This window comes from Pseudomonas sp. BJP69, assembly GCF_007633355.1.
Classification (GTDB): Bacteria; Pseudomonadota; Gammaproteobacteria; order Pseudomonadales; family Pseudomonadaceae; genus Aquipseudomonas; species Aquipseudomonas juntendi.
Genome location: NZ_CP041933.1, coordinates 3,251,838 through 3,308,989, shown reverse-complemented (window position 1 = coordinate 3,308,989; position 57,152 = coordinate 3,251,838). Strand labels below are relative to the sequence as shown.

Annotated in this window: 49 protein-coding genes and 2 pseudogenes (2 of these 51 cut by a window edge); 27 read left to right on the top strand and 24 right to left on the bottom strand. The window is 61.1% G+C overall.

Annotated features, from left to right (window positions below):
• The 5 genes in view from zorA1 to FPB55_RS15325 are tightly spaced (at most 13 nt apart) and all read left to right on the top strand, a layout consistent with a single transcriptional unit that may run on beyond the window.
• Nucleotides 1-2,091 carry the 3' portion of a type I Zorya anti-phage system protein ZorA1 gene (gene zorA1, locus FPB55_RS15345; protein WP_144188602.1) on the top strand. The gene continues 105 nt to the left of window position 1, outside the view, so only the last 2,091 of its 2,196 coding nucleotides appear in the window; its start codon lies off the left edge, out of view; its stop codon occupies nt 2,089-2,091.
• 13 nt (nt 2,092-2,104) lie between these two features.
• Entirely contained in the window at nt 2,105-2,842 is a 738-nt protein-coding gene (gene zorB1 / locus FPB55_RS15340) for a type I Zorya anti-phage system protein ZorB1 (protein ID WP_144188600.1), read from the top strand.
• The gene (gene zorC / locus FPB55_RS15335; RefSeq protein ID WP_144188598.1) at nt 2,843-4,519 is read left to right on the top strand and encodes a type I Zorya anti-phage system protein ZorC; all 1,677 of its coding nucleotides are present in this window, start codon (nt 2,843-2,845) and stop codon (nt 4,517-4,519) included.
• Nucleotides 4,519-7,770, top strand: coding sequence for a type I Zorya anti-phage system protein ZorD (gene zorD / locus FPB55_RS15330; RefSeq protein WP_144188596.1), 3,252 nt, complete (start codon nt 4,519-4,521; stop codon nt 7,768-7,770). Before zorC ends, zorD begins: the two co-directional genes overlap by 1 nt.
• 9 nt (nt 7,771-7,779) lie before the next feature.
• Nucleotides 7,780-10,881, top strand: a complete 3,102-nt coding sequence (locus tag FPB55_RS15325) for a type I restriction endonuclease subunit R (protein ID WP_144188594.1) — start codon at nt 7,780-7,782, stop codon at nt 10,879-10,881.
• A 152-nt stretch (nt 10,882-11,033) separates the two neighbouring features.
• Here FPB55_RS15325 and FPB55_RS26355 read toward each other — a convergent pair whose 3' ends face one another.
• The 8 genes from FPB55_RS26355 to FPB55_RS26920 form a co-directional block, all read right to left on the bottom strand.
• Nucleotides 11,034-11,207 carry a hypothetical protein gene (locus FPB55_RS26355; RefSeq protein ID WP_165362587.1) on the bottom strand — a complete coding sequence of 58 codons (174 nt, stop codon included), beginning with the start codon at nt 11,205-11,207 and terminating at the stop codon, nt 11,034-11,036.
• 10 nt (nt 11,208-11,217) lie between these two features.
• The gene (gene radC / locus FPB55_RS15320) at nt 11,218-11,715 is read right to left on the bottom strand and encodes a DNA repair protein RadC (RefSeq protein ID WP_144188592.1); all 498 of its coding nucleotides are present in this window, start codon (nt 11,713-11,715) and stop codon (nt 11,218-11,220) included.
• The gene (locus FPB55_RS15315; RefSeq protein WP_144189643.1) at nt 11,687-12,637 is read right to left on the bottom strand and encodes a hydrolase or metal-binding protein; all 951 of its coding nucleotides are present in this window, start codon (nt 12,635-12,637) and stop codon (nt 11,687-11,689) included. The genes radC and FPB55_RS15315 overlap by 29 nt, the downstream gene beginning before the upstream one ends.
• A gap of 91 nt (nt 12,638-12,728) precedes the next feature.
• Entirely contained in the window at nt 12,729-13,733 is a 1,005-nt protein-coding gene (locus FPB55_RS15310; RefSeq protein WP_144188590.1) for a YqaJ viral recombinase family protein, read from the bottom strand.
• 74 nt (nt 13,734-13,807) lie between these two features.
• Nucleotides 13,808-14,776 carry a DUF932 domain-containing protein gene (locus tag FPB55_RS15305; protein WP_144188588.1) on the bottom strand — a complete coding sequence of 323 codons (969 nt, stop codon included), beginning with the start codon at nt 14,774-14,776 and terminating at the stop codon, nt 13,808-13,810.
• Nucleotides 14,777-14,873: 97 nt separating this feature from the next.
• Nucleotides 14,874-15,203: a hypothetical protein gene (locus tag FPB55_RS15300; RefSeq protein WP_023101967.1), complete on the bottom strand. Its 330-nt coding sequence runs from the start codon at nt 15,201-15,203 to the stop codon at nt 14,874-14,876.
• Nucleotides 15,204-15,314: 111 nt separating this feature from the next.
• The gene (locus FPB55_RS15295; RefSeq protein WP_144188586.1) at nt 15,315-16,730 is read right to left on the bottom strand and encodes a YfjI family protein; all 1,416 of its coding nucleotides are present in this window, start codon (nt 16,728-16,730) and stop codon (nt 15,315-15,317) included.
• Nucleotides 16,731-16,776: 46 nt separating this feature from the next.
• The gene (locus FPB55_RS26920) at nt 16,777-17,133 is read right to left on the bottom strand and encodes an AlpA family phage regulatory protein (protein ID WP_083393744.1); all 357 of its coding nucleotides are present in this window, start codon (nt 17,131-17,133) and stop codon (nt 16,777-16,779) included.
• A 358-nt stretch (nt 17,134-17,491) separates the two neighbouring features.
• On the opposite strand from FPB55_RS26920, the gene FPB55_RS15285 reads away from it, so the two are divergent.
• Nucleotides 17,492-18,583, top strand: coding sequence for a hypothetical protein (locus tag FPB55_RS15285; protein WP_144188584.1), 1,092 nt, complete (start codon nt 17,492-17,494; stop codon nt 18,581-18,583).
• A gap of 28 nt (nt 18,584-18,611) precedes the next feature.
• Here the strand turns inward: FPB55_RS15285 and FPB55_RS15280 are convergent, their stop codons facing one another.
• Together FPB55_RS15280 and FPB55_RS15275 are read right to left on the bottom strand one after the other, a co-directional pair.
• Nucleotides 18,612-19,949: a site-specific integrase gene (locus FPB55_RS15280; protein ID WP_074859155.1), complete on the bottom strand. Its 1,338-nt coding sequence runs from the start codon at nt 19,947-19,949 to the stop codon at nt 18,612-18,614.
• Nucleotides 19,950-20,237: 288 nt separating this feature from the next.
• Nucleotides 20,238-20,486, bottom strand: a pseudogene (locus FPB55_RS15275) (site-specific integrase); the annotation flags it as partial.
• 327 nt (nt 20,487-20,813) lie between these two features.
• Here FPB55_RS15275 and FPB55_RS15270 point away from each other — a divergent pair.
• On the top strand, nt 20,814-21,302 hold the full coding sequence (locus tag FPB55_RS15270) for a glycoside hydrolase family 104 protein (RefSeq protein ID WP_125854534.1): 489 nt from the start codon (nt 20,814-20,816) through the stop codon (nt 21,300-21,302).
• Nucleotides 21,299-22,015, top strand: coding sequence for a hypothetical protein (locus tag FPB55_RS15260; protein WP_225786098.1), 717 nt, complete (start codon nt 21,299-21,301; stop codon nt 22,013-22,015). The genes FPB55_RS15270 and FPB55_RS15260 overlap by 4 nt, the downstream gene beginning before the upstream one ends.
• 278 nt (nt 22,016-22,293) lie before the next feature.
• Here the strand turns inward: FPB55_RS15260 and FPB55_RS15255 are convergent, their stop codons facing one another.
• From FPB55_RS15255 to FPB55_RS15245, 3 genes and pseudogenes are all read right to left on the bottom strand, one after another.
• Nucleotides 22,294-22,812 (bottom strand): carboxymuconolactone decarboxylase family protein, encoded by a 519-nt coding sequence (locus tag FPB55_RS15255; RefSeq protein ID WP_144188582.1) that lies wholly within the window; start codon nt 22,810-22,812, stop codon nt 22,294-22,296.
• Nucleotides 22,813-22,850: 38 nt separating this feature from the next.
• On the bottom strand, nt 22,851-23,615 hold the full coding sequence (locus FPB55_RS15250; protein ID WP_029884930.1) for an SDR family NAD(P)-dependent oxidoreductase: 765 nt from the start codon (nt 23,613-23,615) through the stop codon (nt 22,851-22,853).
• A gap of 25 nt (nt 23,616-23,640) precedes the next feature.
• Nucleotides 23,641-24,434 (bottom strand): annotated as a pseudogene (locus FPB55_RS15245) (SDR family oxidoreductase).
• Between the two features lie 105 nt (nt 24,435-24,539).
• On the opposite strand from FPB55_RS15245, the gene FPB55_RS15240 reads away from it, so the two are divergent.
• The 3 genes from FPB55_RS15240 (at nt 24,540) to FPB55_RS15230 (ending at nt 26,843) form a co-directional block, all read left to right on the top strand.
• Entirely contained in the window at nt 24,540-25,484 is a 945-nt protein-coding gene (locus FPB55_RS15240; RefSeq protein WP_144188580.1) for a GlxA family transcriptional regulator, read from the top strand.
• A 245-nt stretch (nt 25,485-25,729) separates the two neighbouring features.
• A complete protein-coding gene (locus FPB55_RS15235) occupies nt 25,730-26,422 on the top strand; it encodes a lipopolysaccharide kinase InaA family protein (protein WP_238706591.1) in 693 nt (230 codons plus the stop codon).
• A gap of 157 nt (nt 26,423-26,579) precedes the next feature.
• Nucleotides 26,580-26,843 carry a hypothetical protein gene (locus FPB55_RS15230; protein WP_009685869.1) on the top strand — a complete coding sequence of 88 codons (264 nt, stop codon included), beginning with the start codon at nt 26,580-26,582 and terminating at the stop codon, nt 26,841-26,843.
• Nucleotides 26,844-26,902: 59 nt separating this feature from the next.
• Here the strand turns inward: FPB55_RS15230 and FPB55_RS15225 are convergent, their stop codons facing one another.
• Complete coding sequence (locus tag FPB55_RS15225; protein WP_009685868.1) at nt 26,903-27,265, bottom strand: YceK/YidQ family lipoprotein; 363 nt, start codon at nt 27,263-27,265, stop codon at nt 26,903-26,905.
• A 377-nt stretch (nt 27,266-27,642) separates the two neighbouring features.
• On the opposite strand from FPB55_RS15225, the gene FPB55_RS15220 reads away from it, so the two are divergent.
• Complete coding sequence (locus tag FPB55_RS15220) at nt 27,643-28,041, top strand: NUDIX hydrolase (protein WP_009685866.1); 399 nt, start codon at nt 27,643-27,645, stop codon at nt 28,039-28,041.
• 258 nt (nt 28,042-28,299) lie between these two features.
• Entirely contained in the window at nt 28,300-28,599 is a 300-nt protein-coding gene (locus FPB55_RS15215; protein WP_029884935.1) for a hypothetical protein, read from the top strand.
• Between the two features lie 20 nt (nt 28,600-28,619).
• On the opposite strand, the gene FPB55_RS15210 is transcribed toward FPB55_RS15215, so the two are convergent.
• Complete coding sequence (locus tag FPB55_RS15210; protein ID WP_009685864.1) at nt 28,620-29,342, bottom strand: FadR/GntR family transcriptional regulator; 723 nt, start codon at nt 29,340-29,342, stop codon at nt 28,620-28,622.
• A 177-nt stretch (nt 29,343-29,519) separates the two neighbouring features.
• Nucleotides 29,520-31,253, bottom strand: a complete 1,734-nt coding sequence (locus tag FPB55_RS15205; protein ID WP_009685863.1) for an IlvD/Edd family dehydratase — start codon at nt 31,251-31,253, stop codon at nt 29,520-29,522.
• Between the two features lie 185 nt (nt 31,254-31,438).
• Here FPB55_RS15205 and FPB55_RS15200 point away from each other — a divergent pair, with 185 nt between their 5' ends.
• The 6 genes from FPB55_RS15200 to FPB55_RS15175 all read left to right on the top strand — a co-directional run bounded on the left by FPB55_RS15200 (nt 31,439) and on the right by FPB55_RS15175 (nt 38,130).
• The gene (locus FPB55_RS15200) at nt 31,439-32,746 is read left to right on the top strand and encodes an MFS transporter (protein WP_029884937.1); all 1,308 of its coding nucleotides are present in this window, start codon (nt 31,439-31,441) and stop codon (nt 32,744-32,746) included.
• 31 nt (nt 32,747-32,777) lie between these two features.
• Complete coding sequence (gene araD1 / locus FPB55_RS15195; protein ID WP_009685861.1) at nt 32,778-33,767, top strand: AraD1 family protein; 990 nt, start codon at nt 32,778-32,780, stop codon at nt 33,765-33,767.
• A 35-nt stretch (nt 33,768-33,802) separates the two neighbouring features.
• The gene (locus tag FPB55_RS15190) at nt 33,803-35,377 is read left to right on the top strand and encodes an aldehyde dehydrogenase (NADP(+)) (RefSeq protein ID WP_144188578.1); all 1,575 of its coding nucleotides are present in this window, start codon (nt 33,803-33,805) and stop codon (nt 35,375-35,377) included.
• Between the two features lie 150 nt (nt 35,378-35,527).
• A complete protein-coding gene (glsB, locus tag FPB55_RS15185; RefSeq protein ID WP_009685859.1) occupies nt 35,528-36,436 on the top strand; it encodes a glutaminase B in 909 nt (302 codons plus the stop codon).
• Nucleotides 36,437-36,552: 116 nt separating this feature from the next.
• Nucleotides 36,553-37,626, top strand: coding sequence for an aldo/keto reductase (locus FPB55_RS15180; protein ID WP_144188576.1), 1,074 nt, complete (start codon nt 36,553-36,555; stop codon nt 37,624-37,626).
• A 279-nt stretch (nt 37,627-37,905) separates the two neighbouring features.
• Nucleotides 37,906-38,130, top strand: a complete 225-nt coding sequence (locus FPB55_RS15175; RefSeq protein WP_033691003.1) for a hypothetical protein — start codon at nt 37,906-37,908, stop codon at nt 38,128-38,130.
• Between the two features lie 49 nt (nt 38,131-38,179).
• Here FPB55_RS15175 and FPB55_RS15170 read toward each other — a convergent pair whose 3' ends face one another.
• The 3 genes from FPB55_RS15170 to FPB55_RS15160 form a co-directional block, all read right to left on the bottom strand.
• The gene (locus FPB55_RS15170) at nt 38,180-38,944 is read right to left on the bottom strand and encodes a hypothetical protein (protein ID WP_029886989.1); all 765 of its coding nucleotides are present in this window, start codon (nt 38,942-38,944) and stop codon (nt 38,180-38,182) included.
• A 175-nt stretch (nt 38,945-39,119) separates the two neighbouring features.
• Nucleotides 39,120-39,890: an SDR family NAD(P)-dependent oxidoreductase gene (locus FPB55_RS15165; protein ID WP_047149983.1), complete on the bottom strand. Its 771-nt coding sequence runs from the start codon at nt 39,888-39,890 to the stop codon at nt 39,120-39,122.
• 102 nt (nt 39,891-39,992) lie between these two features.
• On the bottom strand, nt 39,993-40,463 hold the full coding sequence (locus FPB55_RS15160) for a MarR family transcriptional regulator (RefSeq protein WP_009685853.1): 471 nt from the start codon (nt 40,461-40,463) through the stop codon (nt 39,993-39,995).
• Between the two features lie 198 nt (nt 40,464-40,661).
• Between FPB55_RS15160 and FPB55_RS15155 the strand changes: the two genes are divergently transcribed.
• The 5 genes from FPB55_RS15155 (at nt 40,662) to FPB55_RS15135 (ending at nt 47,951) form a co-directional block, all read left to right on the top strand.
• Entirely contained in the window at nt 40,662-41,492 is an 831-nt protein-coding gene (locus FPB55_RS15155) for a p-hydroxycinnamoyl CoA hydratase/lyase (RefSeq protein WP_009685852.1), read from the top strand.
• Nucleotides 41,493-41,564: 72 nt separating this feature from the next.
• Nucleotides 41,565-43,013 carry an aldehyde dehydrogenase gene (locus tag FPB55_RS15150; protein WP_047149973.1) on the top strand — a complete coding sequence of 483 codons (1,449 nt, stop codon included), beginning with the start codon at nt 41,565-41,567 and terminating at the stop codon, nt 43,011-43,013.
• Between the two features lie 74 nt (nt 43,014-43,087).
• Nucleotides 43,088-44,971, top strand: a complete 1,884-nt coding sequence (locus FPB55_RS15145) for a feruloyl-CoA synthase (protein WP_125854526.1) — start codon at nt 43,088-43,090, stop codon at nt 44,969-44,971.
• The gene (locus tag FPB55_RS15140; protein ID WP_115294186.1) at nt 44,968-46,206 is read left to right on the top strand and encodes a thiolase family protein; all 1,239 of its coding nucleotides are present in this window, start codon (nt 44,968-44,970) and stop codon (nt 46,204-46,206) included. The genes FPB55_RS15145 and FPB55_RS15140 overlap by 4 nt, the downstream gene beginning before the upstream one ends.
• 14 nt (nt 46,207-46,220) lie before the next feature.
• Nucleotides 46,221-47,951, top strand: a complete 1,731-nt coding sequence (locus tag FPB55_RS15135) for an acyl-CoA dehydrogenase family protein (protein WP_125854525.1) — start codon at nt 46,221-46,223, stop codon at nt 47,949-47,951.
• On the opposite strand, the gene FPB55_RS15130 is transcribed toward FPB55_RS15135, so the two are convergent.
• Entirely contained in the window at nt 47,935-48,957 is a 1,023-nt protein-coding gene (locus tag FPB55_RS15130) for a formylglycine-generating enzyme family protein (RefSeq protein WP_144188574.1), read from the bottom strand. The genes FPB55_RS15135 and FPB55_RS15130 overlap by 17 nt on opposite strands.
• A complete protein-coding gene (locus FPB55_RS15125; protein ID WP_047149970.1) occupies nt 48,954-50,636 on the bottom strand; it encodes an arylsulfatase in 1,683 nt (560 codons plus the stop codon). The genes FPB55_RS15130 and FPB55_RS15125 overlap by 4 nt, the downstream gene beginning before the upstream one ends.
• A 249-nt stretch (nt 50,637-50,885) precedes the next feature.
• On the opposite strand from FPB55_RS15125, the gene FPB55_RS15120 reads away from it, so the two are divergent.
• On the top strand, nt 50,886-52,277 hold the full coding sequence (locus FPB55_RS15120; RefSeq protein ID WP_125854523.1) for an alginate export family protein: 1,392 nt from the start codon (nt 50,886-50,888) through the stop codon (nt 52,275-52,277).
• A gap of 33 nt (nt 52,278-52,310) precedes the next feature.
• Nucleotides 52,311-53,543, top strand: coding sequence for a 3-(3-hydroxy-phenyl)propionate transporter MhpT (mhpT, locus tag FPB55_RS15115; protein WP_009685839.1), 1,233 nt, complete (start codon nt 52,311-52,313; stop codon nt 53,541-53,543).
• Between the two features lie 364 nt (nt 53,544-53,907).
• Here the strand turns inward: mhpT and FPB55_RS15110 are convergent, their stop codons facing one another.
• Together FPB55_RS15110 and FPB55_RS15105 are read right to left on the bottom strand one after the other, a co-directional pair.
• Nucleotides 53,908-54,885, bottom strand: a complete 978-nt coding sequence (locus FPB55_RS15110; protein ID WP_144188572.1) for a D-2-hydroxyacid dehydrogenase family protein — start codon at nt 54,883-54,885, stop codon at nt 53,908-53,910.
• Between the two features lie 66 nt (nt 54,886-54,951).
• Entirely contained in the window at nt 54,952-55,851 is a 900-nt protein-coding gene (locus FPB55_RS15105) for a LysR family transcriptional regulator (protein WP_115294191.1), read from the bottom strand.
• Between the two features lie 96 nt (nt 55,852-55,947).
• Between FPB55_RS15105 and FPB55_RS15100 the strand changes: the two genes are divergently transcribed.
• Entirely contained in the window at nt 55,948-57,126 is a 1,179-nt protein-coding gene (locus FPB55_RS15100; protein WP_115294192.1) for an MFS transporter, read from the top strand.
• A 14-nt stretch (nt 57,127-57,140) separates the two neighbouring features.
• On the opposite strand, the gene FPB55_RS15095 is transcribed toward FPB55_RS15100, so the two are convergent.
• Nucleotides 57,141-57,152: the 3' end of a glutathione S-transferase gene (locus FPB55_RS15095; protein WP_029886082.1), read on the bottom strand. Its footprint extends 612 nt past the window's final position; only the last 12 of its 624 coding nucleotides appear in the window; the start codon falls outside the window, past its right edge; it ends in the stop codon at nt 57,141-57,143.

The following is a 57,152-nucleotide window of genomic DNA, read 5'->3' as shown; positions in this document are numbered from 1 at the left end:
TTGCTGCGTTACTTCCTGCGGTCGTTTGCATTGAGCCGCCGCTTGAAGAAGCTCACGCGGCAGGTGCGGGCAATCAAGGAGCTGCAGCCAGCCAAGCGCCGTAGCGAGCTGGAGCAGCTGTTCCAGGAGCATACGCTGGGGCATGCCTGGCAGGAGTATGCCGAGACGCTGCATGACCAGTTCGAGGTGCGCGAGGGTGAGCAGCGCTTGTTGTGCTCCCGTGCCACGGCGGGTGCGGGACATTTCTTCACCGCGCAAACGGTGGTGGAGACGCCGCTGGGTACAGAGTTTTACAAGCACTTGCCGGGCATCCTGACGGGGATCGGGATTGTCGGCACTTTCTTCGGCTTGATGCTGGGCCTGCAGCACTTCGACCCCAGCACGCCCGAGCAGGTCAGCTCCAGCGTCGATCAGTTGCTCAAAGACGTGCTATTTGCCTTCCTCGGCTCCTTCTTCTCGATCTTCGCTTCTATTGGCGTGACTCTGACCGAAAAGTGGCGCCTAGGCCGCTGCTACAAGCATCTGGAAACCCTGACTGAGAGTATCGATGGGCTGTTCGACAGTGGTGTGGGCGAGGAGTACTTGGCGGAGCTGGTGAGGTCGAGCAACGAAAGTTCGATTCAGACCCGTCAGCTCAAGGACAGCCTGGTCACCGACCTGCGTGAGATGCTGCAGAACCTTGTGGATACCCAGGTGCGTGAGAATCTCAAGTTGGCTGATACCCTTTCGGCAAGTTACCGCGACTCTGGTCAGGTGCTGGCCGAGCAGATTGGCGGTGCCCTTGAAAACAGCCTCAAGTCTCCCCTGGAGGCCATCGCTGGAGCGGTGAATACCGCCAGCGGCGACCAGAGCAGCCAGGTGCAGAGCCTGCTCACCGATGTGCTAGCAGCCTTTATGAGCAAGCTGGAAAGTACCTTTGGTCAGCAGTTCAATGGCTTGCACGAGATGCTGGGGCAGTCGGTAGCGGCCATGCAGTCCATGCAGCAGGGCTTCAATGAACTGGTCGGCGACATGCGCTCGGCCAGCGAGGCTTCATCTCAGAACAGCGCCAAGATAATCGCGCAGCTGCTGGCCGATATGCAGGCCGGGCAAAACAGCATGCAAGCCGGGATGAACGAGATGCTGGCCAACCTGCAGACCTCCATCGCGCGTATCGGCAGCGAAGGCGAGGGTGCTGGCGAGCGGATGGCCAAGCAGCTGGAGAAGCTGTTCGCCGACAGCGAAGCGCGTCAGCAGGCCATGGCGGCGAATCTGCAGGCCTTTGTCGAATCCATGCAGCAGAGCATGGGCCAGGGCCAGCAGGAGACCATGGCCAAGATCGCCGGCTCGGTGGAAGTGTTGGGCGAGCGGTTGGGTGGCTTGTTCAAGCAGCTAGAGCACAACCGCACGCAGATGGATCAGGCCAGTAAGGTCGCCCAGGTCGAACTGCACCGTGGTACGCGCGAGATGGTTGGCGGGCTGGAAGAACAGGTGAAAACCCTGCTGGATGCCGTCGCCGATCAGCAAGGCGCGATGCAGGAAAGCCTCAAACTGCTGGGAGCGCAAACCGAGCAGCACCTGCAGAGCATGCAACAAGGTGCCGAGAAGATGCGCCTGGCAGCCGAGCGCTTCGACAGCGCCGGGCAGAGCGTGAGTAAAGCCGGCGAGGCGACTGCGGGCGTGCTGGGTGCCCTGCAGGGCACTAGCGGCGATCTGGTTGGCGCTTCCCGCGAGCTGACCAGTGTTGTGGCTGACTATCGCAATAACCGTGAAGCACTGAGTCAGACGCTTGCGGTCATTCAAGGTGTGGTCGCCACTACTCAGAGTGAGTCCGCTGGGCGCAGTCAGTACCTGCAGGATCTGAAGCAGCAAGGCGAGCGGCTGCAGGCGCTTAACCGTGAAGTGAACGACTACCTGGAGCAGATCAGCGCCGTGCTGGGCAAGGGCTTCAACGAGTTTAGCGAGGGGGTAGATCGTAGCCTGCGGCAGACGCTGGGTAGCCTGGATGCCGAGCTGCACAAGGCGATGACCAGCCTGGCCGGTGGTGTCGAAGGGGTCAAGGAAAGCCTGGAAGACTTCAGTGACATCATGGAGAGCGTTCAGCGCCGCTGAGGGGGGGTAGAGCATGTTCGGCAAATCAGCCGCTCCCGCGCGGGCGCGTGACGAAGGCGAGAAGCCTTTCTGGATATCATTCGCCGACCTGATGACGGCGATGATGATCTTGTTCCTGGTGGTGATGGTGGCCTCGCTGAGCTCGGTGACGCAGCGCATTCAGCAGGCTGAACAAGGTGAGAAACAGCGTGGCAAGGACATCGCTAAGCTCTGCCAGGACCTAAAACTGAGGGCCGGAGATCTTAACTCCACCATCGTGGTGGACTGCCGGGATAACCGCATTAGCTTCGGTGAGGCTGGGCGCTTTGGCCACAATCAATACTTCCTCAACAGCCAGGGGCAACAGGCCCTGCAGGATGTTGTGCCGTTGATCTTGGATGCTGCTGACAGCGAAGAGGGGCGCAAGTGGCTCAAGCAGGTGGTGATCGAGGGCTTCACCGATACGGACGGCTCTTACCTGTACAACCTGCACCTCTCCCTGCAGCGCTCGGAGTGGGTGATGTGCAGTCTGCTCGATAGCCGCAGCCCGGTGCAGAAAGGGCTTTCAGCTGAGCGTCAACAGCAGATTCGCTCCATGTTCCTGGCTGGCGGTGTGTCGTTCAACAATGCCAAGGAAAGCAAGGAGGAGAGTCGGCGGGTGGAGCTTCGCATGCAGTTCTTCGGGCTCAAGGACCAGGAGCATGAAGGCCAGGAGCCGGCGCTTGAGTTTGCCTACGCGGCAAACGAAAAATGCCAGTTGGAGATGCGCTAGATGAGCCGGGCTCTGTCGTCTCTGTCGGCGGCCATCGCTTCCGGCTTGCAGCGCCAGAATGAGCGCAGCGGCGATGTTGGGCTCAGTGGCTTGGTGGCGCTGAAGCGCGCCAGCACAGAGCTTTCTCGGCGCTTTGATCAGGTCGAAAAAGCCCTGGCACCGCCCCGTGAGAAACGCTTGCTGGCACTTGGCAAGTTCAAGCGCGAGCAGGCGCTAACTTCATCGGAGTGGCGCCTGGTTTTTGCCGGGTTGGCCGATGACGATGAGGTCAGTGTTCCGGTGTTGGAGGACGATCAGCTGTTTGACCGTGTTCATCGGGAAGTGGCTGGCCGTATCGAGCAGCGGTCACTTAGCCGCCGCGACTGGCTGGCGCTGTGTTTCAGCTACTTTGCCTACGATGAGCACAAACCCGATGACAACGCGAACTGGCGGGTGCTGCGTGACGATATTGATCGCGGCTTTGATGCTGTCAGGCAGCGTATTGGTCGCGAGAAAGAGTGGATGCGCATTGTAGCTGAGCATCGCGAACTGTTCGGCGCTCAGGCTGGAACTCGTCTGGCGGGGGAGATATTCGAGGGCAGGGCGCGTGACCTTTCCTCTCTGCAGGCCATTGCCCAGGTGCCGGATAGCAGTTGGTTGTGGCAGCGGATTTTTGCGGTTCTGCTTTCGCGCATTTTCCTGCTGGATGACGAAACCTTCCTAAAGCGCCTGCCGGAGTTGGTAGCTCTGGGGCAGCTGAATACGCGCTATCTCAATCAGGTGCTGAGTGCCTGCCTGACTCGTTATCACCGTTCGCGATATCGCGAGCAGTCGTCCTCGCTACTCAAGCAAGCTGCGTTGGAGCACTGGGGTAGCCCGCAGATGCGTTCCAAGCAGAATGCCTGGTTGCAATATGTGGAGCAGCCTGTCTGCGCCATGGTGGTGGCCTGGTTCGCCAAGGAAGATCTGGAGCACTTCTTCACCTTGCTCAAGGGCGAGGCGGAGGTCGATCAGTCGCGTTTGTTCTACTGGCTGCGCTTTGCCAATCAGATGAGTTATACGCGGATTGTGATGGGTGGTGATGCGTGGCATGACCGGGGTAGTGATTTCGTGGCCTTCCGCGAGAAAAACAAAGGGCGCTTGAGTCAGCTTACCGGCGGGCCGAGCCACAACAACGCGGTGGTGATGCAGATCGGCAACTACTTTTTTGTCGAGTTCTCCGGTACCGGCAATGCGTGCTACGTCTATCGTGCCGATGCCGCTCCATTCAATCCGGACAAACAGGTGCTGGGGCTGGCAACTGAGCTGAAGCAGCAAGGACGGGCGCTGAAGCGTATGTCCCACTCTCCAGCCCCGCGGCGACCCAATGTGGTCGAAGGGTGGCTGGATAAGTTTGATGACGAGCTCCGAGCGTTGGGAATTGTCGCGCAGTGTCCCGCTTCATATACGCACCCCCGCGTTTCCGAAGACAAGCCCGCCGCCCCAAGTGCTGCGTCTGCATCTGTTGCGGGTGATTCGCTGGACGTGCAGGTTAAGTCGATGTTGGGCAGTGTGCCCTATAAGACGTTCGACCACCGCTCGACTAGCGGGGTCTACCAGGTTTTGCTTGCCAGGGATGATGCGGCTGCCAAAACAGCGCTGCTGCGCCTCGGCTTCAAGGCTGTGAAAAACAATGCACTCATGTTCTGGAGGCTTTGATGCTCGGCCGATTTTTTCCCGGGAAGGATCGTTCTCAGCCCGCCAAGGGGGCAGCGCCTGGTGCTTACCAGATCGAAGAGCAAGGTCTTTGTTATGCCTTGAGTCTGGCCGGCGACGATGCAAGCTGGCCCGTCGCTGCCTACCTGGACCAGCTCTTTGAAGAGGACTATGCCAGCCAGCTGAGTGATCGCTGGTTGTTGCCTTGGGAGTCGATCTACCAGCTTTTGGATGATTCGGAGCACGCTAGTAGCCTTCCCTTACTTGGCTTGCCCGCGATTTCCGACCTACAGCCACAGTTGGCCAGTACCGGTGGCTTATCGGATCCGGATTTCAAGGTGTTTATCCAGTCCTGGCGTAACCCGCGGACGGGTAACCCGATTACTTTCGAGCGTTCTGGCGCCGTGGTGCGCTACGCCAGCACCACTGAGCTGCTTCCGCGAGCGGTCTGGGAGCTGTTAAAGGCCATTCGAGATTTGCATGCCACTCAGCAGCAGGCTCCGGGAGAAGTCGCCAACCAGATCGGCTGGGCCAATATCCGTAAGTTGGCCAAGCGCGCTGGTGCGGGATTGGACGGGTTCCTCGACAAAACTGTGGTGGTCAAGCCTGAGCACTTGAAGCTGAAGCCGCGTAAGGCAGTTGTCGCCGGTACGCCGATTATCGAGTTGGATGTCGCGTTTGATGGGCAGCCTGACAATTGGTTGGCCAGTTTCGATGGTTACAAGCAGGTGCAGGATAAGTACAGGGTGCCGGGTGCCGATGGAACGGTGACGCACGTGCTGATTGAGCCGGATGTAAAGGCGGTGCTTGAATCTGTTCGCGCGTTACCGGGGCGGCGGGTAGCCGGTGATGAAGCGCTGTCACTGGTGCGCAACCCCTACAGCGTGATCGGGGATGCGGCCGAGAAGGTTGTTGATGCGGACGAGTATGAGGAGCAGCTGGCTGACGCGGGCATCTACTTCCATCGTTTTCGCCTGGAACCTTGTCTAGGCGAAGACGGCAAACATATTCAGTCGATTAGTCTGTTCCTTGAGCCTATCTCGTCCAAGCCGCTACCCGAAATTGAGCTGCGCTTCGATTTTGCCCATGAGTTCGCACCATTCGTGAATGAGCTGCAGGTGAAGTTGGCAGCTGGTATGCCCGCGGGATTCTGGCAGGGCTATGAGCTGGAGCTGAGTGACTTCGATCTCGCGCAATTGGCAGGGGTCAATGAGCTTTTGCGCCACTGGCAGCGCCAGGAGGCCGGACAGACATTCGAGGCGGTGCTGGATTTGGCCTCGTATGGTGATCGCGTCGTCGGCATTGGTGAGGCGGAGCGCATTACATCCCCATTTTTGGTGAAAGAGGCAACGGAAAACTGGTTGCCGACGGATGTGAAAGAGCTTGGGGTGGATAGCGAACTGCTCAGCCAGTGGGATCCTGCCAGCCGCGAAGATTTTGAAGAGTTTGAGCACCGCATCGACCAGGCGCGTATGGCGGGTGATGAACAGGTATGTCTACCGGGTACTGAAACCCCCCTACCTTTCCAGGTCGCGGAGCAGCTTTATGAAGCCTGGTCGAAGAAGCTTAATCCGGTCGAGCCAAAACCACCTGTTGTGACTGAGCCCGTAGCTGGTCGTGCGGTGCTGCATATCGAGCACAACATTGAGGAAGCGACCTATGCCCAGCGCCGTGAGGCGGCTCTGCTGGCGGGGCGGCATGCCAACGCGGATATTCCAGAACTGCTTCGCCCCGAAGTTCAACTGCGCGATCATCAAATGAAAGGTGTGGCGTGGATGCAGCACCTGTTTGGCTTATCACCCGATCATGTCGCGGGTTGCTTGCTTGCCGATGACATGGGCTTGGGTAAGACCATTCAACTGCTGACCTTCGTTGTTTGGTATTTGGAGCAGAATCCTCAGGGTAAACCGGTCCTGATTGTTGCCCCCGTTTCCCTGTTGGATAACTGGGAGCGTGAGCTGCAGCGCTTCTTCTATGCGGATGCATTGCCGGTACTGAAGCTTTATGGCGGCGCGCTCAGCGCTGTGAAGTTCAAGAAGGACGAGATTCCCGGGGATCTGCAGGCCAAGGGGATAAAAAATCTTCTTCGGCCGGGTTGGATGGGCGATGCTCGTATCGTGCTTACCACCTATGAAACCTTGCGTGATCAGGAACTCTCCTTGGCACGGCAGCAGTGGGCTATCGTGATCTGCGACGAGGCGCAGAAGATCAAGAACCCGGCGGCGCTGATCACGCAAGCGGCGAAAGCTATCCCCTCGCGATTCCGTATCGCCTGCACGGGAACGCCGGTGGAGAACACGCTGATTGATTTGTGGTGTCTGTTCGACTTTATCCAACCGGGCTTCCTGGGGGGGCTGAATCAGTTCGGACGGGAGTATCAACGCCCCATCGAGGCCGGCATGGAGCGGGACACGGCGGCGCTTGAGCGCCTGCGTAGACTTATCGAACCTCAGACTTTACGGCGTACCAAGCAGGATGTGGCGAAGGATCTCCCGGCCAAAATCGAGGACCAGGGGTGCCGCAAGCTGCTGATGCACACATTGCAGCGCAATCTCTATTTGTCCGAGGTGGCCCAGTACACACAGAAGCAGCAGATGCAGGAGCAATTGGAGCAGCGGGAGAGCGGCATGCTTGGCCTATTGCACAGGCTCAAGTTGGTGTGCGCGCACCCGTTCAGCGTGCAGCCTGATCCACGCTTGAGGGAGCACTCGCCGAAACTTCAATGGCTCTTAAGCACGCTGGATAACATTGCGCGTTCGGGCAGCGGCGATAAGGTCATCCTTTTCACCGAGTTGCGGGACATCCAACGTGAATTGCAGCATGCAATTCAGCAACGCTTCGGCTTCAAACCCACTGTAATCAATGGTGATACCAGCACCAGCAGCCAGAGTGCGCATAGCCGGCAGCGACTGATCGACCGTTTTCAAGAGCAGCCTGGTTTCTCGGTGATAATCCTCTCCACTGTTGCAGTTGGATTTGGTGTGAACGTGCAGGCAGCCAACCACGTTATCCATTTCACTCGCTGCTGGAATCCGGCCAAAGAGGATCAGGCAACTGATCGCGCTTACCGGATTGGTCAGGAGAAGGACGTGTACGTCTATTACCCGACTGTGCGTGATGACGGGATGCCTACATTTGAGGCGACGCTGGATGAGCTGCTACAGAAGCGACGCGCGTTGGCGCGGGATATGCTGCATGGGGCATCTGAGCTTCAGGTATCTGAGTTTGGGGAACTGTTAAGGGCGCAAGGATGAGATTGAACAATGACTGAAGATCAGCTGGAGCAGGAAACCCTCGGCTGGCTCAGTGATGTGGGGTACACGCATCTGTATGGCCCGGATATCGCCCACGACGGCGATAACCCCGAGCGCGAGAGCTATCGCGACGTGCTCTTGACCATGCGCCTGCGCACGGCCATCGCGCGGCTCAACCCACAGGTGCCGTTGGCTGCGCGCGAAGATGCGCTGCGCCAGGTGCTGGAGCTGGGTGTGCCGGTGCAGCTTTCGGCCAATCGTCTGTTCCATCGCCTACTGGTCAGCGGTGTGCCGGTGCAGTACCAGAAGGACGGCGAAACACGCGGTGACTTCGTACGCCTGATCGACTGGGCGGATGTGCGCGGTAACGAGTGGTTGGCGATCAATCAGTTCAGCATTCAGGGGCCGAAGCACACGCGCCGGCCGGACATCATTCTGTTCGTAAACGGCCTGCCGCTGGTGCTGCTGGAGTTGAAGAACCCGGCGGATGTGAATGCGGATCTGGTGAAAGCGTTTGATCAGATCCAAACCTATAAGGAACAGATCCCGGACGTTTTCCACTACAACGAGATTCTGGTGATCAGCGATGGCAGCGAGGCGCGTATGGGCTCGCTGTCGGCGGATATCGAGCGCTTTGCCCGCTGGCGCACCATCGATGGTGTAACGGTCGATCCGCTGGGTGAGTTCAACGAGTTGGAGACGCTGGTGCGTGGTGTGCTGCAGCCGGCGATGCTGTTGGATTACCTGCGCTATTTCGTGTTGTTTGAGGATGACGGCCGGCTGGTGAAGAAGATTGCCGGCTATCACCAGTTCCATGCCGTGCGAGCGGCCATCCAGCAGGTGGTCAGCGCCTCGCGCCCAGGCGGCACGCACAAGGGCGGGGTGGTCTGGCATACCCAGGGATCGGGTAAGAGCATCACCATGACCTGCTTCGCTGCGCGGGTGATGCAGGAAGCGGCGATGGAAAACCCTACCATTGTGGTGATCACCGACCGCAATGACCTGGACGGCCAGCTGTTCGGCGTTTTCTCGCTGTCTCAGGATTTGCTGCGTGAGCAGCCGGTGCAGGTGACCACGCGTGGTGATTTGCGCGAGAAACTGGCCAATCGCCCCAGTGGCGGCATTGTTTTCGCCACCATCCAGAAGTTCATGCCGGGCGAGGATGAAGACACTTTCCCGGTGCTTTCGGAGCGCTCGAACATCGTGGTGGTGGCCGACGAGGCGCACCGCACCCAATATGGCTTCAGTGCTTCGCTGAAAGTGCCGGACCTTAAGGTGGCCGAGGCCAGTGCCCGCTATCAGGTGGGCTATGCCCAGCACCTGCGCGATGCCTTGCCCAATGCCACCTTCGTGGCTTTTACCGGCACGCCCGTGTCCAGCGAGGACCGCGATACCCGTGCGGTGTTCGGCGACTACATCCACGTCTACGACATGCAGCAGGCCAAGGAAGATGGCGCCACCGTGGCCATCTACTACGAGTCACGCTTGGCCAAGTTGTCGCTCAAGGATACGGAGCTGGCGCATATCGACGAGGAAGTCGATGAGCTGGCCGAGGATGAGGAAGAGGATCAGCAGTCGCGCCTGAAATCGCGCTGGGCCGCGCTGGAGAAAGTGGTGGGCGCTGAACCACGGATTCAGAGCGTGGCGGCTGATCTGGTTGCGCACTTCGAGGAACGTAACCAGGCGCAAAGTGGCAAGGCCATGGTGGTGGCGATGAGCCGCGAGATTTGCGTGCACCTGTACGACGCGATCATCGCGCTGCGCCCGGAGTGGCATGACGAGGACCCGGAGAAGGGCGCGGTGAAGATCGTCATGACCGGCAGTGCTTCGGACAAGGCGCTGCTGCGTCCACACATTTATCCGAGCCAGGTGAAGAAGCGCCTGGAAAAGCGCTTCAAAGACCCGAAAGACCCGCTGCAGCTGGTCATCGTACGGGACATGTGGCTGACCGGCTTCGATGCGCCCTGCGTGCATACCCTCTATGTCGACAAACCCATGAAGGGCCACAACCTGATGCAGGCCATCGCCCGGGTGAACCGCGTGTTCAAGGACAAGCAGGGCGGCCTGGTGGTGGATTACATCGGCATCGCCAACGAGCTGAAGGCAGCGCTCAAGGAGTACACCGCCAGCAAGGGCCGGGGGCGACCTACGGTCGATGCCTATGAGGCCTATGCCGTGCTGGAGGAAAAACTCGATGTGCTGCGCAGCCTGCTGCATGGCTTCGATTACAGCGACTTCTTGACTGGCGGGCACAAGCTGCTGGCCGGTGCGGCCAACCATGTGCTGGGGCTGGAGGATGGCAAGAAGCGCTTTGCTGACAACGCACTGGCCATGAGCAAGGCCTTCACCCTGTGCTGCACGCTGGACGAGGCCAAGGCGGTGCGTGAGGAAGTTGCCTTCCTGCAGGCGATCAAGGTGTTGCTGACCAAGCGCGACATCAGCGCAAAAAAGAAAACGGATGAAGAACGAGAGCTTGCGATCCGCCAGATCATCGGCAATGCAGTGGTTTCCGGTGAGGTGGTGGATGTGTTCGAGGCGGTTGGCCTGGACAAGCCCAACATCGGCCTGCTCGATGACGAATTCCTCGCTGAGGTGCGCAACCTGCCGGAGAAGAACCTTGCCGTGGAGCTGCTGGAACGGCTGCTGGAAGGCGAGATCAAGAGCAAGTTCGCCAGCAACCTGGCCCAGGAGAAGAAGTTCTCCGAACTGCTCGATAGCGTGATCAAGCGCTATCAGAACCGCTCTATCGAAACGGCTCAAGTCATCGAAGAGCTGATCGAGATGGCCAAGAAATTTGCTGCAGCGAGCAAGCGCGGTGATCAGCTGGGGCTCAATGACGACGAACTGGCCTTCTACGATGCCTTGGCCAACAACGAATCATCAGTACGCGAGCTGGGTGATGAGACCCTGGCGAAGATCGCTCATGAGCTTACCCAAAGTCTGCGCCAGAACGTGACCGTGGACTGGAGCAACCGCGACAGCGTTCGTGCCAAGTTACGTCTTTTGGTTAAGCGCATCCTGCGTAAGTACAAGTACCCACCGGATCAGCAGGAGGAAGCAGCCCAGCTGGTGCTGATGCAGGCCGAGACGCTTTGTGAGGCGTGGATGTAACGATGGAGAACCAGCAAGGATCGCTGTTTGACCAAGCGCCTCAAGCCTGTGTTGACCCACCTGCTGCTTCATGTGAGCGTTAGCTGCCAAGGCAAAAGAAAAAGTGAGAGCCATTGCAGGCAGTCTTTCGACTACCCACGCTGGCTCACTGTTCAAGGGTTCATTCTTACTTTCTGTTTCCGGTAGATCCAGCACGCCAACACCACGGCAATCAGCAATGGTGGAAAGCGCACCATCAGAATCACCAGCAGCAATATCGCCAGACAACCGGCCAAGATCCCGGCAAACATGAATGCCGAGGCAACAGTCCGTAGCAGCAGTTTCATTGGCACCTCCTTACAGGTAGCCGCGCTCAGCCAACGACACACAATCCTCCTGGCCTACCACAACGTGATCGAGCGTTCTGACTCCGACCAGATTCAGTGCGTCCTGCAGTTTCGTGGTGAGGTTGCGATCCGCCATGCTGGGCTCAGGGTCACCCGAAGGGTGGTTATGCACCAGGATCAGGGCGGCTGCGTTGTGCTCCAGGGCGAGCTTCACGACCTCCCTGGGATACACGCTGGCTCCATCGAGAGTCCCCCTGAACAGCTCCTCAAATGCGATCACCCGGTGCCGGCTGTCGAGCATGAGCAGTGCGAACACCTCGTGCTCATAATCAGCCAGCAGCGCCTGCAGGTGACTGAACACCTCCTTAGGCGACGTCAGGGCACGTCCCTTGCGTAGACGCAGACTGGCCAGTTGTTTGGCCATCAGCAAGATGTCGCTTTCCGTAACCGGCGACTCGACCAGGTAGGTGCCGGTCGTGTCACTGGCTTTCAGCTTGTGCAGGCGCATGACGGCCTCCTTGGTCTTGATCAGTTGGTGAGTTTTGACGCGCAGTTTGTGCCTCAAGCTTTTCAGCCAGGCTGGGTTTGGTGGGGTTGAGTTGCGAAATTGTTGCTGCAGCAGGGGCTTCACCCTCGGGGTAGAACTCTTCAACGATCGCGCTGGCATCTTCCTCGCTGTCTTCGAACGCACCGTTGCCGAAGCCGCGTCGTGCAGCCTCATCCAACGCTGCCTGATTGAAGCCGGCAGCTTGCCGCCGCGAATCGAGTTCGCTGGCTGTCACCAGTGCTTCAGCCATGTCCATGCCGCCTCTTACCGTCAGATCGGCGTAGAAGATCGGCGTGCCATGGCTTTGTCGCGTCGACTTCCCGCGTAGACGCAGCTCCAACGGCAGGCAGGCCAGGCGGTTGCCCGAGATGGCCTGGAAGTAATGCAGGCGAGCGGCGAGGGTGCGGATGCTGTTGAAGCCGGTGGTGCGGAAAACGAAGCTGCCGAGCGGATCCTCGTCGCCAATGACCACGTTCAGTCGTCCAAAGGGTTTGCACGCGCCGCCCTTGGCCAGTGGGCAAGCGTCTGGCGAGGGGCAGGGCAGTGACTGCATGCCATCCTGGGTGACCCGCTTGCAGGTCTCGCCATTACCGACGCAAACCGGGCGCCCCGATTGCCGGTCGAACAGCGTGTAGTCGGCTCGGAAATTCAGCTCCGGCTCGTTGAACAGCAGGCGTACCGGAATGCTGCGCAGCTTGTCGTCCTTGCCCTGACGCAGTTCGTCATTGAGCGGGTGCAGCAGCCAGCCATCCTTGCCTTGCACCTGGGACGTGATAGTGAACTGGTCATCTTTCTCCGGTAGGCGCTTGCCGTTCTTCTCGATGACTTTACCGATGGAAATCCGTCCGAGTACGGGCGGGGTGATTGCCAGACCTTTGAGCATGATGGTTCTCCTGCAAACGAAAAAAGGCCAGCCACGCAGCGCGAACTGCATGGACTGGCCAAGGGGAGGAAATGGATTGAGTAGTTGGGTTTCAGCCGACCAGGAAGCGCCGTGCACCCGTTTTCAGCAGTGGGTACTTGGCCTGCAGGTGCGGCTTTTCTTTGAGCAGTTGCGCGACGTCGAAGCCGACACTGTCTTTGGCCTTGCGCCAGGTGATGTAACCGTTGGCGAACTCCGCCCGGCTAGCATCGCCCATGGCCTGCTGCAGCATCTGCTTTAGCTCAGCCTCGCGTTTTTCCTTGTCGGCAATCGACTGACGAACAGCCTTCAGTTCAATGAAGGCTGCGGCCAGCCCTGCCTGGCTACTGAAGTCGACGACCTGGCCGTTGTCCTCCGGATAGAGGCAGCGCAGCGCCAACTCAGCGGAAGCAGTGCCATCAGCCGGTGGCGGTGTATCGGTCTCCACGTACTGCCAGAACTTTCGCTCCAGCTCGATCAGCCGAGCGATCATCTGCTCATCCCGCTCGATGCGATGGATCTCCAAAGTCTGGCCACCCAGCAGCACAGCCACGTCTGCCGCCTGCTTGCCGGTGACTGCGAGCTGGTGCATCACCTGCAGCTGCACATACTCAGGCACGCCTTCTTTCCAGAGGCGTGCCCCGTTTATGCCGGCTGTCTTGCATTCGAGGATCTGCACATCGTCGGCCCCGATCACCTCGCGGTCGATGTTGGCCAGCATCCAGGGCAACTCCGGATCAGGATGCTGCAGCACGGCGTTGATGCGCCGTACCTTGTTCTTAGTGCGCTTGCTGTAGTGCCAGGCCACGATGGGCTCCAGCACGTTGCCCCAGTACATCGGGCTTTCCTCATCCTGAGGATCAGCCTTGGGCATGCCAGCATCGCGCCCGGTCTTTTCCAGCCACAGCTCCAGCTGTGACTTATAGGGGTTCAGCCCCACGGCCGCAGCCGCATCCGAACTGCCGATGCCTTGCTTGCGGATCTGCAGCCAGTCTTCGCGTGGCAGTTCCTTGGTGCTGACCAGGCGCAGAGCCGGGCGGGAGTTGCTGTTGCTGCGATTCAATGAAGTGGCTTTCATAGCGTTCACCTTGCAGAAATAGAAACGCCCGACCTGCAACGAAGCGGGTTGGGCGTTATGGGGTGGGTAAAAGGTCAGGCGACTAATTGCAGGACTGTATCCAAGGCGCGTTGCTTGATCTGGGCACCCTGGCCGAACCAGGCGGAGTCGAGGCGGTACTCGGTGCTACGTGCCCGGCGCTCGTGATCGACGAACTCGGTCACGGCATTGAGCAGGCCCCAAGCCGTGCCGCGTGCCGATTCCAACTGGCTGCCACGGCCACGGCCTTCGTACAGCTCCTGCACTTTGCGCAGAGCGCGCTCGTTCGGCAGCTGTTCAGGAAGCGGACCGGTCGGGCTGGTCTCACACATCACGTTCATAAAGAAGCCCAGTGCCTCATGCCACTGCACCTTGCGTTCCGCCAAGTGGCGCATGCGGTACATAAAGTCATCCCATTGCGAGACGGCGATACCGAGCTGCTTCTTCACCAGGTCGCCATCGAAGCGGGTGCTGTGCGGTACCTTGATCGCACGGCTGGTGCCGTCAAGGGCGATGGTCAGCGTGTTGTTGCAGACCACTCTGATGGTGGTGGGCGTTGCCGTGGTGGCCAGAGTGCCGTCGCAGGAAGTGGCCAACAGCAGGTAGCCATTCACCTGGTCGTTACCCTTGAGTGCAGCGCCCTGGCCGGTGCGTGCCAGCGCCCAGAATTTGCGACCGCCCTTGAGCACTCCAGCGGTTTCCAGCTCGTAGCCGGAGACCTCGGTCAGGTCACGATAAAATTCGAGCACTTCCCGAGGCTGCACGGTGTGATAGCGCTGCGAGACCACTGACAGCGGTGCCTTGGTGTCCGAGCGGTAGAGCACCTTTTGTTCGGGGAATGAGTGGATGGTGCCCAGGTGGCCGATGGCGTCCGACTTAAAGTGCACGGGGCTTTCCAGTATCTGCCAGTCCATGCCGGCTTCGCGTTGCCAGACTTCGATGGGCTGTTTCTGCGGCAGGTTGTTGCCCAGGCCGTGCCACGGAGTAGCACCAACGTAGGCCATTTGTTCGATTTGATGAGCCATGACGAATTTCCTTTGGGTACAGGCCGGCATAAAGCGCTGCGCATGGCGCAGCACCGGCAGTCAGTGATGGATTAAGAAGAGGAGAGCGGTGGCCGGATTAGGCCGGCAGGTTGAAGCGGTGACCGCAGAGCAGACAGAGGTTGTGAGCCAGGACATGGCGGTCCAGCGACTCGCCGAGCTGCGCGCCAATCGCACAGCCACCGACGCTTCCGGCCAGGCCACCGAGAATGGCGCCGGATACCGAGCCGAGAGTGATACCGACAGGACCGGCGATTACGCCGAGCGCTGCGCCGGCCTTGCCGCCTGCCAAGGCAGCGCTGACGCCACGTGCGAGGCCACCGACAGCTCCGATGGCCGCGCCGGCTTTCATGGCGTGATGGAAGGAAGCGACTTTGGGGGAGTGACAGCGAGGGCACTGCAATGACATGTGGGGAGTTCCTTTTTGGTGGTTATGTCAATGCGGTTATGTGTTGTTGTGATAAATTCGAATCAAGAAAAATAAATAAACCGGCGCAAGGCCGGTTTTGAAGTTGGTTCACTAGCTGTTGAGTTTTAGTATAATTCGTACAGGTTTTTTAGTGTAGTCAACAGTAATTTTTCCTTGGGCCTCAAGGCAGTCGAGGAGTGGGTTTAACTTCGAAATTGTTCGGAATTTCCCTGGGCCTTTGTACAGGACTGTATTTTTTTCGACCCAGTTAAATAGTGGTGAATGTTTGCAGTTTGATTGTAGCCAGGCGTGTAGGGTTTCTGCATCGCTGATGATGTTAGGCATGAAGGTGAACTCGTTTCGGAATGTTTTTGAGCACTCAAGTACGATTTTCTCTGCTGACTTGAGCTCTGCTAATGAAATAATGCCATTGCCAAGTTCAAAGTAGTGCAAGAGAGCAGCAACTCTGGCGATGTTCTCGCTAAGCTTGGATGCGTGATCTTTTGATCGTTCATACTTGCCACCTTTTTGTAGTTCGTATTCGATATTGTTATATGATTCTGTCCAGTATTCGGCGGCGCTTGAAGAGAACTTGATGATTTCCTTCTCTTCTGTGATGTTACGAAGTCGTTGAATACTTTTTTCAAGAAGTTGGTTTGCTCGTGACTGGTAGCGCGCAATGACTTCTTTGTTTATTGGTCGTTTGTTAATGAATCGCTTTCCTTGAGTCGACTCTGGGTTAAAGACTAAGGCGCGAGATAGTAAGCCTACAGATCGAGCGCGATCTCCCTTCCCCTCAAGATATTCCTTTAGTATTTGTGGTTGAATCATAATTCCTATGGTTAGACGGGCATCATTTAGTGAGCATCCTTCTACGGTTGCCCTTGCTACATCAATGGTGCTACCTGTCCATAGCGCATTAATTTTCCCGAAATCATTAAATACTCCCTTTAAGGCAGAAATTCCTTCACTTGACATCAATGCTGCCCAAGGGCAGTCAAGACGCATTCCCTTGAGAAGAGCTGCGGTAGTGGCGTCTTCATAGATTGGATTGAATGCGCGCGGCCGTTCGGGTTTCAGTTCGTGATGGAGAATTAATTCATTTTCAAAATGTTTGTACGCTGGGTCGGTCTCAGGATGATCGCTCATCTCTTTAATGATTTTGCGCTTTCTTGCTTCCCAGGCTTCTGATTTGATTCGCCATACAAGTAACTCTTTTTCATGTGCTTTAATCGCATTTATTATAAATACCCGGACGGCACCCATAAACATGCTTTCAACTGTTGACTTTCTTTCTCCGGATTGTGCAATGCTGATGACCATTAGAGAGACCGGCCCGATCATTTTTCCTGGTCGCTCTACATCAATCAGTGGTTGGCATAAGAGCGAAATAGTTGAAAGCGCTGAGGCTAACACCAACTCCAATGGTGCTTGTGTTGCTTCGGCTACCTCAATAAGCATATCTTTAAGCAAGGGGAACTCATTGAGTGCAGTAAGGATTGTTTCATTGGTGATGTTTTGATTCATTTTATTTTCTCTCTTTGGCTTGTATTCAAAGTTTCTATGGTGATGTTTAGATATCTGGTTGCTCGCGATTGTTTAGCCATGCGATAACTGATTCCAATCGCCAACCTACTGCGCCGCCACTTTTGCGCCCTGAGAGCCGAACTTGTTTCGGAAAGGATGGGTCGTGCCTGGGTGACTTTGGATTCAGCCAGTCATAAACGCAGGATCGAGAAATCGATAGCATCTGCGTTAGCTGACTAAGCCGAATGATTTGGGGGGAGGATGTTTTTTCTGTATGTGCGTTCGTCTCCTTTTTCCGTAGTTTGGATAGTGATTTGTGTGCATTGGCGAAGTGCTCGACTCGAAATAGAACGGTTGGATCCCCTTCGAAATTCTTCGCCTCTGATTCGCGGGTGTTGGTCATTTGATTGCCTCCGAGTTGGTGAGGCGATGCTATTCCTGTGCCCATGGGCTTACACCGCTTGTACTTAGCGGTAATTTTTTACCTGCAAGCACTGGCCTTGAAATGACTAAGGGTTTGTGGTAGTCCGTTTGTGTTTTCGGTCGGGGGAGGTATCAAAAGCCAGCGATAGCTGCGACTGCTATCGCAGCTATCGCTGGCTTTTAGCGCTTCCTCTTTCGGGGATGCAGAAAGCGAGCAGGCGTGATGGCATAGACTTGGGTGGCACGGATGATGAAGCTGTGTGCCTCTCAGGCGTTTGTCTTGTACGGCCTGGGGAAGGGGAGTGCTAGGCTTATTGTGAAATTGTGGAGATAGGCTTATGAGGCTTGCTGTGCCGAAAGCTGCTCATTACGGTGTATTGATTACTAATGACTCTTTTGAAGTTTTACTGCCTAAAGAAATTAACTATTCTGAGGGGTTATTCTTGAGATGGGAGCTGAGTCCTGGTTGCGCGCCGACAAAGTTGGTGCGCTCTAGGTTGGTTGATGATTTCTGTATTAATGCTGAATTTATTCTTATACCGCTCCACTTGATATTTGTTAAGAGTGGAACCCTTGTTAATTTTTTGATGAAATATGTAGGTGGCGACATAGATGCTGCAGGTTTCAAGTGGGTTTCTATACGAGAGGCTTGGGATGAAGTGGCTAAATTGGATGATGATGATCTTCACATGGGTGAATGTAGTTCCTTAAGTATTTTAAATAACTGGGTTCATGAGCAAAGGCGTAGATTGGCTGAAGATGAAATTAATGAATCTCATATAGAGTCTTATGGGCGATTTGATGCGCTCTGCCATCGGGCGCGTGCCGTGCTGGATAGGTATCCTAGGTACTTTGATGGCGTTGGTATGTATTCGGAATTTATGCAGTCAATGCTTGGTGTGGCAGAAAGCGAAATAGATGAAATTGATAATTTTGATTTATATCTGAATGAGTTGTGTGCGAGAGCGGAAAGACCTGGTAGAAGCTCTCGTCGTGAGAAAGATCTTATTCATGTTGTTCGCTTTAGCATGGCTAGTGCATATCGCTGTTTGCGTGAAGGAATGAATGATGATTATTCTGCTGAGTGTCTGCGTGCTGAGAAGTTTATAGATTATCTTGAGCAAATCTATTCTGGGGTCTCGCCTGAAATAAGGTCTCGCGCCATTAAAGGTGGGGGTGCACCTAGGCGTGGTCGTCTAAAACAAAGTGATATTAAAATTGTTGAGTCTGTTATTTTGAGTGTGCTTGAGGTTAGAAAATTCAAAAGCAGACAGAGTCAAAATTATGAAATTTCACGAATTATAGCGGATGATGTTTTGGTTGGGATTTCAAAGTCGGGGCTTGGTGATGCCTTTGATCTAGATGGTTTGCGTCAATTCATTCTCGATTTTATTATCGAAAATAAGGCTGCGCGGACTTTGATAAAATAACGTAGCATCTAAGATGTTTGGTGTTTATTTACTGTTCCGTTATTTTTTGCAGGTGCGCGCCAAGTAAGTTCCAGGCTTCTGACATCTCTTTTGAGTAGCTATGTCTTTGGTAAGTTCTTTTTACTTTGTTTTCCTCCGTGTGATTAAGGCATCTCTCGGCTACCTCCGGCAAAACGCCTAAAGCTGTCATGATCGTAGCTCCTGTCCGTCTCAGGTCATGAGGTGTCCACTTGCCTCCTTTTAGTAGAAGAGCGTGAGAGTTGGCGCTTCGGTTGCTCATTGTGGCTTGATCTGGTTTCCGTTGCCTATCACCAAGTTGCTTGGTGACTGTTTTGGAGCAGACAGGTCCTGTCTTTTTGGTGTTTGGATAGCACCATTGGCATTTACCTGAAATTGCTTTTATTCTTTCGAATTGATATCTTGAAAAATTGGATAGCGTTACTGTGTGAGCCTTCCCATTCTTGCTATCTTCAGCAGGAATAAGCCATATCCCTGCTTTTAGATCGACATTTTCCCAGCGAGCATTCATGAGTTCGCCTATTCGGCAGCATGTGGATAAGGCAATCCATATAGCGGCCTCAGTTGAAACGAGAAGGCCTGCGTCTGGCAAAAGCTTCGCAAGCGAAGATATTTCTTCATCGCTGAGTACTCTGTCCCGCTCGACATCTTTCCCGCCGATCTTGGCTTTCCGGATGCTTGCGGTGGGATCATGCTCAAGCAGATCTCGATCTACGGCAAATCGAAACATTTGGCGCATCAGGCTGAAAATCAACTTAGCCATGCGGTTCACGCCTCGGGCCAACAATGCGTCAGTTACTTCGGTGATGTGGCCTTTGCGGACTTCTTCAAGTGGCAATGTCCCAAGCAGGGGGAGGACGTCCTTTTTGAACATCCGACGTACCTCATCTCCGCCATCTTTTCGGTTTATCAGATCAACCTTGGCCCAGTGGTCAAAGAGGTCTTGAACTGTTTTTCTTGCCGCTTGCTTGGCTTCAGCCGCCTCAAATGCAGCCTTCTCGGCAGCAAGGCGCTTTTGCTCCGCTTCTCTTGCGGCTGTCCTCGCTTCTTCTTCTGCCTGGAAGTGTTCGCGCAGATCACGAACGCCTCCTTGATAGAGGCGTGAAAGTTCACCTGCTTTAGCTCTGGCTTCTTTTAGGGTCAGGCCGTCTATTCCGGCAGGGTCATAGACGCCCAGCGGAAGAAAGACGCGCTCGCTGCTTGAGTTCGTATAGCGGAAGTAGAAGTGTCGCTCACCGTTTGGCCTGAGCCTTGCCATGAAGCGACCGCATCCACGAGGAGCATCTTCAATCAACCAGGTTGGTTTTGCAGGCTTAGCAGCCATTTGCTTGTCAGTTATCGTTGCCATCGTATTCCTAGCTTGGTCACCGTATGGTCACCGTTTCTCGTAGGCTTTGATTGGATGGTATAGCAATCGATTGGACAGTGGAACCTGTTGGAGGCCCCATTTTAAAGGGGTTATAAGGCAATTTTTGGATTTCTTTGGATTACGTTGGTAGATAATTTACCTTTATGGGGTGCAAGGGGTCGAGTGTTCGAATCACTCCGTCCCGACCATATATTTCAATGACTTAGGCCATTTCCGAAAGGAGTGGCCTTTTTCATGTGCGTGACTTTTGCGTGACTTCTCAGGTTTTTACGCCTGCCTCCTCTTCAAAATGGTCAGTACCGGCCCACGCGAGTCCGTCGCTGAAACTTTGTTTGCCGCCTCTATCAACTGCCCCAGCTCCGCGCCAGAATAGTGACTGGTCACGCTTCCGTTCTTGTGACCAAGTAGCGACTTCCGATCTTCCTCTGTTACACCAGCTGCTTTCAGGCGTCTGCCGAAAGGGTGCTTCAAGTCGTGGACCCTGATCGAAGCGAACCCAGGGTGTGCCGGCCGCAAGATCAACTATACAGCAGGCATCAACGTCCTTCGCTAAAGGAATCAACCAGCTTGTTGAGAATGCCTTCTTGGTACTGGCGGTTGTAACAACCAGGTTGATTCGGCGGGGTGTCATCGCACGCGATATTGTGTGCGTGGGTAGGGCTCCCATAAGTGCTATTGGAGAAATGAGAGCAACCGCCTAGCAAACAGATCCCAAACCCAAGTACCAACAATCCTTTTTTCATATCCTGCCTCGCACATAAGTCAATGCACATTTGACGATTTAGCAGCCTAAAAGACACATTCATGCCCGCCAAGTGCGGGTTTCTTTTTGCTTGGAGAACCATGGCCAGACTCACCGAATCCCAGGCCGGAGGCGCGAATGTGCTCCGGTTTCTGGATCTGATCGCCTTTTCAGAAAGCACCTCTACCGTCAAAGGCAGTGATGATGGCTACAACGTGGTGTACGGCGGTGGGCTGTTTCAAGGCTATGCCGATCACCCGCGCCGCAAGCTGACTTTTCCCATAAACGGCAAGCCGGTCACCAGCACGGCCGCCGGACGGTATCAGTTGCTCGAGCGCTACTGGGACGCTTACCGCGTGAGCCTGAGGCTGTCCGGCGGATTCGCTCCGGAAAACCAGGACCGGGTAGCGCTGCAGCAGATCAGGGAGCGCCGCGCCCTCGACGATGTCAAAGCCGACCGCATCCAGGAGGCGATCGCCAAGTGCTCGAACATTTGGGCCAGCTTTCCGGGCAACAGCTATGGGCAAAACCCGCACCGCCTGGACAAGTTGCTCGAGCGCTGGGTAGAGCTCGGCGGAGCGCTGGCATGAACTGGCTGGCCGCTGTGCCTGCCTGGTGCTGGTGGTTGATCGCGCTGGTGCTGGTCGCTGGCGGACAGCAGTACCGCGTGGTGGTCGCCCAGGGCGAGACGGCCGAGGCCCGAACCGAACTGTCAGATTACCGCCTGCAGGTAGCTGAGCGCGACCGGCGCGCCGCGGCCCAGGCCAGAACCGAAGAACAATGGGGTGAAAAGCGTTACGAGCAAGGCCTGCACGTGCAGTACCCAGGCGAGGAATACCCGCGCCCAGAATTCTTCGTGCAGATGATCGCCTACAACAAGGACCGCCAGCGCCCGTCCACCGACTCAAAACGTGGTGAATCGCCGATTCCGGTGCTGTACGACAGCCGCCAGGCCTACATCATTTTCGAAGACGGCTCGCGTCTGAATGCGCGGCCCGAGGTGTACGTGGGCCTCAACGATATCCACGACTATCCCTCAGTGAATGAGCGGGCTGCCAGGCCGTCCCCGTACGACATCAACAGCGATGAAGTGCACCGGATGATTCCCAAGCTCACCAACAACAACCGCTACGGCTCGGCGTATGTGATCTTCCAGACGGACAAGCTGAAGGCTGATTCCAAGTGGACCATTCACCTGGGCAGTTTGCAGGTGCAGGGGCGCACAGTGGCGATTCCGCCACTGCAGTTGTGTTATCACCCGGTGAAGAAATGGATCGGCATTGAGCCGCTGATAAAGCCGTGAACCTTCGGCAAGATTGGCTTGGTGAAGTATTGCTGGCAGGCGAACGGGGAAATTTTGTCAGGAGTGCTTATTTTTTTCTTGAGTTTGGCATTGCTGAACGGGGCTGGTGAGCCGGGGACCGCTTTGCGGTCCGGTCGCGACGCAAGGCCGCTCCTACAGTAGAGCGTGCGTGCTTCATGGCGGTGTCTGAGGGGGAGGGCGCGTAAGGCAACCAGCCTTGGTGCAGTGGCTGATCGCCTCAGGCGGGGGCGCAGAGGTCGCTTGAGTAAGGGGGCAGATCAGGTCGCTTTCGGTGGAAAGTCGATGTCTGTTTGCGCCAAGTTGTTCAGGTAGTTCGTCAACGTCAGCAGCGAGACCTGCGCGATCACGTCGACGATTTTTGCATCGTCCAACCCTGCTTCCCGTGCGTTCGAGAGCTGCTCGTCACTCACTTGGCCGCGGCTGAGCGTTGTAGCCCGAGCCAGTGCAGCGACTGCATTCAGCGTGCCGGCCCGCGCTGCCAGCAGGTCATCAGCGCTCAGTCCGGTCTTCCCACCGAAGAAGCTGTGAGCCGCGACGCAATAGTCGCATCCATTAACTTCAGAAGCCGCCAGTGCCGCCACTTCACGTTCGGCCGGTGTGAGGCTGTTCCTGCTCAGCGCTTGTGACAGCGCGAGATAGCCTGCCAAGGCTGCTGGCGAGTGAGCCAGGGTAGCGAAAGCGTTGGGGAGGAAACCCAAGCCTTTTTCAATGCCCTGAAGGGCAGTGCGCGCAGCGGCTGGCGTTTGGTCAAGGGGCAAAGCAGCAATTCGGGTCATGATTTTGCTTCCTTCCAGGTTGTCCAATGCGTGCCTGTTCAGGCCACAGGGATAGGGTTGTCGGCCAGCGCCTGGTTGAACTGGTTGATCAGTTCGTGCTCGTTTGGCCCTTGGTTGGCGCGCAGTGGCACGACGCGGTCAACCAGTACTTCGGTTGTTGCTGTCTCCAGTTTTTCCAGGGTTTCCTGGATAAAGTCGTCCAGCGGCATGGCGCGTTCATCACCACTTTTGTGGATCAGATCGGTGTCGACCCACGGCGGTGCTATTTCCAGCACCTTGACGCTGGTAGCGCGCAGGGCAAAACGTTGCGACAGCGAGTAGGAGTGAATCGCGGCTTTGGTTGCCGAGTAGAGGGCTGTCGCCGCCAGTGGCAGATAGGCCAGCACCGAGCTGTTGTTGATGATGAAGGCATCAGGCTGGCGCTTGAGGTGTTCGACAAACGCGGCGCTAACACGCACCGGGCCCAACAGGTTGGTCTGCAGCAGCCGTACAGCCTGCTCATCGTCAAGATCGCCGGAGCCTGGGTAGTCGAAAGGCATGATGCCGGCATTGTTGATGATGACGTTCAGCGAGGGATGGCGACGGATAACCTCCTGTGCCACATCCTTGATTTGCTGGGGGTCATTGATATCCAGCTGAACGGTGTCGATGCCGGGATGGGAGCTGGCGATTTCATCCAGCAACGATTGGCGTCGGCCCGCGATGATGACCTTGTTTCCACGCTGGTGGAACGCTTCGGCCAGCGCGCGGCCGATGCCCGAGGTACCGCCAGTAATGAAGAGGGTGTTGGCGCTGGTTTTCATGATTTGTTTCCTTTCAATGGATTGATCAAACGCCGTAACGCGGGGCGAGTTTATTGTTGGAGAGGTGTCCGAACAGCGCCGTGCGGCTGCTTTCGTACCGCTCGAAATGCTGTATGTCCTGCATGGCCGGGATGGAGATCAGCACACCGTTGTCGAAGTCTTGAAGGGCGCCACTTACCAGGTCGCTTGCCGACATCACGATGTTGGGATCAAGGTTCTCGACGGGCAGCCCCCGATCTCCCAGAAGTCGGTAGCCGTAGCGCCTGGCAACACCGCCTGAACCTTGATGCCCTGGTCTGCCAGCTCTTTGTGCAGTGACTGTGTGAAGGCCGTGACGTACGCTTTGCTTGCGCCATACACGCCATTGAGCATTTCCGGTGCCAGGCTGACGATCGATGAAATATTGATGATCGCGCCCTGTTGGCGAGCGATGAAGCCTGGAACTGTGGCGTAAGTCAGCCGAGTGAGTGCAGTAACGTTGAGGCTGATCATCTCGGCCATGCGCTCGACGTCGCTGTCCAGCAAACGGGTGTGTGTGCCGATGCCGGCGTTGTTGACCAACAGGTTGATGCTGGCGTCTTCGCGCAATTTGCGTTCAACTCGCGTCAGGTCCGCTGGGTTGGCCAGGTCAGCGGGGAAGACTTCAACGCTCTGCTGAGTCTGGTTGGTGATGCGGCTGGCAAGCGCGTTCAGGCGGTCACGATTGCGGGCGACCAGTACCAGGTCATAGCCACGTTGGGCCAGGCGGTCTGCAAAAATGGCGCCGATGCCGGTGGATGCGCCTGTGATCAGGGCGGTGCCTTTGTATTCCTGGGTCATGGTCCAGCTCCGTGGGTTGGGTGTGGAGCCATGATGCAAAAAAACAGATTTGTCTTAAATGACGCTTATAGTCATGTTTTAGGACATTGCTAATGGAGCAGGGTCATGCATCGAATCGGCTACTTGGTCACAGACGGATTTCAGGTCATGTCACTGGCCACCCAGGCGGTTTTTGAGTTCGCGAACCTGGTCGCGGGCGAGCCTGTGTACCGGATCCAGAACTATTCGGTATCGGGCGGGATCATTCGGTCCTCCCTGGGCATGCACATCGACACGCTGGCATTGGATGCCCCAGGGCTTGCAGATAGCTGGATGATCACTGGGACACTCACGCCGCTTACGCCACCCTCTGCCCAGGTGCTGTCGAGCGTGCAGGGGTTTGCCCAGAGCGCCAGGCGCATCGCGGGCATCTGCACCGGCGCTTTCGTCCTGGCTCAAGCAGGTGTGCTCGATAACCGGCGCGCGACTACCCACTGGGCCTATGCCAAAGCGCTTCAAAGCATGCACCCGAGCATTGAGGTGGAAGAGGATCGGATCTTCATTGTGGACGGCCCTGTCTGGACCTCTGCGGGAATGACCGCAGGTCTGGACATGGCAATCGGGATGGTGGAGAAGGATTTGGGGGCGGAGGTTGCCAAGTCGGTAGCTCATAGGCTCGTCATGCACCAGCGCCGGTCGGGGGGGCAATCCCAGCACTCTGAGTTGCTTGCCCTGGCGCCCAAGTCTGATCGCATTCAAAGCGCTCTGGACTATGCAAGCAAGCATTTGAACAAGGCGTTGAGTGTTGAAGAGCTCGCAGAGGTTGCGCACCTGAGCCCAAGGCAATTCACCCGGGTGTTCACCGCCGAAACCGGGCAGTCCCCTGCAAAAGCGGTGGAAAGCCTACGGCTGGAGGCCGCTCGGCTAATGATCGAACAGAGTCGCCACAGCCTGGACACGGTCGCAAGGGAAACCGGGTTCAGGGATCGTCGACACATGCGTGAGGTATTTATCCGAGGTTTTGGTGTGCCCCCGCAAGCCGTGCGCCGCGATGCGAGGCGGATCGGATAGGCACGCCACCTGAACGATGTGATTTGGCCGCGATCGAACCTGCAGGGCCTGGTCTGGCTTCATCGCTCGCAAGCAAGCGCATGCTGCACAGGCCACGAGCTCTCCAGCCGCAGCTCGTAAGTGTTGGCCGAATGGATAGGTGTTGTGTCAGTTCTGCCACCCTGATTTCCCTTCGATTTCCATATACTTTCACTGTTGTTTTCAAGATATTTCAGCCAAATTGGCGCCAAGCGTGAAGGTGTTCCGTGACTGCAAATCCGACCGATGTGAAGCTTGGCGAGTTACTGCTGGCAGATGTTCTCAACGCTCCGGGCGTGTGGGTAGAGCCGCCTAATGTCCGCAGGGGAGGTGAGAGCGGTGTGTTGCGGGTGGAACTGGGCGGGCTGACGTTCTATAAAAAGCAGCAGGTCGGGCATGTCTATCGAAGCCTGCGTTACCCTTTCGGCCATCCGACCGTTGCACGCGAGGCAAAGGCTGTGCGTGCTGCCACAGCGCTGGGGGTTGGTACGCCCGAGCTTGTGTACAGCCATATTCATAAACACCAGGGAGAGTGGCATGCCGTGATGGTCACGGCGGCGCTGGAGGGCTATGTGTCGCTCGAAGACTTCCGTGCCCGGCAGCTGGAAAAAACGCTAGGGCATCATCGCTATCTCGAAATTCTTGAAGCCTATGGCCGAGCACTTGGCAAGCTGAATCTTGGAAAGTGGCAGCACGGTTGCTTGTATCTGAAACATGTCTTCGTCGATTTCAGGGCGCCAGGCGTGGCTGTCGCCTTGCTAGACCTGGAAAAGGCCAGAAAGCGCTTCAGCGCCAAACAGGCCGCCCGCCATGACTTGCGGCAGGTCAAGCGTCGGTCAGGCTGGGATGGCGAAGAGTGGGGGGCGTTCTGCCGGGGCTACAGGCATTCGTTCGGCACAAAAGCCGATGTATTGCTTTGACAGCCCGTTGTGCTCCATGACCTGCCCACCCATCCAGCATGGATGGAAAGCCAGTAGCGACTTCCCTGGTTGCATAGTACGGTCCGCCTTCAACAACCCCCCCCGGTGCGTTGTCGCCAATCCCACGGACCGGGACTCTCATGACCTGGGAGGTCGAATGGAAGTCGCTCGAAAGATCAGCCAACAAGCATTGGATAACGCTCTGGTAGCCTTCGCCCGCTACAAAATCGGAGAAATCAAAATCTTCGACCTGGAACAGGCGATGAGCTTCGAAGCGGGCGAAGCCCTATCCGAAAGCGGTCTGGTCCAGTTCACAATCGCCAAGATGGCGTCTGGCCGGTATCGCATCAGCGATGAAGGGGAGAACGCCATCACACAGGCTGGTCGGGATCGCCTCGAGGCCATCCGCGGCAGATCCTGATCTATCCAGCGTCGAGATTGCCGCAGTGTTGTACTACGGCCGTTCGCCTAGTGCACCGCTCACTCCTGCGCAAGGCTGGTTTGAGCCGGTGCCTGGGGCATTTGTGGGTTTATGCTAGGCACAACCATGTTGCCGAGTTTGTATTGCTGGTAACTGGTGTAGGGCAGCATAACGGTGTCCGCAATGCCCGACATCGCCATATCGACCAGAATCTGGTACGGATCTGAATGGGCTCCAGTTCTCTCAGGGCCAGTCAAATTGCAAAATTGGTAGGCTACACCGCTATACATCCGTGGAATGGCTGGGCAATAGGAGTTCCACTCAGCCAGATCGCCCACTGCCTTTGACTCATTCGATACCGTACGCACGGTTCCACATCCGCTTATCACCGCTGCGATGATGATCCCGATCCATGGCCTCATGATGCTGTCTCCTCTGCAATGGCCAGCCATTGTGCATCAGCTCTATTCGTCGCTTGCACGTACAAGGTTAGTGATCATACCTCGTTCGTTTCTGACGCTTCTGGATCACCTCAGGGCACGCCATGCCAGCAAGGCCCGCGACTTCTATTTCTTGGAGGCAAAAGAAAGCCCGCTGCTAGTCGGGCTAGAGGTGTTTCACATGGGGATGGCTAGATTGTCCCTCTGCAGGCGTGAAAATGAGGTGAAAATAACGTGCTCAGCCTGTGATTTGTGCCGTTCAGGGTGAACGAGTCGTCACCGAAGTGAGTCTTCAGCAAGCAAGTCTCTATTGGCTGCAACGATACGGACATGGACCTACTGACGAGCTGAGTGTGTGTATGCGGGACAAGAAGGCGCGCGGAGCCAAGATCAAAGACAGGGCAACGGTCCTCTGCCTGCGCAGCGGCAGGATCTTGCTGGTACGAAAAAAAAGCGGGAAGTGGAACTTCCCCGGCGGCGCTATCGAACCGGGCGAGTCGCCTGTTGCAGCGGCTGCGCGGGAGCTGCAAGAGGAAACGTCCATTGAAGGCCACGGTCTCTTTCACCTGTGCACCCTTCAGCTGGGGTCAACCATTCACCATGTGTTCACTACGCATGTCGATGATCAGGAAAAACCCGTGGCTCGCAATGAGATCGTGGCCTGCAAATGGGTGCTCAGAGACAAGCTGAGCCCAGCCATTCTCAATGCTAGGGCCGCTGAGCTGCTATCAAGCCAACTGCCTGCGTTGACCGCTTAGTTACTTCAGCGCAGCGGCATCGCGCCTGGTCTCATCTTTCTCACATCTTGCTCATCATTGGCATCCAGCAGGTTGCCAGGGCTGAGCGTGCACGCAGCGCACCCAGGCCGGTTGACGGTAGATCATAGCAAATGCGGCTGATAAATAATTGCAGCACACACGCACGCCCGGCGGTCGATCCAGTTATATCGGCTTAATCCCAAAGTAGGGTAAGCCGCACGGCTTGGGGTACAGCCAATTTCGATCGCTGGAGGCGCTATGCGGATGAGGGGTAACGTGTATTGGGCGTGGGTCGACCCTGCGCTGAACCATCGCAGCCATGAAGAAACCCTGGCAGACGGCAGCCGGATCGATGTACAGGTCAGGCTTTCGCGCAGCGGGACCACGCAGATGTTCCTGGGGGTGTATGCCCGTTCCGGGATGGCATTGCACGAAGAGGCCTACGACTGCTGGCCGAAGCGTTCATTGGTTCGTGCCTTGGCCTGGGGCAGCATGCGTGCGCGGCAGATAGCCGAAACAGGGGTGTCTGCCGTGCCCCCCAAGGCCGCCCTGCAATAAGCACCCGACGGCCTTCTGCCTTAGCTGGTCGGGTCCTGCCCCAATACTTTGCTCAGCGCCACGCGGGCATCCTCAAGCTGTACCAGCGAGGCATGGCGTGCACCGAGTGCGTCGCCATTCTGGATGGCGGTCAAAATGGCCTTGTGCCGGGGCAGGGCGAGCTGGTCGAAGTTTGGCCGCTGGTTGGAATAGCGCACTGATTCGCGCAGGGCCATGGACAACATGTTGCACAGGTAGGCCAGCAGGTCATTGTGGGTGGCGTCGGCGATGCGTGCGTGGAAGTCCAGGTCCGGTTGCAGCCGCTCTTCATGGGTCCGCGCGGCTTCCATGCGTTGATACGCTTCGCTGATCGACTGCACATCTTCGGCCGTAGCGTTGGTGGCGGCCAGCGCGGCGGCAGCGGGCTCGATGACCCAGCGTACGCTGGACAAGGTATTGAAAAAGTCCTTCTGCGGCGTGGCCTGCATCAGCCAGTGCAGCACGTCTGGGTCAAGCATGTGCCAGTCATGGCGCGGCCGCACCAGGGTACCGACCCGGGGGCGGGCTTCGACCAGGCCTTTGGCAGTCAGCGCACGCATCGCTTCGCGGAACACGGGCCGGCTGATCGCGTAGCTTTCGCACAGGCTGGCCTCATTGGGCAGCTTCTGCCCAGGCGCGAGTTGGCCAGAGACGATCTGCAGGCCGAGGTCCTGTACCAGAGTGGTGTGCATGCTCTTGCGCGTGGAGGGCTGGCGGTAGTTCATGGGGGGCGCGGGTGGTCCTACAAGCGGGGGAGCATCATAACATCAGTGAATGGGCGGCGGCCTTTTGGCGAGGTCGCAGCAGTTTGGCTTGGTTCGGCGGGAAACAGCGTGGTGGGTGGAACGGGCTTCGCCGGTGTTCGCGGCTGAGCCCGCTCCTTCATTGCGGGGTGCGGCTGGTCAGTGGGAGTGCTTGGGCACCGCTGCCCCTCGGCAGCCCACCAGGAAGTCGAAATCGCAGCCTTCATCGGCCTGCATCACATGGTCCAGGTACAGCTTGGCATACCCGCCAGTGATCAACTGCGGCGGGGCTTGCAGGTCGGCAAGCCGGCCGGCAAGTTCCTCGGCGCTGATATCCAGGTGCAGCCGGCCCTCCTTGCAGTCCAGTTCGATCCAGTCACCTTCCCGCACTGCGGCCAATGGCCCGCCTGCTGCGGCCTCGGGCGCCACATGGAGTACCACGGTGCCGTAGGCAGTGCCGCTCATGCGTGCGTCCGAAATACGCACCATGTCGGTTACGCCCTGGGCCAGCAACTTCGCCGGCAGGCCCATGTTGCCGACTTCGGCCATGCCCGGGTAGCCCTTGGGCCCGCAGTACTTCATCACCAGTACCGAATTGGCGTCTACATCCAGTTCAGGGTCGTTGATGCGGGCCTTGTAGTCTTCGAAGTTTTCAAACACCACGGCGCGGCCACGGTGCTGCATCAGCGCCGGGGTGGCGGCTGACGGTTTGAGCACCGCGCCCTTGGGCGCCAGGTTGCCACGCAAGATGCAGATACCGCCATCGGCCACCAGTGGGTTGGCCAGCGGGCGTATCACTGCTTCGTCATATAACGGCGCGGCCTGGCAGTTGGCCCACAGGCTGTTGCCGTTGGCCGTCAGCGCGCTGGGGTTGGGCAGCAGGCCATGTTCGCCCAGGCGGCGGATGACCGCGGGCAAGCCACCGGCGTAATAGAACTCTTCCATCAGGAAGCGGCCCGATGGCTGCAGGTCGACCAAGGTCGGTGTCCCGCGGCCAACGCGGGTCCAGTCTTCCAGTTGCAGGTCTACCCCAATGCGCCCGGCAATCGCCTTCAGGTGGATAACGGCGTTGGTCGAGCCGCCGATGGCGGCGTTGACGCGAATCGCGTTCTCGAAGGCTTCGCGGGTGAGGATTTTCGACAGGCGCAGGTCTTCGCGAACCATATCGACAATGCGCATGCCGGAAAGGTGGGCAAGGACATAGCGGCGGGCATCCACTGCCGGGATGGCGGCATTGTGGGGCAGGGAGGTGCCCAGCGCTTCGGCCATGCAGGCCATGGTCGAGGCGGTGCCCATGGTGTTGCAGGTGCCCGCCGAGCGCGACATGCCAGCTTCGGCGGAAAGGAACTCGTTGAGGTCGATCTGGCCGGCCTTGTAGGCCTCGTGCATCTGCCAGACGATGGTGCCGGCGCCAATGTCCTTGCCCTTGTGCTTGCCGTTGAGCATCGGCCCGCCGGTCACCACGATCGCCGGCACGTCGCAGCTGGCAGCGCCCATCAGCAGCGCCGGGGTGGTCTTGTCGCAGCCTGTCAGCAGCACCACGGCGTCCACCGGGTTGCCGCGGATCGCTTCCTCCACATCCATGCTCGCCAGGTTGCGGGTGAGCATGGCGGTGGGGCGCAGGTTGGACTCGCCGCTGGAAAACACCGGGAACTCCACCGGGAAGCCGCCAGCCTCCAGCACGCCTTTTTTCACATGCTCGGCAATTTTGCGGAAATGCGCGTTACACGGCGTCAACTCCGACCAGGTGTTGCAGATGCCGATGATCGGCTTGCCCTGGAATTCATGGTCCGGAATGCCCTGGTTCTTCATCCAGCTGCGGTACATGAAGCCGTTCTTGTCGGCGGTTCCGAACCATTGGGCAGAGCGCAGGGGGCGTTTGGCGTCAGACATATCGGGAGACCTTATTAGTATTACTATTTGTCGTTTATTTCCTAACTGTACTGCGTTAAATCGCGCATGTGAAGGCTTGTTGTTCCAAATAGTATTACTATATGATCCTGTCGCCAGGTTAGCGGTCTGCCAAAAAGCCCCGGCCGGGTGCTGTGCTCATTACAAGAACAATTGGAGACATCGCCATGATTCAGGAGCAGCGGCTTGTCCGCCTGATCACACTGAAACTCATCCCTTTTCTGGTTCTGCTTTACCTGGTGGCCTACGTCGATCGTTCGGCGGTGGGCTTTGCCAAGCTGCACATGGGCGCCGACATCGGCCTGGGTGACGCGGCCTATGGCCTGGGTGCCGGGCTGTTCTTCATCGGCTATTTTCTGTTCGAAGTGCCGAGCAACCTGCTGCTCGACCGCTTTGGCGCGCGGCGCTGGTTCGCCCGCATCCTGGTGACGTGGGGTGCAATCACCATCGGCATGGCCTTCGTGACCGGGCCCAATGGCTTCTACGTGATGCGCTTCTTGCTCGGCGCCGCCGAGGCGGGCTTCTTTCCGGGGGTGCTGTACTACATAACCCAGTGGTACCCGGTGCGGCATCGCGGCAAGATCCTGGGCTTTTTCATCCTCTCGCAGCCCCTGGCCATGCTGATCACCGGGCCGCTTTCCGGCGCGCTGCTGGGGCTGGAGGGCATCTACGGCCTGCATGGCTGGCAGTGGCTGTTCATCTGCATCGGCACCCCGGCGGTGCTGCTCGCCTGGCCTACCTTGCGCCTGCTGCCGGACGGGCCTGCCCAGGTGCGCTGGCTCAGCGAGGCACAACGCAGTTGGCTGCAGGAGCAACTGGCCAACGACCTGCGTGATTTTGGCCAGACCCGCCATGGCAACCCGCTGCATGCGCTCAAGGACGGCCGCGTACTGTTGCTGGCGCTGTTCTACCTGCCGGTCACCTTGAGCATCTACGGCCTCGGCTTGTGGCTGCCAACGCTGATCCACCAGTTTGGCGGCAGCGATCTGGTCACGGGTTTCGTTTCGGCGGTGCCGTACCTGTTCGGCATCATCGGCCTGTTGATCATGCCCCGCAGCTCTGACCGCCTCAACGACCGCTACGGGCACCTGGGCCTGCTGTGTGCGCTGGGCGCCATAGGCCTGTTCCTCAGTGCCTGGCTGACGGTGCCGGTGCTGCAGTTGGCCGCGCTGTGCGTGGTGGCATTTGCCCTGTTTTCCTGCACGGCCATCTTCTGGACGCTGCCTGGGCGGTTCTTTTCAGGTGCCAGCGCAGCCGCAGGCATCGCCCTGATCAACTCGATCGGCAACCTTGGCGGCTACCTGGGGCCGTTCGGTATCGGCGCGCTCAAGGAACACACCGGGCAGTTGTCTTCGGGGCTGTATTTCCTTGCCCTGGTGATGCTGTTCGGCGTGCTGCTCACCGGCGTCGTCTACAACCGCCTGGAGCGTCGCCAACGCCTGGCTTCCACGCGGGCCGCCGAAGGCGCCCGCTGAACTTTGCAACCGACAAGCGAGCACATCAACCATGCGACTGATTCAATTCGAAAGCGCCGCCGGCGCGCGCCATGTGGGCGTGGTGGAAGGCGAGTACGCCCTTGAAGTGCGTGGCGCCAGCAGCACCCGTGAGCTGGCCTTGCAGGCCATTGCCGCCGGCCGCGATCTGGCCAGTGAAGTCCGGGCCGCTGGGCTGGGTGAGCGGCACGACTACCTGGCCTTGCTGGCCCAGGGCCGTGTGCTGCCACCTTTGGACCACCCGGACCCGGCGCACTGCCTGGTCACCGGCACCGGCCTGACCCACCTGGGCAGCGCCGCCACCCGCGACAAAATGCACCAGCAACAGGCCGAAGGTACCTTGACCGATAGCATGCGCATGTTCCAGTGGGGCCTGGCGGGCGGGCGGCCGCCAGCGGGTGAGGAGGGGGCGCAGCCGGAGTGGTTCTACAAGGGCGACGGCGCGATCGTGGTGCGCCCCGGCGCCGACCTGCCGCTGCCGGCCTTTGCCGAAGACGCCGGCGAGGAGCCTGAGCTGGTCGGGCTGTACCTGATCGGCCCGGGCAATACCCCGTACCGTCTTGGCTACGCCTTGGGCAACGAGTTTTCCGACCATGTGCTGGAGCGGCGCAACTACCTGTACCTGGCGCATTCCAAGCTGCGCGCCTGCAGTTTCGGCCCGGAGCTTCGCCTGGGGGCGTTGCCAGCGCACCTCGAAGGCACCAGCCGCATTCTGCGCGATGGCCAGGTGCTGTGGAGCAAGCCGTTCCTGTCCGGCGAGCAGAACATGTGCCACAGCTTCGAGAACCTGGAGTACCACCACTTCAAATACAGCCAGTTCCTGCGCCCTGGCGATGTGCATGTGCACTATTTCGGCACCGCCACACTGTCGTTCGCCGACGGCGTGCAGGCCCGACCGGGCGATACCTTCGAAATCAGCCTCGACGCCTTTGGCCAGCCGCTGCGCAACGGCATTGCCGCAGCGCCCGGGCAGGTTCGCCCGGGGCTGGTGAAAAGCCTGTGAGGGCCAGGCCTTCTTTCTTGTTACAGGAGTCAACCATGTCTGCAAGCAATTTCATTGGCGGCCAGCGCAGCGCTGCTGGCAGCGTTCACCTGCAAAGCCTCGATGCGCGCACCGGCGAAGCCTTGCCGGGGGTCTTCACCCAGGCCACCCCTGGCGAGGTGGCCGCCGCTGCCGAGGCCGCCGAAGCGGCATTCGTCGAATACAACGGCATGGCGCCCGAGCGTCGCGCGCAGTTTCTCGATGCCATTGCCGACCAGCTGGACGCGTTGGGCGATAGCTTCATCGCCACGGTGTGCCGCGAAACGGCGTTGCCTGCTGCGCGCATCCAGGGCGAGCGCGGCCGAACCAGCAATCAGCTGCGCCTGTTCGCCAAGGTACTGCGCCGCGGCGATTACCTGGCGGCGCGCATCGACCGCGCCCAGCCACACCGGCAGCCACTGCCACGCCCGGACCTGCGCCAGTACCGCACCGGCGTAGGGCCGGTAGCCGTGTTCGGTGCCAGCAACTTCCCCCTGGCGTTCTCCACTGCCGGCGGCGACACCGCAGCAGCGCTGGCCGCTGGCTGCCCGGTGGTGGTCAAGGCGCACAGCGGCCATATGGCCACGGCCGCGCAGGTGGGCGAGGCTATCGAGCGGGCGGCGCAGGCCACCGGCATGCCTGCCGGGGTGTTCAACATGGTCTACGGTAGCGGTGTGGGTGAAGCGTTGGTGCGCCACCCGGCCATCCAGGCGGTGGGGTTTACCGGTTCGCTAAAGGGCGGGCGTGCCCTGTGTGACCTGGCGGCAGCACGCCCCCAGCCGATTCCGGTGTTCGCCGAAATGAGCAGCATCAACCCCGTGCTGGTCTTGCCCGCGGCGTTGCGCGCGCGCGGCGGGCAGGTGGCCGAGGCGCTGGCGGCTTCGGTGGTGCTGGGCTGTGGGCAGTTCTGCACCAACCCCGGGCTGGTCATTGGCATTGCCGGTGAGGCATTCACCGCCTTCACTGCAACGCTGGCTGCGCAACTGGCCGACCAGCCCGCGCAAACCATGCTCAATACCGGCACCTTGCGCAGCTATGCCAGTGGCGTGCAGCGCCTGCACCAGCACCCAGGCGTGCGCCACCTGGCCGGTGCCGAGCAGGTTGGCGACCAGGCCCGGGCGCAGCTGTTCCAGGCCGATGCGAGCCTGCTGTTGAACGGTGACGAACTGCTGCAGGAAGAAGTGTTCGGGCCTGCCACGGTGCTGGTCGAAGTCGCCGACGAAGCCGAGCTGCGCCGCGCCGTGCAAGCGTTGCACGGGCAGCTCACCGCCACCCTGATCGCCGAGCCGCAAGACCTCCAGCAGTTCGCCACGCTGGTGCCGCTGCTGCAGCGCAAGGCAGGGCGCCTGCTGCTCAACGGTTACCCCACCGGTGTCGAAGTGTGCGAAGCGATGGTGCATGGTGGGCCCTACCCGGCTACCTCCGATGCCCGCGGCACCTCGGTCGGCACCTTGGCCATCGACCGCTTCCTGCGCCCGGTGTGCTTCCAGGACTACCCCGATGCGCTGCTGCCCGATGCGCTGAAAAATACCAACCCGCTGGGGCTGCAGCGCTTGGTCGACGGCCAGCACAGCCGTGAGGCATTGATCTGACGCAGGCTTGGGCATGGCGGCGGCCCAGGCCTTGCAGGCCGCACGGCGCCGACGGGGGAGTTTGTTGCCAAATGTGTGATTTCCTTCACGCACTCGGCGTCAAGAATGCGACCCCCGCCGTCGTCGAGGGGGACTGAACCAGGGCCCGCCATGCAAACGCTGTTGAACGAGATCCTTGAACAAGTACGCCCCTTGATCGGCACGGGCAAAGTTGCCGATTACATTCCTGCGCTGGCCGACGTGCCGGCCCAGCAACTGGGCATCGCCGTCTACAGCAACGATGGCAGTCACTACTGTGCAGGCGACGCCCTGGAACCGTTCTCGGTGCAGAGCATTTCCAAGGTGTTCAGCCTGGTTCAGGCGATAGGCCATTCGGGTGAAGCGATCTGGGAGCGGCTTGGCCATGAGCCGTCCGGCCAGCCATTCAACTCGCTGGTGCAGCTGGAGTTCGAGCGCGGGCGCCCGCGCAACCCGTTCATCAACGCAGGGGCCTTGGTCATCTGCGACATCAACCAGTCGCGCTTCGCTGCGCCAACCTTGTCGATGCGCGATTTCGTCCGGCGCCTGTCCGGTAACCCGCACATCCAGATCGACACCCGCGTCGCCGATTCGGAGTATCAGTTCCGCGCGCGCAATGCGGCCATGGCTTACCTGATGCAGTCGTTTGGCAACTTCCACAACGAGGTGGAAACGGTGCTGCGCAGTTACTTCAGCTACTGCGCACTGCGCATGAATTGCCTGGACCTGGCGCGGGCATTCTGCTTTCTGGCCAACGACGGCTTTTGCAAGCACAGCGGTCAGCAAATTCTCAGCCGTCGCCAGACCCAGCAGGTGAACTCGATCATGGCCACCAGTGGCCTGTATGACGAGGCAGGCAACTTCGCCTACCGGGTAGGGTTGCCGGGCAAGAGTGGCGTGGGCGGCGGCATCGTCGCCATCGTACCGGGGCAGTTCAGCGTATGCGTGTGGTCGCCGGAGCTGAACGCGGCGGGCAACTCGCTGGCCGGCATGGCCGCGCTGGAGTTGCTGAGCGCACGCATTGGCTGGTCGGTGTTCTGAATACCAGGCTGGCCTGGCGCGTGGTCGCTTGCCCCAGCCGGGTTCGGCCAACCTGATTGAACGTTTCAGCGCCATGGGCCGTCGGTATTGCATGTCTTATGCAATGGAGGTAGCCCATGAAATACCGCGCACTCGGCAACACTGGCCTGCTGGTTTCGGAGCTGGTGGTTGGCACGGTCCCGTTCGGCGGGCGTGGCGCATTCGAAAAAACCGGTAGCGTGGATGTCGACCAGGCACGGCGCATGTTCGACATGGCCTTCGATGCCGGCGTCAATCTGGTGGACACGGCCGACTTGTACTCGCACGGCCTTGCCGAAGAAATCGTTGGCCAGGCGCTGGCCCAGCGGCGCCAGTCGATCATCCTTGCGACCAAGGCGCGCAGCCCGATGGGCGACAACCCCAACGACAGCGGGGCGTCGCGTTACCACTTGATTCGCGCCTGCGAGGCCAGCCTCAAGCGCCTGGGTACCGACCATATCGACCTGTACCAGGTACACAACTGGGATGGCGTGACGCCGGTGGAGGAAACCCTGGCGGCCTTGGACCACCTGGTGCAGAGCGGGAAGATCCGCTACTTCGGCACGTCCAACTACACCGCCTGGCAAATGATGAAAACCCTCGGCTGCGCGCGCGTGAATGGCTGGCAGCAGCCGGTATCGCAGCAAATCTACTACACCCCGGAGGCGCGCGAAGCCGAGTACGAATTGCTGCCCATGGCCATCGACCAAGGGGTTGCAACCTTGGTGTGGGGGCCCCTGGGCGAGGGGTTGCTGACCGGCAAGGTGCGGCGCGGGCAGCAGACCCCCAAGGGCACCCGCCAGGGCAATGACTGGCCAGAACCCTACGTGCATGATCGCGAGCGGGCCTATGACATCATCGAAGCCTTGATCACCATCGGCCAGCGCCATGGCTGCTCGCCGGCACGGGTATGCCTGGCCTGGCTCAAGGACCGCCCCGGCATCACCAGCGTGATCACGGCGGGGCGCAGCTTCGAGCAGCTGCATGACAACTTGCAGGCGACCGAGCTGGTGCTCTTGCCAGAAGACCTGGAACAGATGGAACAGGCCACGCAGATCGCGCCCCAGTATCCCTACTGGCACCGGATCGCGGCCGAAATGGACCGCATCGACCCTGCCGAGGCGCCATTCATCGCCTTGCACCGCAAAACGATGCAGCGCCAGCAACCGTGACGAGTGCAGGTAATCGTTCAGCCACCATCGAAGAGGACACGCCCATGGCCGAGCAGCAGAAAGACCAGCAAACCCAAGTGCCAGCCCATTCCACGGAAGAAGAGAAGGCCCGGTTGAAAGACAAGAACAAGGACGGCATTCCGCCGGGCGCCGAGTAAGCGCAGGGCAGTGCCAACCTGGTGGTCGTTTGGCCCAATGGGCCAGGCGGCCGCTATTTACCTGAATTATTTTCTGCCCGACCGGTCAGGTATTGAGTCCTTGTTCAATCAAGAGGTTCTTATGTACGCCTACACGGTCCGCTATCAACTCAATGGCCAGCCTTGCACCCACACCTTCGAGCTCGAACAGCCCGAGCTTGCCCTGCACCAGGCAGCGCTGCACCTGATGGTGCTGCACTTCGGCGACGGCGAGAACAGTTTGCTGATGCCGCCCGCTGATGCCAGCCCGGACGAAATCTTGGCCCAGGCTAAGGTAATGGGGCTGACCCAAATCGACGTGGCGTGACGAAGGCCAACGGGTGAGCCCGGCACCCTTTGGCGTGGCAGGCTGAACGTCAGCGCCGCCGTAATGCGGCGGCCAGCCCTAGGGTCAGCACCACGGCACTGGCGATTGCCACGCCGATGGCAGCCGCGGCGCCCCAGGCTTGCAGCAGTGCTGCCAATACCAGGTAGAACGCGATCACCCCCACCGCGCCAATCGCATTGCCCCGCACCATCGCGGCCATCCCGGGCCGGCCATTCTGGACGTAGGCAAACACGACCAGCGGCCATGCGATTACCGGTATCGGTGCCAGCATGCCGCTGGTTGCCGGGCCCAGCCAGTCGGCCAGGCTTGTGGTCAGCATCAGCAGGCTGGTCGCCGCCACCATGCGCAGCGGTATTTCCCAGTATCGGTGCTTGGGGCGGGCCAGCATGTCCGGGCTGGGCTCGCGGCCACTGGCGCGTATCAGCACCCCGATCAGAACCAGCGCTACGGCCACCGACAGGTGCAGGTTGCCCCAGTGGGTAAATGCGTAAGCCACCAGGCCGTACGCCAGCAACGCCAGCAGCACGGCGGGTACCAGCGCTGCCCGGCGGGTGCTCCACATGAAGCAGCAGTACGTCGCCTGCACCGCCACCAGGCCGCCCAGTGCGCCAGGCACTGCAGCTACAGCAAAGGTGCTGCCCTGTTCCAGGCACAGGAAGGTCATGACCAGTGCCGAGGTAATGGGCATGCCGGACAACAGCCCGCCCAGCAGGCCGCCCCATCGGCGCGACGCCAGGGAAATGGCCCACATCAGCAAAGGGGTGACGATCAGCTTCAGGTACAACAGCGTCATTGCGCGAATGGGCCCAGGCCCAGCTCGGTGTGGGTGGCCAGGGGCTGCAGCATGCAATCGTTCCTTGTGCGTGGGGGCAAGCCTGCGAGCATGCGGCGGCGCAAGGGCCGGGGTCAAGGCTGTGGCGTGCCTGCAAAGTCATGCCGCGCGGGCCGGGCCTGCGGCGCGAAGCGGCTCACCACGGGATCCGCTGGCCGTCCCACCCCCAGAAGCTGCCACTGTCGGCTGGGCCTGTCCGGCTTACCTGGTCGATCACGCACTGAGCGGCAAACGCCGGCTCGAACAACTTGCCCGGCGGCACATTGCTTTGGAACGGCCGCGACAGCGCGGTATCGGTGGTGCCTGGGTGCAGCGCCAATACCGTAGCCGCCGGGTTCAGGCGTTGCAGCTCGATACTTGCCGTGTGCAACAGCTGGTTCAGCGCCGCCTTGCTCGCGCGGTAGCTGTACCAGCCGCCCAGGCGGTTGTCGCCGATCGAGCCCACCCGCGCCGACAACGCGGCAAAGGTGGCCGGCTGCTGGCGCAGCAGGGGTAGCAGGTGCTTGAGCAGCAGAATAGGGGCGAAGGCATTGGTTACGAAGCTGGCCTGCAACCCGGCCAGGTCCAGCTGGGCCAGGGATTTTTCCGCCTTGGCGCCTTGCTGGTGCAGAATGCCCAGCGTGCTCACCACCAGGTGCAGGTGCTTGCAGCCAGCGCTGACCGTGCAGGCCAGCGCAGCAAGGGCCGCCTCGTCGCGTGCATCGCAATCCACCAGCCTCAGGCGTTGGTCGTGTGCGGCCGTCAGCGCAAGCAATGCGCTGCTACGGCTGGCACTGCGCGATACCGCCCACACCAGGTCGATATCGTCGCGGGCCAGCAAGGCCTGGCACAGTGCCAGGCCGATGCCTTGGCTGGCGCCGCCTATCAGGGCGTTGGCTTGCCCGGTCAATCCAGGGATCAGGTGCAATGGGGCGCCCTCGGCACTGCGGTGTACTCCCAATGAGTACACCGGGTCATTGCAGATCATGCACTACCGGCAGCAGCACCGCGGTAGCGCGGCTCACAGGTTTTACGCCTGGTAGATCTTGGTCAACAAGCGCAGTAATTGCTCGCGCTCCTCGTCATTCAGTGCCGCGGTCGCTTCCCGGTCGCTGTCGCTGGCGATCTGCTTCAACTCCTTGAGCAGTACTTCACCGGCTTTGCTGAGAAAAATCCCGTACGAGCGCTTGTCCGGTTTGCAGCGCACCCGTACGGCCAGGGCGCGTTCTTCCAGCTTGTTCAACAGCGGTACCACCTGGGGTGGCTCGATGGCCAGCGAGCGGGCCAAGTCCGCCTGCATCAGCCCTGGGTTCTGCTCGATCACCGCCAGTGCCGAAAATTGCGCCGGGCGCAGATCATGGGCAGCCAGCCGACCGATAAAGTTCTGAAACAGCTTCAACTGGGCACGGCGAAGGGCATAACCGATCAAGTCTTCAAGCACGACATCCGCCCCGGAAACGGCGGTGGCAGCGGTATCGGTAGTGCGGGCAGACCTTCCCATCGGGTGAATGGCTCCTGGGGCATGGGTAAGAAAGTTACCTAGTTTGCCTGCCTTGGCAGGATCCGGCTAGAGGAGGGCTGGTGAAAAAGAGCGGGGGCTGAGGTGCTGCAAAAGATAATTTTTATAATAGTTAATTGACATAACTAATTTGCTCCCTTAGCTTGAAGGCATCACCCCGAACAACAAGAGTGCAGAACCATGAGCAAATACGCAGGCCGTTGGGCTACCGTGAAAGTCGAGCTGGAGTCGGGCATTGCCTGGGTCACCCTCAATCGGCCAGAAAAACGCAACGCCATGAGCCCCACCCTGAACCGGGAAATGATCGACGTGCTGGAAACCCTGGAGCAGGACGCCGAGGCTGGCGTACTGGTCCTGACCGGTGCCGGGGAGTCGTGGACGGCCGGCATGGACCTCAAGGAGTACTTCCGCGAGGTGGACGCCGGGCCGGAAATCCTTCAGGAAAAAATCCGCCGCGATGCATCGCAGTGGCAGTGGAAGCTGCTGCGCATGTACGCCAAACCGACCATTGCCATGGTCAACGGCTGGTGTTTCGGCGGCGGTTTCAGCCCGCTGGTGGCCTGCGACCTGGCCATCTGTGCCGACGAAGCCACGTTCGGCCTGTCGGAAATCAACTGGGGCATCCCACCCGGCAACCTGGTCAGCAAGGCCATGGCCGACACCGTGGGCCACCGTCAGTCGCTGTACTACATCATGACCGGCAAGACCTTCGGTGGGGCAAAGGCGGCCGAAATGGGCCTGGTGAACGAAAGCGTGCCGTTGGCGCAACTGCGCGAAACCACCCGCGAACTGGCGCTGAACCTGCTGGAGAAAAACCCGGTGGTGCTGCGTGCCGCCAAGAACGGCTTCAAGCGTTGCCGCGAACTGACCTGGGAGCAGAACGAAGACTACCTGTACGCCAAGCTCGACCAGTCCCGCCTGCTGGACACCGAAGGGGGGCGCGAGCAGGGCATGAAGCAGTTCCTCGACGACAAGAGCATCAAGCCAGGCTTGCAGGCTTACAAGCGTTGAATGCCAGCGGGCCGCGCCGCCCCTGGCGGCAGCCCGCGAATAGTGCCCATGAATACAACAAGAGGAATGAGCATGTTGCAGGTGCCTTTGCTGATTGGCGGGCGGTCGTGCCCCGCCAGCGATGGACGAACCTTCGAGCGACGCAACCCGGTCAGTGGTGAAGTGGTATCGCAGGTGGCCGCGGCTTCGCTGGCCGATGCCGATGCTGCCGTGGCAGCCGCCAGCGCGGCGTTCCCGGCGTGGGCAGCACTGGCGCCCAGTGAGCGACGTGGCCGCCTGCTGGCCGGCGCAGACCTGCTGCAGGCGCGCGCCGGCGAGTTCATCGCTGCGGCCGGTGAAACCGGGGCGATGGCCAACTGGTACGGCTTCAATGTGAAGCTGGCGGCCAACATGCTGCGTGAAGCCGCCGCCATGACCACGCAGGTCACCGGCGAGGTGATCCCTTCGGATGTGCCTGGCAGTTTCGCCATGGCCTTGCGCGCACCGTGCGGGGTGGTGCTGGGTATCGCGCCCTGGAATGCCCCGGTCATTCTGGCCACGCGCGCCATCGCCATGCCCCTGGCGTGCGGCAATACCGTGGTGCTGAAGGCGTCGGAGCAGAGCCCGGCCGTGCACCGGTTGATCGGCCAGGTGCTTCAGGATGCGGGGCTGGGCGATGGCGTGGTCAACGTCATCAGCAACGCCCCGGAGGATGCGCCAGCGGTGGTCGAACGCCTGATTGCCAACCCCGCTGTGCGGCGGGTGAATTTTACCGGCTCCACCCAGGTGGGGCGCATCGTCGGCGAGTTGGCCGCACGCCACCTGAAACCGGCCTTGCTGGAGTTGGGCGGCAAGGCGCCGTTGCTGGTGCTGCACGACGCCGACCTGGACGCCGCGGTCGAAGCGGCGGCCTTTGGCGCCTACTTCAACCAGGGCCAGATCTGCATGTCCACCGAGCGCTTGCTGGCCGATAGCCGCATCGCCGATACCTTTGTCGACAAGTTGGCAGTCAAGGTCAGCGGGCTTCGTGCCGGCGACCCCCAGGCCAGCGACTCGGTGCTCGGCTCGCTGGTCAGCAGTGCGGCGGGCGAACGCATCAAGGCGCTGATCGACGATGCCGTGGCCAAGGGCGCTCGCCTGGTCTGCGGCGGCCAGCTGGACGGCAGCATCCTGCAGCCGACCCTGCTCGACCATGTCGACAGCAGCATGCGCCTGTACCGCGAAGAGTCGTTCGGGCCGGTGGCTGTAGTGCTGCGCGCCGAAGGTGACGAGGCCTTGCTGCAACTGGCCAACGATTCGGAGTTTGGCCTGTCGTCAGCCATTTTCAGCCGGGACACCAGCCGGGCGCTGGCCCTGGCCCAGCGCGTGGAATCGGGTATCTGCCACATCAACGGGCCGACCGTGCACGATGAAGCGCAAATGCCCTTCGGCGGGGTGAAGGCCAGCGGCTATGGCAGCTTCGGCAGCCGCACGGCCATCGACCAGTTCACCCAGTTGCGCTGGGTCACCCTGCAACAGGGCCCCCGGCATTACCCCATCTGAGCAACACGCAACGGGCCGCCCCGGGCAATGCCCGGCGGCGGCAGCCTGTACAACAAGAACAAGGAGCAACCTGCGTGAATACCCAACCCCGCCTGCGGTCATGCGACCCTGGCCAACCGCCGCGCTACCGGCAGGTGTCCATTGGGCACCCACAAGTGCAGGTCAGTGAAACCGACGGTGTGCTGCGCATGCTGGCGCTGGAGCCGTTGGCGCCTTTGCCGGCGCGCCTGCTCGACCGCCTGCTGCACTGGGCGCGCGTGCGCCCGCACACCACCTTCATCGCCGCGCGCGAGCCCAGCGGTGGCTGGCGTGAAGTCAGCTATGCGCAGATGCTCGAACAGGTACGTACCATCGCTGCCCACTTGCTGGGGTTCGGCCTTGGCGCCGAACGGCCGCTGGTACTGTTTTCCGGCAATGACATCGAGCACCTGCAGCTTGCCCTGGGGGCCATGTATGCCGGCATTCCTTACTGCCCGGTGTCGCCTGCCTACGCACTGCTGTCGCAGGACTTCGCCAAGCTGCGCCACGTTTGCGAGGTGCTGACCCCTGGCCTGGTGTTCGCCACCGACAGCCAGCCGTTCCAGCGTGCCTTCGATGCCGTGCTGGATGAATCGGTGCCGGTGGTCAGCGTGCAAGGCCAGCCGCCACGCCGCCGCCATTTCAGTTTCGCCAGCCTGCTGCAGCCCTGTGACCTGGCGCCGGCAGACGCTGCGTTCGCCGCCACCGGGCCCGATACCATTGCCAAGTTCCTGTTCACCTCGGGTTCCACCAAGCTGCCCAAGGCGGTGATCACCACCCAGCGCATGCTCTGCGCCAACCAGCAGATGCTGCTGCAGACCTTCCCGGTGTTTGCCGAAGAGCCGCCGGTGCTGGTCGATTGGCTGCCCTGGAACCACACCTTCGGCGGCAGCCACAACCTGGGCATCGTCCTGTACAACGGCGGCAGTTTCTATCTGGACGCCGGCAAGCCGACCCCGCAAGGCTTCGCGGAAACCTTGCGCAACCTGCGCGAGATTTCGCCCACGGCCTATCTCACCGTACCCAGGGGCTGGGAAGAGCTGGCCAAGGCGCTGGAGCAGGACGCCCAGCTGCGCGAGGTGTTCTTCGCCCGCATGAAGCTGTTCTTCTTTGCCGCAGCGGGGCTTTCGCAAAGCGTTTGGGACCGCCTGGACCGTATCGCCGAGCAGCACTGCGGCGAGCGTATCCGCATGATGGCGGGCTTGGGCATGACCGAGGCGGCGCCGTCCTGCACCTTTACCACTGGGCCGCTGTCGATGGCCGGCTACGTCGGCTTGCCGGCACCGGGTTGTGAGGTGAAGCTGGTGCCCCAGGCCGACAAGCTCGAAGCGCGTTTTCGCGGCCCGCATATCATGCCGGGCTACTGGCGCTCGCCGCAGCAAACTGCCGAGGTGTTCGACGAGGAGGGCTTCTACTGCTCGGGCGATGCCCTGAAACTCGCGGATCCGCAACAGCCGGAGCAGGGCCTGATGTTCGACGGCCGCATCGCCGAGGACTTCAAGCTGTCGTCGGGTGTATTTGTCAGTGTCGGGCCACTGCGCAACCGTGCGGTGCTGGAAGGCTCGCCCTATGTGCAGGACGTCGTGGTCGCGGCGCCCGATCGCGAGTGCCTGGGCATGCTGGTGTTCCCGCGGCTACCCGAGTGCCGGCAATTGGCGGGGCTTGGGGCAGAGGCCAGCGACGCCCAGGTCCTGGGCAGCGACGCGGTGCGCCGGTGGTTTGCCAACTGGCTGACGCACCTGAACCGGGACGCCCAAGGCAACGCCAGCCGCATCGAATGGTTGGCCTTGCTTGCAGAGCCACCCTCGATCGACGCGGGCGAAATCACCGACAAGGGCTCGATCAACCAACGTGCGGTGTTGCAGCGGCGCGCTGCCCTGGTCGAGGCGCTGTATCGGCGCGAAGCCCCGGGCCAGTTGCACGCACAGGCGCGGCCATGAGCGGCGGGCTGTGCACCGTGTTCGACGACGTTGCCATCGTCGATATGGTGCGCACCCCTTGGGTTGACCTTGGGGGTGCGCTGGCAACCGTTTCACCCATCGACCTGGCCATCAAGGCCGGGCGGGCGGTGCTGGCGCGTGCCGGTAGCGATCCGCAGGCCGTGGGCAGTGTGCTGGCCGGCAGCATGGCCCAGGCCAGCTTCGATGCCTATTTCCTGCCAAGGCATGTCGGCCTTTACTGTGGCGTGCCGCTGGCAGTGCCGGCCTTGGCGGTACAGCGCATCTGTGGCACGGGGCTCGAGCTGTTGCGCCAGGCTGCCGAGCAACTGCGAAGCGGGGCGCCGCAGGTGTTGTGCGTAGGTGCCGAATCCATGTCACGCAACCCGATCGCGGCCTATGAACACCGGGGCGGCTTCCGCCTGGGGGCGCCGGTCGGGTTCAAGGACTTCCTCTGGGAGGCGTTGTACGACCCGGCGGCCGATGTGGACATGATCGGCACCGCAGACAACCTGGCCCGTGAGCATGGCCTGGCGCGGGAAACCGTGGATGCCTGGGCCTTGCGCAGCCATCAGCGCGCGTTACAGGCCCAGCAGGCCGGTTGGTTCGCTGAGGAAATCGTCAGCATCAGCAGCGAAAGCTTCTTCGCCGATGGCTACCAGCCACGCGGTATCGAACTGCCACGCGGGCTCGCCGAAGTCAGCCGCGACAGCCACCCACGGCCCACCGATGCTGCAGCGCTGGCGCGGCTGCGTACCGTGCACCCTGGTGGGGTACAAACCGCAGGCAACAGTTGCGCGGTGGCCGATGGGGCGGCGGCGGCAGTGGTGGCGCCCTACGCCAGTTGCACGCGACCGCCCCTGGCGAAACTGTTGATGGCCACGGCGGTGGGCGTATCGCCGCACACCATGGGTATCGGGCCGGTGCCGGCCATCGAGCTGCTACTGCGCCACAGCGGCCTGCGCGCAGACCAGATAGACCGCTTCGAAATCAACGAAGCTCAAGCCGCGCAGGTGGTGGCGGTGGCCCAGGCGCTACAGCTCGATGTGGCAAAGCTCAACGTTCACGGCGGCGCCATTGCCCTCGGGCACCCGCTGGCCGCCACCGGGTTGCGGCTGGTGCACACACTGGCCCGGCAACTGCAGCAGGGCCACCTGCGCTATGGGGTGGCTGCTGCGTGCATTGGCGGCGGCCAAGGCATGGCGCTGCTCATCGAAAACCCCCGTTTCACTGCCTGAACAAGAGGTGTTCCATGGCCTGGAAGGCCCCCCTGCTGGACATGCAATTCGTGCTGCAACATTGGCTCCAGGCTGACAAGGCCTGGCAGGCAATGCCGCCTCATGCCGACCTGGACCTGGACCTGGCGTGGCAGGTGCTGGAACAAGCCGCCCGCTTCACTGAGCAGGTGCTGGTGCCGCTGAACGCCACAGGTGATCGCCAGGGTTGCCGTATGGAGGCGGGGCAGGTGCGGACCCCGCACGGTTTCCCGGCGGCCTACCAGGCTTATGTCGAGGCAGGATGGCCGGCATTGGCCTGTACCCCGCAGTTCGGCGGCCAAGGTTTGCCGCTGGTGCTCGACGCTGCGCTGCAGGAAATGCTCTTCGCCAGCAACCATGCCTGGGCCATGTACACCGGTATCGCCCATGGCGCGTACCAATGCCTGCAGGCGCATGCCAGCGAACAACTGCAGGCACGCTACCTGCCCGGTATCGTCAGTGGCGAGATCCTGCCCACCATGTGCCTGACCGAGCCCCAGGCCGGCAGCGACCTGGGCCTGTTGCGCTGCCGCGCCGAGCCGTTGGGCGACGGCCGTTATGCCATCACGGGCAACAAGCTGTTCATCTCCGGCGGCGACCACGACCTGACCCGCCAGATCATGCACCTGGTGCTGGCGCGGCTGCCGGGCGCGCCGGCCGGCAGCCGCGGTCTGTCGCTGCTGCTGGTCCCCAAATGGCTGGAAGACGGTCAGCGTAATGCGGTGCAGTGCGAAGGCCTGGAGCACAAGCTGGGTATCCGCGGGAGCGCCACCTGTGCATTGCGCTTCGAGGCGGCCAGTGGCTGGTTGGTGGGGCAGGCGCACGGCGGCCTGGCGGCGATGTTCGTGATGATGAATTCGGCCCGGCTGCACGTTGGCTTGCAAGGGCTGGCGCACGCCGAAGCCGCCTGGCAATGTGCCCGGGAATACGCCATGGCGCGTAGGCAGATGAATGCGCCCGGGCAGCCCAAGGGCCAAGCCGACCCCATTCACTTGCACCCCGCCATGCGCCGGGTGCTGCTTGAGCTGCGGGTGCGCAGCGAAGGTATGCGCGCACTGGGCTACTGGGCGGCGCACTGGCTGGATGTGGCCGCAGCAGCCACTGACCCCGGGCAACGGGCCAAGGCGTCGACGCTGGCGGCGCTGCTGACACCGGTCATCAAGGCTGCCTTCACCGAGCAAGGTTTCACCCTGGCCAGCAAGGCCCTGCAGGTGTTCGGCGGTTATGGCTACACCTGCGAGTTCAGTATCGAGCAAACGCTGCGCGACAGCCGCATCGCCATGATCTACGAAGGCACCAACGAGGTGCAGGCCAACGACCTGCTGCTGCGCAAGGTGCTGGGTGACGGCGGGGCGGGCATGGCACTGCTGCTGGGCGAACTGCGTAAAGAAGCCGGCACCGGCATGGCGGCTGCGGTTCTGCAGAAGGTATGTGCGGTGCTGCAAGGGCTACTTGCCGAGGTCATGGCCAAGGCGGCCGCTGACCCCGAGTACCCATACCGCGCGGCCGGCGACTTCCTGCAACTGTGTGCCACGGCGTTGCAGGCGTTTGCCTGGGCGCGCACCGAGCGTTGCCTGCAGGCCCTGCCGGTGGGCGCGCCACTGCGCCTGCAAAAGCAGGAAAGCATCGGCTTTTTCTGCAACTACCTGATGCTCGATTTCGACCGCCAGGTAGCGGCCGTGGCGGCGGCCGCTGCCCCGTTGCCCAGCATTACCGCACCGTTCTGAAACCCACGTGTGAAGTGGCCATGAACACCGGCTGAGGTTGCCGCGCCGAAGGCCGGTAGCGCAGGCAGCGGTCTGCCGAACACAGGTGCGAACCGCCCTTGATCACTGCCACTTTCACGCCGGGGTCAGCGGGGTCGTGGCTGTCGTCCAGGCTTGGCCCGGGCGGGTCCAGGCCAGCGTCGCGCTGCGGCGCATGGCCAGGGCGGTAACCCGTGCGGGTCAACTCCCAGACATTGCCCCCGGCATCGAACAGGCCAAAGCCGTTGGCCGGGAAACAGCCCACCGGCGAAGTGCCGGTGAAACCGTCGGTGGCGGCGTTGTGGTACGGGAATTGGCCCTGCCAGGTATTGGCCATGGCTTTGCTCTTGGGCAGTTCGGTCATGCCCCAACTGAAGTCGGCATCCTGCAGGCCGCCGCGCATTGCATATTCCAGCTGCGCCTCGCTGGGCAGCCTGCGCCCGGCCCAGCGCGCATAGGCCTGTGCATCCTCCAGTGCCACTTGCACCACCGGGTGGTTATCCAGCCCTTGCAAGTCGCTGCCCGGGCCTTGCGGGTGGCGCCAGCTGGCCCCGGGCACGAACTGCCAACCCGGGCGCAGCACATCCGGCCCTTGCTTGAACACCATTGCCCCCGGCACGCGCAGGTGCTGGGGCAGGCTGGGGTCGTCGGCCTTGTCGATCCCCCGCTCGGCATGGGTGAGGTAGCCGGTCGCCGCGACAAAGCGCGCGAACTGGGCATTGGTGACCGGGTGTACATCGATCCAGAACGCCGACACTTGCGCCAGGTGGGCGGGGCCCTCCTCGTCGTAGTAGCGGTCCGAGCCGAAACTGAACTTGCCGCCGGGCAGCTGCACCATGCCGTCCCGCCAGGGGCCTTCACGGGGGGTGGGTACACCGCCATAGCCATCACACAGCAGCGCCGGGGCCGCCGCTTGCGGCCAGGCGCTGTAGCCAATGGCGAGCAAACCGGCGGCGAGCAGTGCGCAGCCGGCTGCACGCCCGATCATTGCTTGCTGGCCACCGCCGGGCTCGCCACTCTGGCAGGGCTGGCGGGGCGGCCTTCGGCATCGATCACGATATTGCTGCGCTGGGCGTAGGCCTTCCAGTCGCGCAGCATCTGTGCCACTTGCTCGGGGTGCGCAGCGGCGATGTCGTGGTGCTCACCTGGGTCTTTGCGCAGGTCGTACAGGTGCCACGCCGGTTTGCCGTCGGTGGCATCCCACAGCAGCTTCATCGGGCCCTTGCGCAGCGAAGCACTGCCGTTGATTTCCCAGCCCAGGGCTTCGTCACCGGCATGGATGAGCGTGTCGTCGCCTTGCAGGTAGTCCAGTGCCGAACTGCCCTGCGGCGGCACGATATCGCGGTCGCGGTACTTGATGCCGGGCATCGGCGCACCGGCCAGTTGCAACAGGGTGGGCATGATGTCGCGAACGCTGGCCAGCGCTTCGCTGCGCCCCGCTTTGATCGTGGCCGGGTAGTAGACAAAGGCCGGCACGCGGATGCCGCCCTGGTAGGTGGTCATCTTGTAGCGGCGGCTGGGCAAGGCGCTGACCTGGGCCCAGGCCGAGCCGATCATCAGGAACGAGTCGCGTCGGCCGTAGTTGTCCAGGCGGTTGTCGAAGTGCTGGCTGATCCACGTCGGGTCCACCCGTGAAGCGTTCTCCGGGCCATTGTCGGACATGAACAGGATCAGCGTATTTTCCAGTTCGCCCCGCTGCCTCAGGTGCGCTACCAACCTGCCCACCTCGGCATCCAGGGCGCTGACCATGGCGGCGTAGACCTCCATGGTGCGCGCCGATTGGCGTTGCTGCTCGGCGCTGAGCGATGCCCAGCTCGGCACCCCTTCCAGTTGTGCGTCCAGCGGGAAGTCGGCCGGTACCAGGCCGGCCTTGCGCTGGCGCTCCAGGCGCTGTTTGGCGATGGCCTCGTAGCCCTGGTCATAGCGGCCGCGGTATTGCGCCAGGTACTGGTCCGGTGCCTGCAGCGGCCAATGCGGCGCGGTATAGGCGGCGAAGGCGAAGAACGGTTTGTTGCCAGGGTTGGGCTGGTCAATCGCGTCAATGAGGCGGTCGGTGAACCAGGTGCTGGAGTAGAAGTCGGTGGGCAGCGCGATGGGTTCACCGTTGTGCAGGAAGGTTGCGCTGTAGTTCGGCTGCAAATCCATGTTGGCTTGCTTGAAGTGCGCGGCGCCGCCTTCGAGCAGCACGTAGGCCTGGTCGAACCCGCGGTTCTGCGGCTGTTGCGCAGGTTGCATGCCCAAATGCCATTTGCCGGAAATGAAGGTCCGGTAGCCGGCATCGTGCAGCAGCTCGGCGAGGGTGGCGACATTGCCTGCCAGCACACCCTCGTAGCCGGGGCGCACTTCAGTGCCAGGCGGCAGGCGCTTGCGTGCCTCGGCCATCATGCCCAACCCGGCCAGGTGTGGGTCGTTGCCGGACATCAGCATCGCCCGGGTCGGGGAGCAACTGGGCGCGGCATGAAAGTCCAGCATCAGGCGGCCGTCGGCCAGCAGGCTGTCCAGGTTGGGGGTCTGAATTTCGCTGCCCAGTGCTGACAGGTCAGAGAACCCGAGGTCGTCAGCCACGATGAGCAGAATGTTTGGTTGTTTAACGATAGGGGCGGCCATGGCTTGGCTGATGCCGAGCATCAGCAGGCCGAGCGCAGCAAGGGATTTTAGGCAGTTCATTGGGGTGCTCTTGTTGTTTTGGTAGGTAAAGGGCGGTGCTTACCCGCAGGTTAGACACCACGCAGCGTCGATATTAGCGGCCGGGGCCGGGTTTGCGCAGGCGGTTGGCGCATAAGCGTTCGATCAGCGAACGCTTATGCGCGCAGGCACCTTGTCGGGGCCATTTAACCATTGACGGCAATATGGTTAACAAAAATAATAGTTAACAGAGTTATCCAAATTTATAAAAACAAGTAAAGGAAACTTCTGATGACCAAGCCGTTGAACCGGGCATGGGTGCCCGTTGTGCTGCTTTCGCTATGCCAGTACACGTATGCTGCGAACCCGCTGGAAGAGAGCCGGCCAGGCCGGCCCGGCGCGCCGCGCTGGGTCGAGGACTACCGCTTCCTCGATGACCCCGCCAAGGCCAGCGACCCGTTCGATGGGCTGCGCTACCACCGGTTGTCCGAGTCCGCCTGGCTGCAGCTCGGCGCGGAGGCCCGCTACCGTGCCGATGCATTGGACCAACCCTTCTTCGGTTTGCGGGGCCTGAAAGACGACTCCTACCTGCTGCAACGCTTGCAGGCGCATGCGGACCTGCACCTGTTCGATGACAGGCTGCGCACGTTCTTGCAGGTGGAAAACACCCGCGCCTTCGGCAAGGACCTGTATTCGCCCAACGACGAAGGCCGCAACGAAATCCGTCAGGCGTTCATCGACTTCAATCATGACTTTGCCGCAGGCCGGTACACCACCCGCGTCGGTCGTCAGGAAATGGCCTACGGCGATCAGGTCTTCGTCACCTACCGAGACGCGCCGAACCTGCGCCTGAGCTTCGATGGCGTGCGCGCCAGCCTCAACCTCAAGCGCGGCTACAAGCTCGATGCCTTCGCCGTCAGGCCACTGAAAACCGGTGCGGACAGCTGGGATGACGGCAGCAACAACGCGGTGAAGTTCTATGGGCTGTACGGCACGTTGCCGCTGACCCCCAGCTGGAACATGGACCTGTTCGGCTTTGGCCTGCAGACCGACGCGCGCAGCCTGGCTGGCGAGGTCGGCGACGAGCAGCGCTACACCTTCGGCACTCGCCTGTTCGGCCGCTATCAAGCGCTTGACTGGAGCTGGAACCTGGCTGGCCAGCGGGGCCACCTGGGCGGCGCATCGATCCGCGCCTGGGCGCTGTCGAGTGACAGTGGCTATACCTTCGCCCACCCCTGGCAACCGCGCCTGGGGCTGCGCGTCGATGCTGCCAGCGGCGATGGCGAGCCTGGCGATGGCAAGGTCGGTACCTTCGACCCGCTGTTCCCGCGCAACGGCGTGTATGGCGAAGCCAGCCTGACCACCTTGAGCAACTTGATCGTGGTCGGGCCCACGTTCGGTTTTTCGCCGTCGCGCACGGTGCGTTTCGAGCCGGCCGTGCTGGCGGTGTGGAAGCAACGCGAAGAGGACGGGGTGTACATGCCGGGCATGAGCATGCTGGCCAACACCCGAGGAACCGGGCGCCATGTCGGCACCATCTACCGGGCCAACGCCCGTTGGTTGGCCACACCCAATCTCACGCTGGACCTGGACCTCAAGTACTACGACGTTGGCGCTGGCATCAAGGAGGCGGGCGGCGAAGATTCTTCGATCGTTTCCTTGCGTGCCACATTCAGGCTTTGACTTCACGACCCATAACAACAACAGGGGCCACACATGAGTCATTCATCCAAAGCTGCAAGCAAGCCGGTGCTCACCATCGGCCTGTGTTTTTTGGTGGCGTTGCTTGAGGGCCTGGACCTTCAGGCCACCGGCGTCGCCGCACCGCACATGGCCAAGGAATTCGCGCTGACTTCGGCGATGCTCGGCTGGGTATTCAGCGCCGGGTTGCTCGGGCTGTTGCCGGGCGCGTTCATTGGCGGCTGGCTGGCCGACAGGCTGGGCCGAAAAGCGGTGTTGATCGTCGCGGTATTGCTGTTCGGTGGGTTTTCGCTTGGCACTGCGCATGCCGACAGCTACAGCACGCTGTTGATCGCACGGCTGGTGACAGGGTTGGGGCTTGGTGCAGCGCTGCCCATCCTGATCGCCCTGGCCAGCGAGGCGGCGCCGGAGCACCTGCGCAGTACGGCGGTGAGTGTGACCTACTGCGGCGTGCCGCTGGGTGGGGCGATCGCTTCGGTGATCGGCATGGCCGGGTTGGGTGAAGACTGGCGAGTGGTGTTCTACGTGGGCGGTATTGCGCCGATCATGATTGCCCTGGTGCTGATGCTGTGGCTGAAAGAGTCCCAGGCGTTTCGCGCCCGGCCTGCTGCCAGCGCGGGTGATGCGGGGTTGCTGACCCAGCTGTTCGGGCCGGGGCAGGTCAGCCGCACGCTGCTGCTCTGGCTGGCGTGCTTCTTCACCCTGACTGTGCTGTACATGCTCCTGAACTGGTTGCCGTCGTTGTTGATGGGCCAGGGTTACAGCCGGCCGCAGGCGGGTGCGGTGCAGATCCTGTTCAACCTTGGCGGCGCAGCAGGCTCGTTCCTGACCGGGCGCATGATGGACCGCGGGCATGCCGGGCGTGCGGTGTTCATCGCCTACGCCGGGATGCTGGCCTCGCTGGCTGGGCTGGGGCTGTCGAGCAGTTTTGCGCTGATGCTGGTGGCGGGCTTTACCGCCGGTTATTGCGCCATTGGTGGGCAACTGGTGCTGTATGCCTTGGCACCCACGCTGTACCCCACCCACGTGCGCGCCACAGGCGTTGGTGCGTCTGTGGCCGTGGGCCGGCTGGGCTCGATGGCCGGGCCATTGGCTGCCGGGCAAATCCTGGCGGCGGGGGCGGGGGTAGGGGGCTTGCTGCTGGCGGCCTCACCCGGCCTGGTGGTGGCCGCGTTGGCAGCGCGCGCGTTGCTGGGGCAGCGTAAACGCGCAGTTCTGCCTGCTGCGGCGCAGAACGCCGCGCCGTAGGCCTGCCTGTAGTGCAGGGGGCCGCTTTGCGGCCCATCGCAGGCAAGCCACACACAGGGGGCGCATCAGGGCTGATAGGTGTTTGTCACAAGATATGCAGCGCCTGTGAGATCGAGCGCCGCCCGCGCGGCGCATCGCGAGCTGCGCTCGCTCCTACGTTTGTTTCGGGCCAATTATTCCTGTGGGATTCGCGCGCGAACGCCTTGGTGCATGCCTCAATATCGCGCCGTACAAACAAGGCGGCCGCGCGCGCCTATCACAGGCGTTACTGGCCCGAAACAAACGTAGGAGCGAGCGCAGCTCGCGATTGCGCCGCGCGGGCGGCGCTCGATCTCACAGGCGCTGCATATCTGCTGGCAAACACTCAGTTCCCTGCCGCCAGCACCTGCGGGTTGGCCACGTTCTGCGGCGCCCCCCCGAAAAACGCCAGCACATTGTCAAAGGCATCACCGAAATACAGCTCGTAGCCGGTCTTTTCCACATACCCCAGGTGGGGCGTGGCCAGCACACGCGGGTGGCGCAGCAGGGGGTGGCCGGGGTCGAGCACCGGCTCCTGCTCGTACACATCCACCGCCGCGTAACCTGGCCGGCCTGTATCCAGTGCTTGCAGCAACGCCCCTGGCGCAATCAGTTCCGCGCGGCTCACGTTCACCAGCAGGGCGTCCTCCTTCATGCGTGTCAGGTCGTCCAACGTTACCCGGTGCCGGGTTTGCTCGGACAGGCGCAGGTTAATGCTGACAACATCCGCTTCGGCAAAAAACGCCTCGCGTGACGCCGCGGCCCGGTGGCCATCCGCCGCGGCGGCGGCCCGGCTGCTGTCGCTGCCCCACACCAGCACCGGCATGTCGAACGCCTGCGCATAGCGGGCCAGGCGTTGGCCGATCTTGCCGTAGCCCCAGATACCCAGCACCTGGCCAGCCAGGGCCTGCCCCAGGTTGACTTGCCAGTGGCCTTGGCGGAAGGCATCGATGGCCGGCACCAGTTGGCGGCGGGCATTGAGTATCAGCGCCCAGGCCAGCTCCGCTGGGGCGACTGGCGAGCCCCGGCCCTCGGTCACCACGATGCCACGGGCGGTACAGGCGGCCAGGTCGAGGTGGCTGGAGACCTTGCCGGTCTGGCTGATCAGCTTGAGGCTTGGCAGGCGATCGAGCAGGGCGGCGTCGATGCGGGTGCGTTCGCGGGTCAGTACCAGCGCGTCAGCGTCGGCAAAGCGTGCCGCCAATTGCTCGAGCGTCGCTGGCTGGGGGGCATGCAGTACGTGGACATCGTGCCCGTGCAGGCGACTGAAGCAGTCGAGGGTACGGATCACGTCCTGATAGTCGTCGGGGATGACAATGCGCATGGTGGTCGAGCCCTGGCAGTACTATGGGGGACCCACGATACCCCAACCTGACCTGCGTTCAAGTGCCTACAAGGTGGGTGATAGCTGCTCCACCAGAAAATCCACGAACACCCGCACCCGCGCCGGCATCGACGGCCCGCCCACGAACACGGCATGGATCGGCTCGCGGTCGTCAGGGTTGTAGGCTTCCAGCAGCGGTAGCAGGCGCCCGCTGGCCAGGTCATCGGCCACCGTGAAGGTGCCGATGCGAGCCACGCCTGCCCCCAGCCTGGCCAGCTGTGCCAGCGCTTCACCGCTGCTGCATTCGATGTTGCCCCGCACCTTCAACGCAAAGACCTCGCCGTCGCGGCGGAACGGCCAGTCTGCTACGGCCCGGCGAAAGTTGAAGTGCAGGCAGTTGTGGCCGGCCAGGTCTTCAGGCACCAGCGGCGTACCGCAGCGCGCCAGGTACTCGGGCGAGGCCACGACCACCTGGCCGGTTTCGCCAATTGGGCGGGCGCTGAGCGAGCTGTCGGGCAGGTGACCAAAGCGCAGCGCAACGTCGGCCTGGCCGGCGTGAATGTCGGCCACCTCGTCGCTGATGGTCAGGTCGACCAGTACCTGCGGGTAACGCGCGCTGAACGCCGCCAGCAGCGGCACCACGGTCAAGCGGGCATGCCCTTGCGCGGCGCTGATGCGCAAGCGCCCGCGCGGCACGCCCTGGTCGGCGATCGCATCCTCGACTTCCTGCAGGTCGGCCAGCACCCGCCGCGCGCCGCGCAGGTATGCCTCGCCCTCGGGGGTCAAGGTCAGGGCCCGGGTGGTGCGCAGCAGCAGGCGGGTGCCCAGGCGCTGCTCGGTGCGGGCGAGAATGCGGCTGACCGCCGAAGGGGTCAGGTTCAAGGCGCGGGCGGCGGCAGACAGGCTGCCCGCGTCCGCCACCTTGGCGAAAACCGCCATTTCACCGGATCTACCGCTGAAGTCCATTTGTGCCTCGTAAGCAAAGGTGATTGGCAAAAAGGCTGTCTAGTGTGCCAGGGAAGCAGATCGTAGCATTTGCCGCATAGCCAAGGAGTTTTTGCCATGCGTATCAATCCACCTCTGGTCGCACTTGCCATCGGTGCCTTCGGCATCGGTGTCACCGAGTTTGCCCCCATGGGCATGTTGCCCAGTATCGCCACTGACCTTGGCGTTTCCATACCTGCTGCCGGGCTGTTGGTCAGTGCCTATGCCCTCGGTGTGCTGATCGGCGCACCGCTGATGACCCTGGCCACGGTAAGGATCCCGCGGCGTTACCTGTTGATCGGCCTGATGGCGATCTTCACCCTGGGCAACCTGATGTCGGCACTGGCCAGTGACTACGCCAGTCTGCTGGTTGCCCGCGTGGTCACGTCACTGAACCACGGCGCGTTCTTTGGCATCGGCTCGATCGTCGCCGCCAGCGTGGTAACGCCCGAGAAGCGCGCCGGGGCGGTGGCAGCGATGTTCATGGGCCTTACACTGGCCACCATCGGCGGGGTGCCGCTGGCCACCTGGTTTGGTGAAATGCTGGGCTGGCGCACGGCGTTCTGGGGCATCGCCGGGCTTGGCCTGATCGCGATGACCACGCTGTGGTATGCACTGCCGAACGTACCTTCGCCCAAAGGCGACGGGGCCATGGCCGAAATCCGCGTGCTCGTGCGGGGCCCGGTGCTGGCGGCGCTGTTGTTGACCGTGGTGGGCTCCAGCGCCATGTTCACGGTGTTCACCTACATTGCGCCGATCCTGCAGAACGAAGCTGGCGCGTCCACCACCTTCGTCACCGCCATGCTGGTGCTGTTCGGTGTCGGCCTGACCTTGGGCAACGTGTGGGGCGGCAAGGCAGCGGACCGCTCGGTCGAGCGCACCTTGATCCTGTCGTTGGCGGTGCTGATTGCCGTGCTGCTGGTGTTCCCGCTGGTGCTGGACTGGCCACTGCCCACGGCACTGGCGATCCTGGTCTGGGGCGCGGCCAGCTTCGCCTTGGTGCCACCGCTGCAGATGCGCGTGATGGAAGCGGCCAAGGATGCCCCCAACCTGGCCTCGGCGGTGAACATCGGTGCATTCAACCTGGGGAATGCGATCGGCGCGGCGCTCGGCGGCGCGGTGATCAATGTGGGGTTGGGCTACGCGGCGATTGCCCTGGCAGGGGCGGCGCTGGCGGCGCTGGGCCTGGTGCTGGTGCTGCTGTTTGCCTGGCGTGGCCGGGCGGCGGCCATGGCACAGTGCAATGTGCCAGGCTGACCGCGCCGGGGGCTTTACGGGGTGCC

Coding starts and splice junctions, on each gene's coding strand:
- zorB1 (WP_144188600.1), top strand. CDS start 2,105: ATGTTCGGCAAATCAGCCGCTCCCGCGCGGGCGCGTGACGAAGGCGAG.
- zorC (WP_144188598.1), top strand. CDS start 2,843: ATGAGCCGGGCTCTGTCGTCTCTGTCGGCGGCCATCGCTTCCGGCTTG.
- zorD (WP_144188596.1), top strand. CDS start 4,519: ATGCTCGGCCGATTTTTTCCCGGGAAGGATCGTTCTCAGCCCGCCAAG.
- FPB55_RS15325 (WP_144188594.1), top strand. CDS start 7,780: ATGACTGAAGATCAGCTGGAGCAGGAAACCCTCGGCTGGCTCAGTGAT.
- FPB55_RS26355 (WP_165362587.1), bottom strand. CDS start 11,207: ATGAAACTGCTGCTACGGACTGTTGCCTCGGCATTCATGTTTGCCGGG.
- radC (WP_144188592.1), bottom strand. CDS start 11,715: ATGCGCCTGCACAAGCTGAAAGCCAGTGACACGACCGGCACCTACCTG.
- FPB55_RS15315 (WP_144189643.1), bottom strand. CDS start 12,637: ATGCTCAAAGGTCTGGCAATCACCCCGCCCGTACTCGGACGGATTTCC.
- FPB55_RS15310 (WP_144188590.1), bottom strand. CDS start 13,733: ATGAAAGCCACTTCATTGAATCGCAGCAACAGCAACTCCCGCCCGGCT.
- FPB55_RS15305 (WP_144188588.1), bottom strand. CDS start 14,776: ATGGCTCATCAAATCGAACAAATGGCCTACGTTGGTGCTACTCCGTGG.
- FPB55_RS15300 (WP_023101967.1), bottom strand. CDS start 15,203: ATGTCATTGCAGTGCCCTCGCTGTCACTCCCCCAAAGTCGCTTCCTTC.
- FPB55_RS15295 (WP_144188586.1), bottom strand. CDS start 16,730: ATGAATCAAAACATCACCAATGAAACAATCCTTACTGCACTCAATGAG.
- FPB55_RS26920 (WP_083393744.1), bottom strand. CDS start 17,133: ATGACCAACACCCGCGAATCAGAGGCGAAGAATTTCGAAGGGGATCCA.
- FPB55_RS15285 (WP_144188584.1), top strand. CDS start 17,492: ATGAGGCTTGCTGTGCCGAAAGCTGCTCATTACGGTGTATTGATTACT.
- FPB55_RS15280 (WP_074859155.1), bottom strand. CDS start 19,949: ATGGCAACGATAACTGACAAGCAAATGGCTGCTAAGCCTGCAAAACCA.
- FPB55_RS15270 (WP_125854534.1), top strand. CDS start 20,814: ATGGCCAGACTCACCGAATCCCAGGCCGGAGGCGCGAATGTGCTCCGG.
- FPB55_RS15260 (WP_225786098.1), top strand. CDS start 21,299: ATGAACTGGCTGGCCGCTGTGCCTGCCTGGTGCTGGTGGTTGATCGCG.
- FPB55_RS15255 (WP_144188582.1), bottom strand. CDS start 22,812: ATGACCCGAATTGCTGCTTTGCCCCTTGACCAAACGCCAGCCGCTGCG.
- FPB55_RS15250 (WP_029884930.1), bottom strand. CDS start 23,615: ATGAAAACCAGCGCCAACACCCTCTTCATTACTGGCGGTACCTCGGGC.
- FPB55_RS15240 (WP_144188580.1), top strand. CDS start 24,540: ATGCATCGAATCGGCTACTTGGTCACAGACGGATTTCAGGTCATGTCA.
- FPB55_RS15230 (WP_009685869.1), top strand. CDS start 26,580: ATGGAAGTCGCTCGAAAGATCAGCCAACAAGCATTGGATAACGCTCTG.
- FPB55_RS15225 (WP_009685868.1), bottom strand. CDS start 27,265: ATGAGGCCATGGATCGGGATCATCATCGCAGCGGTGATAAGCGGATGT.
- FPB55_RS15220 (WP_009685866.1), top strand. CDS start 27,643: ATGCGGGACAAGAAGGCGCGCGGAGCCAAGATCAAAGACAGGGCAACG.
- FPB55_RS15215 (WP_029884935.1), top strand. CDS start 28,300: ATGCGGATGAGGGGTAACGTGTATTGGGCGTGGGTCGACCCTGCGCTG.
- FPB55_RS15210 (WP_009685864.1), bottom strand. CDS start 29,342: ATGAACTACCGCCAGCCCTCCACGCGCAAGAGCATGCACACCACTCTG.
- FPB55_RS15205 (WP_009685863.1), bottom strand. CDS start 31,253: ATGTCTGACGCCAAACGCCCCCTGCGCTCTGCCCAATGGTTCGGAACC.
- FPB55_RS15200 (WP_029884937.1), top strand. CDS start 31,439: ATGATTCAGGAGCAGCGGCTTGTCCGCCTGATCACACTGAAACTCATC.
- araD1 (WP_009685861.1), top strand. CDS start 32,778: ATGCGACTGATTCAATTCGAAAGCGCCGCCGGCGCGCGCCATGTGGGC.
- FPB55_RS15190 (WP_144188578.1), top strand. CDS start 33,803: ATGTCTGCAAGCAATTTCATTGGCGGCCAGCGCAGCGCTGCTGGCAGC.
- glsB (WP_009685859.1), top strand. CDS start 35,528: ATGCAAACGCTGTTGAACGAGATCCTTGAACAAGTACGCCCCTTGATC.
- FPB55_RS15180 (WP_144188576.1), top strand. CDS start 36,553: ATGAAATACCGCGCACTCGGCAACACTGGCCTGCTGGTTTCGGAGCTG.
- FPB55_RS15175 (WP_033691003.1), top strand. CDS start 37,906: ATGTACGCCTACACGGTCCGCTATCAACTCAATGGCCAGCCTTGCACC.
- FPB55_RS15170 (WP_029886989.1), bottom strand. CDS start 38,944: ATGACGCTGTTGTACCTGAAGCTGATCGTCACCCCTTTGCTGATGTGG.
- FPB55_RS15160 (WP_009685853.1), bottom strand. CDS start 40,463: ATGGGAAGGTCTGCCCGCACTACCGATACCGCTGCCACCGCCGTTTCC.
- FPB55_RS15155 (WP_009685852.1), top strand. CDS start 40,662: ATGAGCAAATACGCAGGCCGTTGGGCTACCGTGAAAGTCGAGCTGGAG.
- FPB55_RS15150 (WP_047149973.1), top strand. CDS start 41,565: ATGTTGCAGGTGCCTTTGCTGATTGGCGGGCGGTCGTGCCCCGCCAGC.
- FPB55_RS15140 (WP_115294186.1), top strand. CDS start 44,968: ATGAGCGGCGGGCTGTGCACCGTGTTCGACGACGTTGCCATCGTCGAT.
- FPB55_RS15135 (WP_125854525.1), top strand. CDS start 46,221: ATGGCCTGGAAGGCCCCCCTGCTGGACATGCAATTCGTGCTGCAACAT.
- FPB55_RS15130 (WP_144188574.1), bottom strand. CDS start 48,957: ATGATCGGGCGTGCAGCCGGCTGCGCACTGCTCGCCGCCGGTTTGCTC.
- FPB55_RS15125 (WP_047149970.1), bottom strand. CDS start 50,636: ATGAACTGCCTAAAATCCCTTGCTGCGCTCGGCCTGCTGATGCTCGGC.
- FPB55_RS15120 (WP_125854523.1), top strand. CDS start 50,886: ATGACCAAGCCGTTGAACCGGGCATGGGTGCCCGTTGTGCTGCTTTCG.
- mhpT (WP_009685839.1), top strand. CDS start 52,311: ATGAGTCATTCATCCAAAGCTGCAAGCAAGCCGGTGCTCACCATCGGC.
- FPB55_RS15110 (WP_144188572.1), bottom strand. CDS start 54,885: ATGCGCATTGTCATCCCCGACGACTATCAGGACGTGATCCGTACCCTC.
- FPB55_RS15105 (WP_115294191.1), bottom strand. CDS start 55,851: ATGGACTTCAGCGGTAGATCCGGTGAAATGGCGGTTTTCGCCAAGGTG.
- FPB55_RS15100 (WP_115294192.1), top strand. CDS start 55,948: ATGCGTATCAATCCACCTCTGGTCGCACTTGCCATCGGTGCCTTCGGC.